The sequence below is a fragment of the Halorhodospira sp. 9621 genome, from assembly GCF_022228055.1.
In the GTDB taxonomy this organism is placed as follows: Bacteria; Pseudomonadota; Gammaproteobacteria; order Nitrococcales; family Halorhodospiraceae; genus Halorhodospira; species Halorhodospira halophila_A.
In genome coordinates this window covers 1-50476 of sequence record NZ_JAJNRD010000018.1, presented here as the reverse complement: position 1 = coordinate 50476, position 50476 = coordinate 1, and the positions used below count along the sequence as shown (strand labels likewise).

Annotated in this window: 49 protein-coding genes; 25 read left to right on the top strand and 24 right to left on the bottom strand. The window is 68.0% G+C overall.

The features are described 5' to 3' along the window. Positions 1-98 precede the first annotated feature (98 nt). The 4 genes from LRF89_RS09340 to LRF89_RS09325 are packed head-to-tail and all read right to left on the bottom strand — an operon-like array spanning position 99 to position 1452. Complete coding sequence (locus LRF89_RS09340; RefSeq protein WP_238636980.1) at positions 99-515, bottom strand: hypothetical protein; 417 nt, start codon at positions 513-515, stop codon at positions 99-101. Then, positions 512-811, bottom strand: a complete 300-nt coding sequence (locus LRF89_RS09335) for a nucleotidyltransferase domain-containing protein (RefSeq protein ID WP_201173620.1) — start codon at positions 809-811, stop codon at positions 512-514. Before LRF89_RS09335 ends, LRF89_RS09340 begins: the two co-directional genes overlap by 4 nt. Positions 812-817: 6 nt before the next feature. Beyond that, positions 818-1219 carry a type II toxin-antitoxin system VapC family toxin gene (locus tag LRF89_RS09330; protein ID WP_201173618.1) on the bottom strand — a complete coding sequence of 134 codons (402 nt, stop codon included), beginning with the start codon at positions 1217-1219 and terminating at the stop codon, positions 818-820. Continuing rightward, complete coding sequence (locus tag LRF89_RS09325) at positions 1216-1452, bottom strand: type II toxin-antitoxin system Phd/YefM family antitoxin (protein ID WP_201173616.1); 237 nt, start codon at positions 1450-1452, stop codon at positions 1216-1218. Before LRF89_RS09325 ends, LRF89_RS09330 begins: the two co-directional genes overlap by 4 nt. A gap of 269 nt (positions 1453-1721) precedes the next feature. Here LRF89_RS09325 and LRF89_RS09320 point away from each other — a divergent pair, with 269 nt between their 5' ends. The 4 genes from LRF89_RS09320 to LRF89_RS09305 are packed head-to-tail and all read left to right on the top strand — an operon-like array spanning position 1722 to position 8693. Continuing rightward, entirely contained in the window at positions 1722-3206 is a 1485-nt protein-coding gene (locus LRF89_RS09320; RefSeq protein ID WP_238636979.1) for a DUF3375 domain-containing protein, read from the top strand. Continuing rightward, complete coding sequence (locus LRF89_RS09315; RefSeq protein WP_201173613.1) at positions 3203-3994, top strand: DUF4194 domain-containing protein; 792 nt, start codon at positions 3203-3205, stop codon at positions 3992-3994. Before LRF89_RS09320 ends, LRF89_RS09315 begins: the two co-directional genes overlap by 4 nt. Positions 3995-4017: 23 nt before the next feature. Next, positions 4018-7461, top strand: a complete 3444-nt coding sequence (locus LRF89_RS09310; RefSeq protein ID WP_238636978.1) for an ATP-binding protein — start codon at positions 4018-4020, stop codon at positions 7459-7461. Further along, the gene (locus LRF89_RS09305) at positions 7458-8693 is read left to right on the top strand and encodes a DUF3322 domain-containing protein (protein ID WP_238636977.1); all 1236 of its coding nucleotides are present in this window, start codon (positions 7458-7460) and stop codon (positions 8691-8693) included. The genes LRF89_RS09310 and LRF89_RS09305 overlap by 4 nt, the downstream gene beginning before the upstream one ends. A gap of 271 nt (positions 8694-8964) precedes the next feature. On the opposite strand, the gene LRF89_RS09300 is transcribed toward LRF89_RS09305, so the two are convergent. Then, positions 8965-9390: a type II toxin-antitoxin system VapC family toxin gene (locus tag LRF89_RS09300; RefSeq protein ID WP_238636976.1), complete on the bottom strand. Its 426-nt coding sequence runs from the start codon at positions 9388-9390 to the stop codon at positions 8965-8967. A gap of 2 nt (positions 9391-9392) precedes the next feature. After that, positions 9393-9626, bottom strand: coding sequence for a FitA-like ribbon-helix-helix domain-containing protein (locus LRF89_RS09295; RefSeq protein WP_238636975.1), 234 nt, complete (start codon positions 9624-9626; stop codon positions 9393-9395). 67 nt (positions 9627-9693) lie between these two features. On the opposite strand from LRF89_RS09295, the gene LRF89_RS09290 reads away from it, so the two are divergent. After that, a complete protein-coding gene (locus tag LRF89_RS09290; protein ID WP_238636974.1) occupies positions 9694-10530 on the top strand; it encodes a vitamin K epoxide reductase family protein in 837 nt (278 codons plus the stop codon). Between the two features lie 237 nt (positions 10531-10767). Here LRF89_RS09290 and LRF89_RS09285 read toward each other — a convergent pair whose 3' ends face one another. Then, positions 10768-11127: a hypothetical protein gene (locus LRF89_RS09285; RefSeq protein ID WP_238636973.1), complete on the bottom strand. Its 360-nt coding sequence runs from the start codon at positions 11125-11127 to the stop codon at positions 10768-10770. Between the two features lie 52 nt (positions 11128-11179). After that, positions 11180-12364 (bottom strand): Arm DNA-binding domain-containing protein, encoded by a 1185-nt coding sequence (locus LRF89_RS09280; RefSeq protein ID WP_238636972.1) that lies wholly within the window; start codon positions 12362-12364, stop codon positions 11180-11182. Positions 12365-13031: 667 nt separating this feature from the next. Here LRF89_RS09280 and LRF89_RS09275 point away from each other — a divergent pair. From LRF89_RS09275 to LRF89_RS09235, 9 genes are all read left to right on the top strand, one after another. Then, positions 13032-14204, top strand: coding sequence for a phosphotransferase (locus LRF89_RS09275; protein WP_238636971.1), 1173 nt, complete (start codon positions 13032-13034; stop codon positions 14202-14204). A 62-nt stretch (positions 14205-14266) separates the two neighbouring features. Beyond that, the gene (locus LRF89_RS09270; protein WP_238636970.1) at positions 14267-15160 is read left to right on the top strand and encodes a glycosyltransferase; all 894 of its coding nucleotides are present in this window, start codon (positions 14267-14269) and stop codon (positions 15158-15160) included. A gap of 63 nt (positions 15161-15223) precedes the next feature. Then, a complete protein-coding gene (locus LRF89_RS09265) occupies positions 15224-16621 on the top strand; it encodes an O-antigen ligase family protein (RefSeq protein WP_238636969.1) in 1398 nt (465 codons plus the stop codon). Positions 16622-16657: 36 nt separating this feature from the next. Beyond that, complete coding sequence (locus LRF89_RS09260; protein WP_238636968.1) at positions 16658-17491, top strand: sulfotransferase family protein; 834 nt, start codon at positions 16658-16660, stop codon at positions 17489-17491. A gap of 41 nt (positions 17492-17532) precedes the next feature. Further along, positions 17533-18528, top strand: coding sequence for a hypothetical protein (locus LRF89_RS09255; RefSeq protein WP_238636967.1), 996 nt, complete (start codon positions 17533-17535; stop codon positions 18526-18528). Continuing rightward, positions 18518-19165: a hypothetical protein gene (locus LRF89_RS09250; RefSeq protein WP_238636966.1), complete on the top strand. Its 648-nt coding sequence runs from the start codon at positions 18518-18520 to the stop codon at positions 19163-19165. Before LRF89_RS09255 ends, LRF89_RS09250 begins: the two co-directional genes overlap by 11 nt. Positions 19166-19539: 374 nt before the next feature. After that, a complete protein-coding gene (locus LRF89_RS09245) occupies positions 19540-20295 on the top strand; it encodes a glycosyltransferase family 61 protein (RefSeq protein WP_238636965.1) in 756 nt (251 codons plus the stop codon). Beyond that, the gene (locus LRF89_RS09240) at positions 20292-21434 is read left to right on the top strand and encodes a glycosyltransferase family 4 protein (protein WP_274522119.1); all 1143 of its coding nucleotides are present in this window, start codon (positions 20292-20294) and stop codon (positions 21432-21434) included. Before LRF89_RS09245 ends, LRF89_RS09240 begins: the two co-directional genes overlap by 4 nt. Next, positions 21431-22270 (top strand): lipopolysaccharide kinase InaA family protein, encoded by an 840-nt coding sequence (locus tag LRF89_RS09235; RefSeq protein ID WP_338018518.1) that lies wholly within the window; start codon positions 21431-21433, stop codon positions 22268-22270. Before LRF89_RS09240 ends, LRF89_RS09235 begins: the two co-directional genes overlap by 4 nt. Here LRF89_RS09235 and LRF89_RS09230 read toward each other — a convergent pair. The 4 genes from LRF89_RS09230 to LRF89_RS09215 are packed head-to-tail and all read right to left on the bottom strand — an operon-like array spanning position 22267 to position 25738. Next, the gene (locus LRF89_RS09230; RefSeq protein ID WP_443134961.1) at positions 22267-23070 is read right to left on the bottom strand and encodes an AAA family ATPase; all 804 of its coding nucleotides are present in this window, start codon (positions 23068-23070) and stop codon (positions 22267-22269) included. The two genes, LRF89_RS09235 and LRF89_RS09230, sit on opposite strands and share 4 nt — an antisense overlap. Further along, positions 23067-23849 (bottom strand): sulfotransferase family protein, encoded by a 783-nt coding sequence (locus LRF89_RS09225; protein WP_238636963.1) that lies wholly within the window; start codon positions 23847-23849, stop codon positions 23067-23069. The genes LRF89_RS09230 and LRF89_RS09225 overlap by 4 nt, the downstream gene beginning before the upstream one ends. 12 nt (positions 23850-23861) lie before the next feature. Beyond that, positions 23862-24845 (bottom strand): hypothetical protein, encoded by a 984-nt coding sequence (locus tag LRF89_RS09220; RefSeq protein WP_238636962.1) that lies wholly within the window; start codon positions 24843-24845, stop codon positions 23862-23864. Between the two features lie 26 nt (positions 24846-24871). Then, complete coding sequence (locus tag LRF89_RS09215) at positions 24872-25738, bottom strand: phosphotransferase (protein ID WP_238636961.1); 867 nt, start codon at positions 25736-25738, stop codon at positions 24872-24874. Positions 25739-25832: 94 nt separating this feature from the next. On the opposite strand from LRF89_RS09215, the gene msbA reads away from it, so the two are divergent. Both msbA and LRF89_RS09205 read left to right on the top strand, forming a co-directional pair. Further along, entirely contained in the window at positions 25833-27743 is a 1911-nt protein-coding gene (gene msbA, locus LRF89_RS09210) for a lipid A export permease/ATP-binding protein MsbA (protein ID WP_238636960.1), read from the top strand. Then, positions 27744-28595, top strand: coding sequence for a lipopolysaccharide kinase InaA family protein (locus tag LRF89_RS09205; protein WP_238636959.1), 852 nt, complete (start codon positions 27744-27746; stop codon positions 28593-28595). A 46-nt stretch (positions 28596-28641) separates the two neighbouring features. Here LRF89_RS09205 and LRF89_RS09200 read toward each other — a convergent pair whose 3' ends face one another. After that, entirely contained in the window at positions 28642-29379 is a 738-nt protein-coding gene (locus LRF89_RS09200) for a sulfotransferase family 2 domain-containing protein (protein ID WP_238636958.1), read from the bottom strand. A gap of 252 nt (positions 29380-29631) precedes the next feature. Between LRF89_RS09200 and LRF89_RS09195 the strand changes: the two genes are divergently transcribed. The 6 genes from LRF89_RS09195 (at position 29632) to traF (ending at position 37583) form a co-directional block, all read left to right on the top strand. After that, positions 29632-30078: a low molecular weight protein-tyrosine-phosphatase gene (locus LRF89_RS09195; protein ID WP_274522117.1), complete on the top strand. Its 447-nt coding sequence runs from the start codon at positions 29632-29634 to the stop codon at positions 30076-30078. Beyond that, positions 30078-31223 (top strand): polysaccharide biosynthesis/export family protein, encoded by a 1146-nt coding sequence (locus LRF89_RS09190; RefSeq protein WP_238635620.1) that lies wholly within the window; start codon positions 30078-30080, stop codon positions 31221-31223. The genes LRF89_RS09195 and LRF89_RS09190 overlap by 1 nt, the downstream gene beginning before the upstream one ends. Before the next feature lie 21 nt (positions 31224-31244). Next, positions 31245-33479 carry a polysaccharide biosynthesis tyrosine autokinase gene (locus LRF89_RS09185; protein WP_238636957.1) on the top strand — a complete coding sequence of 745 codons (2235 nt, stop codon included), beginning with the start codon at positions 31245-31247 and terminating at the stop codon, positions 33477-33479. Between the two features lie 250 nt (positions 33480-33729). Further along, complete coding sequence (locus tag LRF89_RS09180; protein WP_238636956.1) at positions 33730-34812, top strand: MraY family glycosyltransferase; 1083 nt, start codon at positions 33730-33732, stop codon at positions 34810-34812. Between the two features lie 114 nt (positions 34813-34926). Further along, the gene (locus tag LRF89_RS09175) at positions 34927-36060 is read left to right on the top strand and encodes an ABC transporter ATP-binding protein (RefSeq protein ID WP_238635624.1); all 1134 of its coding nucleotides are present in this window, start codon (positions 34927-34929) and stop codon (positions 36058-36060) included. Between the two features lie 104 nt (positions 36061-36164). Then, entirely contained in the window at positions 36165-37583 is a 1419-nt protein-coding gene (gene traF, locus LRF89_RS09170) for a conjugal transfer protein TraF (protein WP_238636955.1), read from the top strand. Here traF and LRF89_RS09165 read toward each other — a convergent pair. From LRF89_RS09165 to hemH, 9 genes are all read right to left on the bottom strand, one after another. Continuing rightward, a complete protein-coding gene (locus tag LRF89_RS09165; RefSeq protein ID WP_238636954.1) occupies positions 37580-39256 on the bottom strand; it encodes a proton-conducting transporter transmembrane domain-containing protein in 1677 nt (558 codons plus the stop codon). The genes traF and LRF89_RS09165 overlap by 4 nt on opposite strands. Further along, entirely contained in the window at positions 39256-40767 is a 1512-nt protein-coding gene (locus LRF89_RS09160; protein WP_238635627.1) for a complex I subunit 5 family protein, read from the bottom strand. The genes LRF89_RS09165 and LRF89_RS09160 overlap by 1 nt, the downstream gene beginning before the upstream one ends. After that, the gene (locus tag LRF89_RS09155; RefSeq protein WP_201241517.1) at positions 40764-42227 is read right to left on the bottom strand and encodes a proton-conducting transporter transmembrane domain-containing protein; all 1464 of its coding nucleotides are present in this window, start codon (positions 42225-42227) and stop codon (positions 40764-40766) included. The genes LRF89_RS09160 and LRF89_RS09155 overlap by 4 nt, the downstream gene beginning before the upstream one ends. A 3-nt stretch (positions 42228-42230) precedes the next feature. Then, positions 42231-42533, bottom strand: a complete 303-nt coding sequence (locus LRF89_RS09150) for an NADH-quinone oxidoreductase subunit K (protein ID WP_201169125.1) — start codon at positions 42531-42533, stop codon at positions 42231-42233. After that, positions 42530-43489, bottom strand: a complete 960-nt coding sequence (locus LRF89_RS09145) for a hydrogenase subunit MbhD domain-containing protein (RefSeq protein ID WP_201169129.1) — start codon at positions 43487-43489, stop codon at positions 42530-42532. Before LRF89_RS09145 ends, LRF89_RS09150 begins: the two co-directional genes overlap by 4 nt. Next, a complete protein-coding gene (locus LRF89_RS09140; protein ID WP_201169132.1) occupies positions 43486-43791 on the bottom strand; it encodes a cation:proton antiporter in 306 nt (101 codons plus the stop codon). Before LRF89_RS09140 ends, LRF89_RS09145 begins: the two co-directional genes overlap by 4 nt. After that, the gene (locus LRF89_RS09135; RefSeq protein ID WP_201169150.1) at positions 43791-44054 is read right to left on the bottom strand and encodes a monovalent cation/H+ antiporter complex subunit F; all 264 of its coding nucleotides are present in this window, start codon (positions 44052-44054) and stop codon (positions 43791-43793) included. The genes LRF89_RS09140 and LRF89_RS09135 overlap by 1 nt, the downstream gene beginning before the upstream one ends. 16 nt (positions 44055-44070) lie before the next feature. Continuing rightward, on the bottom strand, positions 44071-44520 hold the full coding sequence (locus tag LRF89_RS09130; protein ID WP_201169135.1) for a Na+/H+ antiporter subunit E: 450 nt from the start codon (positions 44518-44520) through the stop codon (positions 44071-44073). Positions 44521-44607: 87 nt separating this feature from the next. After that, positions 44608-45723, bottom strand: a complete 1116-nt coding sequence (gene hemH / locus LRF89_RS09125; protein WP_238635629.1) for a ferrochelatase — start codon at positions 45721-45723, stop codon at positions 44608-44610. Positions 45724-45903: 180 nt separating this feature from the next. On the opposite strand from hemH, the gene LRF89_RS09120 reads away from it, so the two are divergent. Further along, positions 45904-46356, top strand: coding sequence for an arsenate reductase ArsC (locus LRF89_RS09120; protein ID WP_201241521.1), 453 nt, complete (start codon positions 45904-45906; stop codon positions 46354-46356). A gap of 29 nt (positions 46357-46385) precedes the next feature. Here LRF89_RS09120 and LRF89_RS09115 read toward each other — a convergent pair whose 3' ends face one another. Further along, complete coding sequence (locus LRF89_RS09115; protein ID WP_238636953.1) at positions 46386-47684, bottom strand: M48 family metalloprotease; 1299 nt, start codon at positions 47682-47684, stop codon at positions 46386-46388. A 75-nt stretch (positions 47685-47759) separates the two neighbouring features. Next, complete coding sequence (gene prmB / locus LRF89_RS09110; RefSeq protein WP_201169144.1) at positions 47760-48680, bottom strand: 50S ribosomal protein L3 N(5)-glutamine methyltransferase; 921 nt, start codon at positions 48678-48680, stop codon at positions 47760-47762. Between the two features lie 123 nt (positions 48681-48803). On the opposite strand from prmB, the gene LRF89_RS09105 reads away from it, so the two are divergent. Both LRF89_RS09105 and asd read left to right on the top strand, forming a co-directional pair. Beyond that, positions 48804-49508 carry an SCO family protein gene (locus LRF89_RS09105; RefSeq protein WP_201169146.1) on the top strand — a complete coding sequence of 235 codons (705 nt, stop codon included), beginning with the start codon at positions 48804-48806 and terminating at the stop codon, positions 49506-49508. Continuing rightward, on the top strand, positions 49505-50365 hold the full coding sequence (asd, locus tag LRF89_RS09100; protein WP_238636952.1) for an archaetidylserine decarboxylase: 861 nt from the start codon (positions 49505-49507) through the stop codon (positions 50363-50365). The genes LRF89_RS09105 and asd overlap by 4 nt, the downstream gene beginning before the upstream one ends. The last annotated feature ends 111 nt before the right edge of the window (positions 50366-50476 follow it).

The window sequence follows — 50476 nt, the reverse complement described above, 5'->3', positions numbered from 1 at the left end:
GTATCCATTTCCAATTTGTCAGGCCAAGAATAACCGTCAGGTGGCTCAAGCTGTCCCGCAGTATAATCGAGGATATTGTTATAGGTCGATATCAGCAGTTACACGCATTCACGAGCACGATTCACAGCCGAAGCGAATTCTTCGGCATCGCGCATATACTCATGGAAAAGCCGATTCCGCAAATTCCTGGCCTCGACCCAATCGGAAACCGCAGCCAAGACACCCAGTTTCTCCATCCGGTTTAGATTGTCCAGCGCAGAGCCAGGCGTTTCCAAGATATCTCGCATCAGGCTCGGGATAAGCCGATCGCCGATCGTATCCTGCATACGTCCATAACGCGCCAGAAAGGCATCAAGTCGCTCAGCCCGCTCCGGATCGTCTTCAAGAGACTCGACCCAGGAAACATCAACCGGCTCTCGCAGCAATCGGCCCGTCGTGTAGTGAAGATGTGCGCCCTCCCGATAAACGGTCTCAAGCAAAAAAATCAGCTGAGGGCTCGCTTCGTGCCGGCTCAAATCTCCACTCCTTCTCGAAGGGCCTCGTCATGAACCGGTAGTCGTGTGGTCGACGGGTCCAGGATCAGGACATCGATACGCTGATCACCGAGCCGCATTTGCAGCAGCGCCGCTACCCGGCTCGCCGCTGACGCGCGGTTCGGGACCTGCTCATCGCACTCGATCAACAAATCGATGTCGCCACCACGTGCGCTATCATCAACACGCGACCCGAACAGGCGAACCTTGACGTCGTGACCGAACACCTCGCGCACCACATCCAGAATGACTTTGCGCTCCGCACTGGTCAGCCGCATAGCCTATTACCAAATCGTCTTAACGTGCCGGTACGCTGTGATCTTTTCATCCGCTGTTATTAGCTCAGCATTGAAGCGTCGAGCTAACGCCACGATCATCCGATCCGCAGGGTCTTTGTGGAATTCTCCCGGAAGGCGCGTCGACTCAACCGCCGTGGCAGCGTCCAAGGCAATGAAACGCACGCCCTCGATTTCCTCAACCGTATCCAACCAGTCGCTGGTCGTCATCGATAGGGTAAGACGCCCCTTCTCAACCAGCAGCGCAATCTCCCAGGCAGAGATAGCCGAGATCAGAACCTCTCCATCATCCGCCTGCATCTCATGCTCAATGGCTGCAAGAGCATGGGGTGAGAGCTGGTCGTCACCATTTGCCCACCACAGTAGCGCGTGAGTATCCAGGACGATCAAGGGAGCGCTTCCCAGTCTTCCTCCCCCACAGGCTCGAAGGGATCCGCCAACTCGATGACGCTGCCACGCAGGCGCTCAAGCGGTGATCGCTGATCGCCCTTGTACCGGCGTACCTCGATCGTGGGGCGCCCTTTGTCCGTCACGATAACCGCCTCACCCGAGGATTCAACCTGACGGAAGTATTCGAGCGCCCGCGCCTTGAACTGCGACTTTGAGACTTCTTCGGAGCGCATGGCCCCTCCTGGTCATGGAGCCCGTCAACGGTAGCGCGCGCGAATGACTATGGCAAGTAGTCATCAGGAGAGCGATGCGCAGGACGAAGTGCAGCGCGGGCTGATGCGCCGGCAGAAGAAGCGCGCCTTCAGTTTCTGACTCGAATCGCTGAACAGGCGCGCAGCCGCCCCGAAGCCGCCGCGGCTCTGGGGGCACCCTCTCCTTTCCCGGTGCGCGGGTGGTGCGCGATACTGGCCGATTATAGCTGCGGTGCCGGAGCCGAGCGCGCATGGGCGATCTGGATCACGCGGACATCCTCTATCTCAGGCGCAACCACCCCGCCTGGCGGCTGCTCGCTGCCGAGACCGCGCCGCTGGTCATCGGCTTCCTACACCGGGCCTTCATCGCGCCCAACGCCCGCGCCATCCCGGAGACGGAGTTGGAGACGCAGCTCGAGGACTATCTCTATGCCCTACGCGATCGCGCGGATGAGGACCCGTACCCGCGCCCGGCCCGCGAGTACCTGACCGAGTGGGCGGGCGACGAGCGCGGCTGGCTGCGCCGCTACTACCCCACCGGCAGCGACGAGCCCTGCTACGACCTGCTGCCGGCGACCGAGAAGGCCATCCACTGGGTCGCCGAGCTCGAGCGGGGGCGGCAGTTCGTGGCCACCGAGTCGCGTCTGCGCAGTGTCTTCGATCTGCTGCGCGAACTCATCCATGGCGCCGAGACCGACCCCCAGGCTCGGCTGCAGGAGCTTGAGCGCCAGCGCGCCGAGATCGACGCCGAGATGGAGCGCCTGCGCGCCGGCGAGGTGGCGCTCATGGACCCGGTCCGCCAGCGCGAGCGCTTCCTGCAGGCCGAGCAGACCGCCCGCGGCCTGCTCGCCGACTTCCGGCAGGTGGAGCAGAACTTCCGCGATCTGGACCGGCAAGTGCGCGAGCGCATCGCCATGTGGGAGGGCAGCCGCGGCGAGCTGCTCGAGGAGATCTTCGGCGAGCAGGACGCCATCGCCGACTCCGACCAGGGCCGCAGCTTCCGCGCCTTCTGGGACTTCCTCATGTCCCCAGTGCGGCAGGAGGAACTGACCGAGCTTCTGGAGCGCGCCCTTCACCTGGAGACGGTCCAGGCCCTGGACCCGGACCCGCGCATCGGCCGCATCCACTACGACTGGCTCGAGGCCGGCGAGACCACCCAGCGCACGGTGGCCCAGCTCTCCCATCAGCTGCGGCGCTACCTCGACGACCAGGCCTGGCTGGAGAACCGCCGGATCATGGACCTGATCCGGGAGATCGAGCACCACGCCGTGGCGGTGCGCGACGAGCCGCCCCGGGAGGCGCTCATCGAGCTCGACGAGGCCTCGCCGCGGGTGGAGCTGCCCATGGAACGGCCGCTGTTCACGCCGCCGTTCCGGCCGCAGATCGCCGACCAGGTGGTCGCCGCCGACGGCTCCGACGTGGACGCCTCCGAGCTCTTCGAGCAGACTTACGTGGATCGCGACCGGCTGCGTCGGCGCATCCGCCGCGCCCTGCAGGAGCGTCGGCGCGTGGCGCTCGGCGAACTCCTCGCCGAGCATCCGCTGGAGCAGGGCCTGGCGGAGTTGGTCACCTACCTCGCCATCGCCACCGACGAGGCGCGCGCGGTGGTGGACGAGACTCGCACCGAGGCGGTGACCTGGACGGAGCCGGAGACAGGCCGACAGCGCTGCGCCCACGTCCCCGCCGTCACCTTCCTCCGCAGCAGCCCCAGCGACCCAACCGCAGGAGCCCAATGACCGAGCACGACGACCCCGACACCGCCACCCGCCCGCACACGGCCCAGCCGCTGGAGGGGCACGCCCCTGCCGCGTCCGGTTCCGTCGGCGCCTGGGGCACGACTCCCGGCGACGAGCGCCTCTCCCAGCTGCTCGTCCACCTCTTGCGGGGGGTGCTGCATCGCGACAGCGCCCCGCAGCGGTGGCAGCACCTGCTTGACCTTCAGGCCCGGGTGCGGGACTACGTCGGCGTCCTCGGCCTGGAGCTGATGCTCGACGAGGGTGAGGGCTACGCCTACCTGCGCCAGCGCGCGCGCGACGAGGACGACGACAGCCAGCTGCCCCGGCTGGTGCCGCGTCGCCAGCTGAGCTACCCGGTCAGCCTCCTGCTCGCGCTGCTGCGCAAAAAACTCGCTGAGCACGATGCCGGCGGCGGGGACACACGGCTGATCCTGACGCGGGAGCAGATCGTGGACCTGATGCGCGTCTTCCTGCGCGATACGGCCAACGAGGCGCGCCTGCTCGACCGCATGGACAGCCATATCCGGCGCGTCGTGGAGCTCGGCTTCCTGCGCCGGCTGCGCGGCGACGAAGAGCGCTACGAGGTGCAGCGCATCCTCAAGGCCTTCGTGGATGCCCAGTGGCTCGGCGAGTTCGAGGAGCGCCTGCGCGCCTACCGGGCCCACGCCGAGGGGCGCGACCCCTCGGAGCTGGCCTCGGACGGCGCCGGCGACGGCAACACCTCCGACCCGGACCGCGGCGACAGCCCCGGCGCGCCGGCCGAGACCAGCCCCGAGCCTGAGCGCTGACCCGCATCGAGGTGACGCCACCCATGAAGCTGCAAGAGCTTGACCTGGCCCCCGTTTCCGAGCGCACCGGCTTCCGGCTGCATCGCGCGGAGCTCTACAACTGGGGCACCTTCGACGGCCGCGTCTGGTCCATGGCCCCGGGCGGCGAGAGCGCCCTGCTCACCGGCGACAACGGCTCCGGCAAGTCGACGCTGGTGGACGCGCTCACGACGCTGCTGGTACCCGCCCACCGCATCACCTACAACAAGGCCGCTGGTGCCGAGGGCCGTGAGCGCTCCCTGCGCTCCTACGTGCTCGGCCACTACAAGGCCGAGCGCGAGGAGACCGGCGGCAGCGCCCGCCCGGTGTCCCTGCGCGACGAGCACAGCTTCTCGGTCATCCTTGGTTACTTTTTCAATGAGGGCTACGGGCACGGCGTAACCCTGGCCCAGGTCTTCTGGCTCTCGGGCTCGGGACAACCGGAGCGCATGCACGTGATCGCCGACCGGGACCTGACCATCGCCCGGGACTTCTCCGACTTCGGCCACGACATCAAGAACCTGCGCAAGCGCCTGCGCGAGGCGCCAGATATCGAGGTACACGACACCTTCCCGCTCTACGGGGCCGCCTTCCGCCGGCGCTTCGGCATCGAGGGCGACCAGGCGCTGGAGCTGTTCAGCCAGACGGTGTCCATGAAGTCGGTGGGCAATCTGACCGACTTCGTGCGCAGCCACATGCTCGAGCCGGAGCCGGTGGACGAGCGCATAGACGCCCTCATCCACCATTTCGACGATCTCAGCCGCGCCCACGAGGCGGTGATCCGCGCCCGGGCCCAGATCGAGGCTTTGGAGCCACTCATCGCCGATGCCCACGAGCACCATCGCCTCAGCGCGGAGGCCGCCTCCTGGCGCGCGGCACGCGAGGCCCTGGAGCCTTGGTTCGCCGGCATCGAGGCGCGGCTGCTCGAGGAGCGCCGGCAGAGGCTGGATGAGCGCATCCGGCGCTACGACGAGCGCATCCGCCGCCTCGACGAAGACCTCACCGGCCAGCGCAGCCAGCGCGAGGAGCTCCAGCGGGCCATCGCCGAGCAGGGCGGCGACCGCCTGGAGGCCCTGGCGCAGCAGATCGGCGAGCACCAGCGCGAGGCGGAGCGGCGCCGGCGCAATGCCGACGCCTACAACGCCCTCGCCGAGCACCTCGGCCTCTCCCGAGCCGACGAGGCCGATACCTTCCTTGCCAACCAACAGCGCCTTGCCGGGCTACGCGAGGACGCCGAGGCGCGGCTGAGCGAGCGCCAGAACGAGCGCACCGAGCTGGAGGTCAGCTTCCGCGAGCTGCGCAGCCGCCACCAGGAGCTCGAGCAGGAGCTGGAGTCCCTGCGCGCCCGGCGCTCCAACATCCCCGCCCGGATGCTGGAACTGCGCCAGCACCTGTGCAAGGAGACCGGCCTGGACCCGGACGAGCTGCCCTTCGCCGGCGAACTCATCCAGGTCCACGAGGAGGCGCGCGACTGGGAGGGGGCCGCCGAGCGGCTGCTGCACAACTTCGGTCTTTCGCTGCTGGTCCCGGACCGGGACTACCCCCGCGTTGCCGAGTGGGTGGACCGCACCCACCTGCGCGGCCGGCTGGTCTACTACCGGGTGCGGGAGCGCCAGCAGCGGTCGCCGGAGCTCCACCCGCACTCCCTGGTGCGGGCCCTGGCCATCCGGCCGGACTCGGGCTTCTACACCTGGCTGGAGGCCGAACTCGCCGAGCGCTTCGACTATGCCTGCTGCGACGATCTGGACACCTTGCGCCGCGAGCAGCGGGCGGTGACGCGCGCCGGTCAGATCAAGAGCGGCGGCTACCGCCACGAGAAGGACGACCGCCACGGCATCAACGACCGCTCGCGTTTCATCCTCGGCTGGTCCAACGAGGCCAAGATCGCGGCCCTGGAGCGGCAGGCGGCGGATTACCAGACGCGCATGCAAGAGCTGGCGGACCGGATGAGCCGCCTGGAGCAGGAGCTGCGCAGCTGGCAGGAGCAGATCCGGGCGCTGGACAAGATCGAGGTCTACGCCGACTTCCAGGAGCTGGACTGGCACAGCGTGGAGGCCGAGATCCAGCGCCTGGAGGCGGAGCGCGAGCGCATCCAGGCCAGCTCCGATCGGCTGCGCACGCTCCAGGAGCAGCGCGACGGCGTCGAGGCCCGCATCCAAGAGCTCGAGCAGCTGCTGCTCAAGGAGCGCGACGAGCGCAGCCGGCTGGCCGATCGCAGCGAGCGCACCGCCGAGGCACTGGCCAGCGCCCGCGAGCGCCACCAGGCGGCCACCGAGACGCAGCGCAGCGAGGCCTTCCCGCTGCTCGAGGGCATCCGCGAGGAGGCGCTGGCGGAGCAGTCGCTGACCGTGGAGAGCTTGGCCAACGCCCAGAGCGCCGTGCGCGGCTGGGTGAGCCGGCACATCGACAACGTGGAGCGCAACCTGCGGCGCCTGGCGGACAAGGTGGTCAGCGCGATGGCCGACTTCCGCCACCAGTGGCCGCTGGAAGTGCAGGAGATGGACGCCCGGGTCGAGGCCTACGGCGAGTACGCGGCGCTGCTCGACAGCCTCAAGAGCGACGACCTCCCCCGCTTCGAGCGCCGCTTCCGGGAACTGCTCAACGAGAACACCCTGCGCGAGATCGCCAACTTCCAGGCGCACCTGCACCGGCAGCGCCAGTCCATCCGCGAGCGCATCAGCACCATCAACCGCTCGCTGCACGGCATCGACTTCAACCCGGGGCGCTACATCGAGCTCCTTGCCGATCCGACTCAGGATGCCGAGATCCGCGACTTCCAGAACGACCTGCGCTCCTGCGTCGAGGGCTGGGTGGACGACGACGGCGAGGCCTCCGAGGCGGAGTCGGAGGCGCGCTTCGCCCGCATCCGTGCCATCATCGAGCGCCTGCGCGGCCGCGAGGGCACCGCCGAGGCGGACCGGCGCTGGCGGCGCAAGGTCACCGATGTGCGCAACTGGTTCACCTTCTCGGCGGAGGAGCGCTGGCGCGAGGACGACGCCCCCTACGAGCACTACACCGACTCCGGGGGCAAGTCCGGCGGGCAGAAGGAGAAGCTGGCCTACACCGTGCTCGCCGCCAGCCTGGCCTACCAGTTCGGGCTCGACTGGGAGCGGCAGCGCTCGCGCTCGTTCCGGTTCGTGCTCATCGACGAGGCCTTCGGCCGGGGCTCGGACGAGTCCGCCCGCTTCGGCCTGGAGCTGTTCCAGCGCCTGGGGCTGCAGCTTCTGGTGGTCACGCCGCTGCAGAAGATCCACATCATCGAGCCCTACGTCGCCAGCGTCGGCCTGGTCAGCGCCCCGGACGGGGCGCACTCCAAGCTGCGCCACATCCCCATCGACGAGTACCGGGCGGAGCAGGCCGACCCCGGGGCCGGCCGGGAGGTGGACGGTGCACACGGGGACCGGAGCGAGACCCCGGCGGCGCGGGCGGCGGATGAGGGCACCGCTTGAGGCGCTGGAGTACGCCGGAGGCCGTCCGTGAGCGGCTGGAGCGGCTCTGGTCCCGCGGCACGCTGCTCGCCGCCCGCGTGCCCACGGCCGAGGCCCCAGAGCCCTTCCCGGTGGAGGTCAGCCTTACGCGCCCGCGGACCCATGAGATCAACGAGGACCTCGGCGCCGTGGCCGACTGGGCCGACGGCCTGCGCCGCGGCAGCCGCGAGGGCCGGGGCTTTGGCTACGACCTGCGCTGGCAGGCGCAGCGCAACCGCGTACACGGCCGGCAGGAGCTGCCCACCGCAGCGGTGGTGCCCTGCGCGGAGGACGCCCTCAAAATTCTGGGGCGACGCCGCGAGGCGGCCGCCTTCGATGCCGTCGCGAGCGCCACCGCAGAGCAGGCCGCGGAACTGCTGCCGTGGCTCGCCCGGCGGCCGCTGACTGCTCTGGAGCACGCGGAGGACTGGCCAAAGCTGCTCGCCGTCTGCGCCTGGTTCCGCGACCACCCTCGCCCCGAGATCTACCTGCGCCAGCTCGACATCCCCGGCGTTGATACCAAGTTCATCGAGTCCCGGCGCCGGCTCCTCGGTGAACTGCTCGACCTTGTGCTGCCCGCCGAGGCGGTGGATACCCGCTACACCGGGGCCCGGGGCTTCGAGGCCCGCTACGGCCTCCGGCAGGCGCCGACGCGGATACGGCTGCGGCTGCTCGACCCGGAGCTGGCCATCCGCGGTCTGACCGATCTCGCCGTACCCGTCGAGGAGCTCGCCCGTCTGGACCTGGCCGCCGATACGCCGCCGCTGCGGCAGTTGCTGATCACCGAGAACCAGGCTACCGGCCTGGCGCTACCACCGGTGCCGGGGACGGCCGCGATCTTGGGTCTCGGCTACGCGGTCGATGCCCTCGGCGCGGTGCCCTGGCTGGAGCGCGTACCCATCGCCTACTGGGGGGACCTGGACCGCGATGGCTTCGCCATCCTCGACCGGCTTCGGGGCGTCTGGCCGCACGCTCGCTCGCTGCTTATGGACCGTGCGACCCTGGCGGCCCACCGGCACCTGTGCGTCCCCGACCCGCGCGGCGCCCCCAGTGCCGCGCCCCCGGAGCGGCTCACCCACGAGGAGGCGGCCACCCTCGCCGAATTGCAGGCCGGAGACGCGGAGGCCGGCCCCCTGCGGCTGGAGCAAGAGCGCATCGGTATGGGGTGGGCGGAAGAGCGGATCCCGGGGGATAACCAGGCCACACTGTCATAAACTGAGCTCGCTACCCCAGCCGTCAGCCTCGTTCCTCGGTGTCAGGACTTGCGAATTGCGTACCGACCCATAGTGCGACCGAGCATGCGAAAGAGAAGCGACCCTGCACGGCAGGCCCTCGAGGCTCACGACAAACTGTTGCGCAGAGACAGCTGGGCCCACGGGCGCGACCTCCACGCGGCCACTTCGGCCAGGCGCTGCGCGACTGGAGGCCACGTACAGCTGCGCGCTTTGGCCGATCGAGGCCGCACCGTCAAGGGTGAGGTCTTTCTTAGGGAGAGCTATCCAGCCGCCAAGGATTGAGGATCTCTACGCCGATTCCCGCGAAATCCGGCTCGTTGCGGGTGGCAACCGCCAGACCGCGGCTGCGGGCCACGGCAGCGATCTGCCCATCCGGGGCCGACAGTGGCCGGCCCTCCCGTCGCCACGTCGCCATGATGCGCCCGTAGTGGCGAGCGGCCCGTTGATCGAAACCCAGGATGCGCTGTGCGAACGCCGTATGGATGAAGGTGTCGAAGCGCTCACGCAGGTCTTCGCGGCGTTGCCCATCAGGCATGGCGCAAAGGCCGTACTCGATCTCGGCGATGGTAATCGTGCACAGGTACAACGAGCCGCTACCCGTGCCATTCAGCCACTCGATCACCGCCGCATCCGGCCGCGGGCGCATCATCTCAGAGACGACATTCGTGTCAAGCACGATCATCGTTCCGGCGCACATGGCTCGTGCGGGTCATGGCCTGGGAGTTCAAGTTCTACGCCATGCTTCGGGCCGAACGTAGCCTGAGCGAGATCGCCCAGGCGCTCCGGCTCCGAGACCGCCGACCGCAGGATGCGCCGCACCTCCTCCTCCATGGATATGCCATGCCGGTCTGCTTGGGCGCGCAAGCGCTCGATCGTCTCTTTATCCAAGCGGCGGACGCTGATGCTGCTCATAGCCTGTCTCTTCGCGACCCCCTCAAGTGCTAGCACATGATAGCACTTGAGAGACAGTAACCTAATCATGCAGCGCTTCGGCGACATCCCGTACCAGCTCGATGAGGCGATCCACCACGAGACCTTTTCGGGGCTGCTGCAGATGAGCCGTAACGCGCTCCACGCCAGAGCGCTGGTGCGAGTTCGCTGGCGAGCGCCCCCACCGAGTATGCGCCGGCTGGGCTTGATTTGCATGCGACTCTGCTTATATATTGAATCATGCATGAACACAAGCCATGGGAAAGAGGTGATCATGGTTGGAGATGAACGCAGCACCCCGGACCGTGGGGACGCCCGCGCCGTCTCGCTGATGCGTTGGTTCGTCGGCGTCGCCGTGCTCGGCTGGTTGGTCAGCGCTTTCCTGAGCGTCATACACTTCTGGGCGTTGCCGCAGATCCCCGAGGGCGCCGACCTCGCCGGAAGCCTTGAGGTGATCATGAGCGACTGGGGGTATGTCGCCGGCATACCGCTGGCAACGCTCGGCGCCGTTTATTATCTCGCGACGATCGCGATGGCGGCATGGTGGTTTGAGACCCGGCACCCGGCGATCATCAAGGCGCTCACGCCCGTAACGGCCTCCGGCGTGCTGGCCTCGGCCTATTTCGTCTGGCTCCAGCTCGTCCCGATCGGCGAAATCTGCCCGTTCTGCATGGTTTCGGCTGGGGCCACAGTGGTGCTGTTCGCGCTTGAGCTGCGCGTGCTGCGCCGCATCCAGACACCCGATACCGGCGAAGTTCTATATGAGCTCGCCCGGCTTGCCCAAAATAGCGAAACCCTCGCTCGCGCGTCCTATGCGGCGGCGTTCGCGGGCGCGACGTTGTTCGTGACCTGGGCAGCCACATTCGCCCCCGTACCGGGAACATAAGCGGAAAGCGAACTGGCGGCGCTACGAGCTTGCCCCGTCGTGGCATGCCCGCGCCGCCTCCCTTGGGGCGGCGCGGCGACTTCCTGAGGCGGCCCTCCCGATAAACCGCCTCCAGCAAAAAGACCAGCTGGGCGCTCGCTTCGTGCCGGCTCAAGTCTCCACTGCTGGCAGCGGCCGAGTTTCTAGGCGCCCGGACTCACGATTCGCGCACCGACCAGCAAGAATACCCGTTCGCCCCTACCCGGTGCCGAAGACATCCTCCACGCACTCGGCATCGAGAATCCGGTCCAGCCACATCTCCAGTTCACCGACCGTGGCAGGCTCGACGCGGGCCCGCGACGCTTCCCTCGCCTCCCGGCCGAACTTGCGCTCGATCAAACGGAGCAGCGTCTGCACCGCAGCCTGCCGACGGCCCTCTTGCCGGCCCTCTTGCCGGCCCTCCTCACGCCCTCTCTGAATGCCCCGCTCTTCTCCACGCTTTAGCCACTGTTCTGCTAGCGTCATCACCAACTCCTCCGCTCGCCCCGGCCGCGTCTGCTCCAGCGCCTGCCGTACGTCCGCCTCCTCGACCGAGCCATAGACCCTGGCAATGTACACCAAAAGCGGCTTCTCCAGCGGATGCCCCGGCGGAAGATCCCCCAACCGGCCGTCATGCGACTCGGCCAGCTGCTTCAGTCGTCCCCAACCGCGCCATCATCGCCTCGAAAGCGGAACCGTCGTCGGCGAGCGCATTGGCAACGAACGGCGCGTAGCGCTCGAAGAGCATCTTGGTCGAGGAGTGGCCGAGCAGTCGGGAGACGAACAGCGGGTTCTCACCCGCCGCGAGGTGCAGGACCGCGGCGGTGTGCCGGGTCTGGTAGACGCGACGAGCGGCGAGGCCGAGCCGGCGCAACGTCGGGTTCCAGTGCTGCTCCGCCACCCAGCTCGACTCGATCGCCCGTCCGTCCTCGCGCACGAAGACGTAGTCCTCGGCCGCCTTGGTGGCCACATGCTGACCCAGTTCCGCGGCCAGCTTCGGCGAGAGCGGGATCTCGCGCCGGGTCTTCGGGTGCTTGAGCGTCGTCTGCCGACCATCGACGCGCGCCTCGCGGACCCGGAGCTGGCGACGCTCCAGGTCGAGGTACTTGACCTTGAGGCCGTTGACTTCGCAGGAGCGCAGCCCCGTGTAGAAGCGCAGCTTGAAGTACAGCCGCAGGCGCGGGTCGACCACCTCCAAAAAGGCGTTGACCTGCTCGGCGGTCAGCGGCATCGGGTCGTTGCGGTCATCGCGCAGGGGCGGGAGCCCGGCCATCGGTGAGGGCATCCCCAGCTCCCGCTCGGCAAAGCGCAGGATGCCGGATAGCGGCGAGAGGATGAAATTGATCCGTGCGTTGCTCAGCCGCCGCTGACCGCGGGCGTCCGTTTGATCGATGAGCCCCTGTCGGAAGGCGCGCGCCGCGCGCTCGGTGATCTGATCGAGCGGCCAGTCGCCGAAGTGCGGGATCAGGTACTGATGGATCACGCCCTCGACGCGTCGCCGGTAGCTCTCCTTCCACTCGCCCTCGTGCAGGGCCAGCCATTGCCGCGCATAGTCCGCGAAGCGCCGCCCCGGGGCGCGCGAGCCCCGCTCCCGGATCCAGCGCTGCGCGCGCTCGAGCTTGCGACTTTGCGGGAACCAGGCCGCATAGTCGAAGGTGCCCATCTCCAACTCGGCGTTGATCTTGCGCAGATTCCGCCGCACCCGCCGCCGATTCTCCGGGGTATCCCGCAGCCCCGAGCTTTCCCGGAACCGGCGGCCGTAGATGCACAGGTCGTACTGAATCGTGCCATTGGGCCGAATGCAGAAGCTCGCCATGGCGCACCCTTCCCACTATCGTCCGTGAACGCTAATCACTAGTGTACAGGTATACACCTCCCGCGCAAGAAAGTCAGAACCCGCCCCCGCGCAACCTGGGCGCCCGGCGTTACGATGGCGCGGCCAACCGCAACAAGCCCGCCCAGAGGCCACCGCTGAACGCCCTCAGCAGGCCGAGCGCACGCGGCGCTGCCACCACGCAGCCGCCCCACTCGGGTCGCTGGCGCCCGGGACGGTTGCGCTGTCACGGTGACGGGGTCAGCGGTGCTGACCCGACTCAGCGCCCGGGCGCGGATCGGCGCCGCCGCCGCCTTGTCTCGCGTTGCGCTGCGTTGCCTCCAGCGGGGCCACAGGCCTTCGCAGATCCCTGACGGGCCGGGCTTTGCGCTGCAGCGGGGGGTGCTGCGGATAGGCCGAAGTGTTCGCGGTCGGTGAGCCGGACCCACATCGAACCCGACGCTACCGGTATTCCTTGCCCTCCCCAACACCACATGGTTGGATAACGGCGCACAAACAAACTCCTGGGGAGGCGATCCACACAAAGGGGCAGGACCACCAAGGATTGGAAGTGCCAAGCCCTGCCTGCGCTTCGCCTCAGCACCGGATCGCCCCGGACAAGCACCTCTTACAGCCACGCGGACAGAGCATGCCGCGCAAAGGAATTCATATGGGACTCAAGGCCCTGGAACTTCGCAGGCGCCACCGCAACATGCAAGATCTGCTCGCGGCACATGCCGAGTGGTTACAGTCCGGCCAATACACTATAACCCCGAATATTGCATGGGAACGGAGCACGCGTGTGCCGCCAGAGATCAGCGGCAAGCTGAACCGAATGACCGAGAACGCCACGGTACTAGATACCGTCAAGCGCCGGATCCGCCGCCCGTTTCTGGCGGGATTGACCTACGCACAGCTCTCGAATGGGTCGGGGCGTGCAACAATCATCAAACGAGGTAACAAACGGGGTAGCAACACAGACGTCATACTGATCGCGCCCGCTCACGGGACCGTCACGCGTCTTGCCACCACCCCCGTCTTCACGCCCGAATACCGCCGGACTCGCTTGGCGATCGGGCGGTATTTACCAACACCGACCTTCGAGCTATGCGCCGATGGACACGGCATCACCGAGCAGTACATCGCAGGCGATTCCTTGCGGATAACTCAGGATACGCAGAAAGGCCAGTACGCAGTCGAGAGCCTGCTCGAGGACCTTCGCGCCGCATGCGGCAGCCTTCAACGACCAGCTCCACAGGACGCGCGCAAGGACTTTGAGCAATACCTAGAAGAGTCTGCGCTCGTTCACCATCCGGCCATTGCTAGGTGCCAGCACGACCGGCTGGTCGATTTTTTGGCTGCTCCACAAGTACCAGCGCACAACGACCTTGCCCCGGGGAATATCCTCTTAACGAGTTCCGGCCCGGTAGTCATCGACCTCGCGGCATCGGAACTTGGTTACATGCCTTTCTGGCGCGATGCCACCAATTTGCTGCTCCGGTGGGACTCACCGGGTTTCTGGAAGGGGCGTTACGACAACCACCTGCAGAGCCTTTTCGACTTGGCTGACCAGCCGCAGCCGGACCCAGCGGAATCGCGCTACGAGCTTGCCATCGCCAACTCGCTCATGTCGGATCCGCTAATGTGCTTCTCCGAACACTCCTATATACCCAATCGAACCCGGTCCAAGACCCCCACGGATCGCTTCGCGAAGCAATGGGCACGCCTCGGTTGCGTCGTGGACAGTCAACCCAACCCCGTCTGCCCCTACCCGGCGCATCGATTTGGGATCTTCAGGCACGCCAAGGCGCTGCTGGGCGGTAAGGATCAGCGAGGCGCGTGATGCATATCGTGCACCTCGTAGCCCGCCCCATGCCGCCGCCCTCGCCGGCGGACGCTGGGGGGATGCCACAGCTGATCACCTGGCTTGCCGAAGCGCAGGCAGGCTCCGGTGATCAAGTCACTGTAATCAGCCCCCGGGGGCATGACACCGCCGCTTACCGGCACATCGAGCCAGCTGCATGGGAGTCGGCAGCCGTCTTAGCGGCGCTGCCAAGCGATGTGGATGTCATCCACCTCCACGGCGAAAGCCCGGAGCTTTGCGGTATGGCGTCGGCCTTGGGCGACTTTCCCTGCGTGACGACGGTGCACGGCAACCACGAGGGATGCGCACTACCGCTGCCCAACCGGATCTACGTCTCGCGGGACCATGCTCGGCGACACGGGGCCGAGCGGTTCGTTTACAATGGACTCCCAGTTGATCAATTCCCTTTCCCAGAGGGCCAACGGCGTCGCGGCCTCCTGTTCCTCGGCAAGCTGCGTCGATCCAAAAAGGGGGCTAGGGCCGCTGTGCGCATTGCCCGCACCGCGGGGGAGCCGCTTGCACTAGCCGGGCGACCAACTTGGAAGCTCCCCGCCAGCCGCCTGCCCTGGTGGCCCGGCATCACCGCCTTGGGGGCAGTGCATGGCGACGCCAAAACCGATGCCCTTTCACGCGCCCGGGCGCTGCTGTTCCCGGCCGGCTGGGATGAGCCCTTCGGACTGGTGCTGATCGAGGCCATGGCCTGCGGCACCCCGGTCATCGGCAGCCGTCGGGGCGCGCTGCCGGAGGTGGTCGCGAATGGTGAGACCGGGTTCCTATGCGATACCGAGGCGGAGATGGTAGACGCCGTCCGCTCCGTCGGAGCACTCGACCACCGGGCGTGCCGCGATCATGTGCGAAGATACTTTGACATCAACCGGGTACGGCAGGATTATGCACAGCTTTACGCTGCGGCCATCGCGGGGAGGCGCTGGTAACCCGGCACACTCCGCAACCCTCGTGCTCGCGCCTTCGATAACCAAACAACGCGAAAGCCACTCATGAAGCCCCCCTGGGCCCTAAACCTGCACGCTTTGCTAGCCCCCCAACTGGGCAGACTCTGGAACGGGTTTGCCGAAGCCGCCCGCGCCCACACCGGCTGGCGCTGGCTCGACGTGCTCGGGCTGGTGGGCGTGATCCTCGCCCTGACCACGTTCCTGCTGAATCGGGATCTCATGCGCGTTGGCGAGATCCTGATGCTGCTCACTTTTATCCTTGGCTTGGGCGCCGCCTTACGCGCTCTGGGACGCGATCCAGTCTTCTGGACCTTCCTGATCTGGATAGGTGTAATCATCTCCGCGGCCACTATCGGGGTGATGCTCCCGGAGGTCCGGGACGATTACGACGCGATCAACAACATCCGACACTGGGCCCGACTCGGCTGGGCACCTCTTGTCGCCTGGCTGCTGGGGGGACAGCTGCGCATTGTATTCATCGTCCTGTTCGGATACGTCCTATGCTGGTTCGCGCTGACCCTGCCGATCGTCGACCTCGGTTATCTGCAGGCCGGGCTGGGCGGCAGCCGACTCGACTTCGGTACCGGTAACCCCCACCGCGCCAGCCTGCCGTTTCTGCTCTCGCTGATCATCCTCACCTTCCTGGCCCGGGACCTGGTTGGACCCTTCAGCCAGCGGCGGATGCTGTTTGGGTTGCGACTCGCTTTATGGGTGGTCGCGGTAGGTTACGCGGTGTTCGGGCTGATGGCCGCCCAAGGCATGGGGCCCTGGCTAGGGGGGCTCGCGGCACTACTTATTGGAGTTGTGGCGCTCATACACCACCAGCGACGCCGAATCCGCGCCGCGTCCGCGATTACCATCGGCCTACTGGCCGGGATGGCCTCTGTCCTTCTTCTGGTCACCGCGGCCTCCCTCTTCTCGGACGGCATTGAGAGCCGAATTGATCGGCTGGGTGGAGGCATCGCCGAGCTTCGGGAGGGAGACATTGCTCCCCAGGGCAGCGTAGGTCGCCGCTACCACCTTTGGCAGTTTGGTATCGAGAAACTCGCCGACCGGCCGGTCCTGGGCTACGGCCCGGAGGCCATGCGACACGTCATTGAGCCGGACCGGCACGGCGTTCACGGTGGACACCTGCATTCTAGCTACATGGACCTCTTGTTCTCCGTGGGCGTTGTGGGCACGGCGATCTTTGCAGTGCTCATTGCTCTGGTCACCTGCAGCGTCTGGTGCTCCGTTCGCCGAGGGTGGCTCCCATATCGATACGGGGCCCTTTTCTTCGCGCTATTGGCGGGCTTCGCTGCCGCGAACCTGTTCGAGTCGTACATCACCTCCAGTCATTTCTGGCCGCACCTTGCCTTGATCCTGGGGGTTTTCTACAGTCCCTACCTTTGGAATCGCCTCGAACATCGCAACCAGCCCGAAGGCTCCGAGGCTCCCGGGTAAACCCTTCTTCGTTCACCGAACCAGGAAACCGCTTCCATGCCAGACGCCCCGAGCCCGACCGTTCATTTCCAGCGCAGACTCTGCGCCTGGAAAGGCCACCTGCAGAATACCTTCAGCCTGCGCAAACAGAAGCTGCGCAATGCCGCCTTCTATCGGCGCTACCCGTACGCGCAGCCGCTCTCCCATCGCAAGGCGGACACCCGGGGCATGGTCCAGCGCGATCTTCGCTTCTTCTACAACCGGGTCCCGAAGGCGGCCAACACCACGATCATGCACACGTTGGCTGACGCCCTGGGGCTACCCGATAAGCAGCGCGCGACCATCGATGACCAGTTCCGCAGGCCGTCGCAACTGAGTGATCGCCAGGTCAGCGAGCTTCTCCAGAACGGCTTCAAGTTCACATTCGTGCGCAACCCCTACACCCGCGTGCTCTCGGCCTATCTCGACAAGATCGTCAACGGCCCCCGTTGTCCGCGCCACCTGCGCCATACCGATGGATCCGCGCCGACTTTCGTAGAATTCTGCCGTCACCTTGAGCGCGGGGCGATCTATAAGGATCCGCACTGGATCCCGCAGTGCTGGCTCCTCCTGCTACCCCCCGAGGCCTTCGACTTTATCGGTAAAATTGAGTGTCTGGAGACCGACCTGGAACAGGTCTACCAACGGGTCGTCCCGGGGTACGGCAAGCCGCCAACCACCTGCGCGCCGCATCGCACCGGCGCGAATGGCCGGATCCAAGAGCATATTGACGAGGAGGCCGCCGCCATCCTCCAGAGGCTCTACGCCGACGATTTCGCCGCCTTCGGTTACAGCGTGCGCCCCGAGCAGGCCGCCTCTCCCCAAGCCACACCGGACGGCGGCGGGCGCTGAGACGGCTCTCACCGATCGATCCACACCCGGAGTCTCGAAACATGGACTGTATCTTCCACATCGGGCTGGGCAAGACGGCCACCACCTACCTGCAGTCCGAGCACTTCCCCCGGATCGGGGCACTTGGCAAGCGTCAGGGGAGCCGCCGGTTTCGCAGAGCCTTGCGAGACGTCTTCCTGCATGAAGACCCCGGTTACTGGCTGACGCAAGGTGGGCAGTCGATGATCAAGCGCCTGGCCGCGCGCAAGTCACCGGAGGAGCCCATCATCTATACCGACGAGGCGCTTTACCGTGCTCCGGTGTTCCCGCGAGAGACTCCACCGGTTCGTACCGAACAGCCCGAGCGTCTGGTGGCGCACATGGAGGCATTCAGCAACGCGTGGAGCAGCCGTGGCCACACGAAGGTGTTCTTCTTCACGCGCAACCAGCCCGAGTGGCTGGCGTCGGCCTACGCCCAATCGAGTCAGTTCCTGCCTGAGGCATCTCAGGCAGACTTCGAGAAGCGCGTTGACGACATCCTGACCGCGGCCGGCGATCAGCGACAGCGGTACCTGGACTTCGGTCGCCTGCTGGAAGGCCTGCAGGATGTACTCGGCCAAGGGGCGGTTCTCGCGATGCCCTACGAGCGGATGACGGACGCACGGATCCGGGCCGATTTGCAGCAACTCCTGGGCTGCGAGGGGTTTCTCTCGGAGAATACCGAAACCCCGCCAGCCGGAGCTCAATGCAATGTCCGGCGCTCCAGGCCCGATCGATGGAACCTCAGCCCTTACAAGCTTCCCGAGGGTCGCCGGGCGCACAAGTGGCGCAAGCTGAAAGAAAGGCTGGGTCTACCCGCGCAGGCACCAACCCGCCCGGCCGCTGAAAAAGACATCCAGCTGACTGCGGCCCTGGCGGAGCGCATCCGGGAGGCGTTTGAGCCCTCCAACCGGCTCTTCGCCGAGCGCTCTGGTTGGTCCCTGGATCATCTGGGCTACTGGCCGGGGGAGTCCTCGGCAAAGTCGCAAGAAGGGGAAGCGGGTCGTCGTGGCGCTTGAGTCGTTCCAGTTGAGCCGATGGCGTCTGATCGCCCCCCGGGGATCGGTGCTGATCCGCACGGATCCGAGGCGGATCGTCTATCGCAAGGAGTGGCACGAGTGGCCCCGATACCTGAAGCGGTGGCCGTTCTGGATCCTCGGCGGTGACTGGGATGCCGGTGGCCGCGATCTGGCGCCCTTCCGCCAGCGGCAGATGGAAGAGCTCCTAGCCTGCGACGGCGCCTACCACGAGACGGCGTTCTACGCCCGGGCCCGCGCCGAGTTGGAGCGCAACGGCGCCGTCGCCGAGCCGCCGCTTCATTCGGTCGCTGAGCTCGATGCCTATCTAGAGCGTCAGGCACGTATCCTGCTCGATATCCGCGATCACGGCTATCGCGACCAGACGAATCTCTCGGGCAAGACCGCCCACGATCTCACTGTGCGGATTGATCGGGACGGCCGGCTGGTCAAGTGTCGCGAAGGAACACATCGGCACGGTATGCTGCTTGCCCTCGATTCGCGAGAGGCGACAGTAACGATCGACCTCGTTCATAAGCAGTGGGCACGACGCTGCTGGGAAGCCTACACGGGAACTCTTTCGGAGCGACTCCGACAGGCGTTGCAGGAATATGGTGAGGTACTTAGGTGGCCATGGTGAAGTCGCTCATCCAGCGGGCTTGCGCGCCCCAAGCTGAGAACCTGCATGGGTCGACATGGACCCCACTTGACAGCCTCAACCAACGCACGTGGGCACCCACGATGCGCTTGTTACGGGAAGGAGACGGGAGCAGTGCGGCACAGAGCAGCCTCTCCCCCAAGCGCAGGAAGACCGGCGGGTACCCGCGAGCCGGGCTCTTGACGCTAAAGGGGATCGCAATCCACCGGGTGCGAGCGAGAGACAGCGGAAAATCCGATGATTTCGCACTGACAACCAGCCGCGGAATGCCCATCCGATCACCGGTCACACGGACCTCGGCCAGGCCCCGTCTACTACTTGGACGCCATCACAAACGCCAGCCACGCACCGGGACCATGGCGCTCCTGACCCCCCATAAAACGATTAATTACTACCACTGGATCACCGAGGTTCTTGGCAACCTTTGGCTATTAAAAAACGCGGGCTTACCGATCAACTACGTCGATCAATACCTAATGGGACACAGTGGGGCTGCGTGGCAAGAAAAAATCCTGCAGCTTGCGGGGATGCAGCCAGAGCGCATAACCCCCATCGGTGACCTTGAGGATCAGTTCATAGATCGCATGCTCCTCCCGAGCTGGGGGGAAGTGACATCGCATAGTTTGCCCGACTGGCTATCAGACGCTATCCATGCATCCATCGGCTTCTCTCGCCCTCAGGCACCCGGAACACGGCGCGTCTACCTTTCGCGGCAAAACGCCTCACGCAGAAGGGTGCTCAATGAGCACTCGCTTATCGAACGCTTACGGGCCCACGGATTCGAATGCCATGAGTGCGGTGACCTCTCATTTCGACAGCAACAAGACCTGCTGGCAAGCGCTGGTGTCGTGGTCGCTCCTCACGGTGCTGCGCTGACGAATCTCTTGTGGTGTGCACCTCAAACTGATGTCATCGAGCTTCATGCCCACCGGCACCAAGACCAGTCCTTCCACCTGCTCGCACGGCAGCTCCGGTTACGTTATCGCTCTCACTCGATTGCGGGCCCAAGCCACTCATCGCGAACCCGCGAGGACGATCTAGAGCTCGACGACTGTGATCTAGCCGTGGTCGAGTGGTTGGTACGTGATGCTTTAAACAATACAGCCACATGATCGTCTTTTTCTCACAGCACACCACCCCCAAAACCGGCGCTCATTTTCGGTACGAACGCCTGGTAGCTGCCGCGGCACAGGAGAGTCCCGCAGCAATCTGGATGACGCCGCCGCGGCGGAATCCCCCCGACCTGCCCGGGATTGAACACTTGTTGCTACCCTGGCCAAGCTGGATCCCCGGCAGGGCACTCAAACCCGTCTGGGGTATTTGGAGGCAGCGGAGGACCCTTAGAGAGTGGAAACCGCGCCGCGTCCACCTGCTTATATTCAGCGAGACCCTGTATCTTGCGGCGTTGCTGGCCGCGCGACTAAGCGGCGCGCGGCTGGTCATAGCATCTCGCTCGAACCTCATCCGGCGACACCAGATCCGGCAGTCGCTGCGACGCAATCCGTTATCCCGCGTCTACCACGCTCTGGAACACACCGTGGCGAGACGCATATGGACGTACACCCTGCGCCGAGCCAACCGAATCATCGTCCAGAGCCCAGCCGCGCTTGAGCAGCTCCAAGAGGCCTACGGCTTACCCTCGGACCGTTTCAGGGTAGTGGAGAACGATGTGCCGCAGCTCTCGAAGCCGCCGCGATCAACACTACCCGAGCAACCTGCGCGGCTGCTCTATATTGGGAGCAGTTCACCGCTTAAAGGGCTGGATATCCTGCTTGACGCGTTGCCGAACTTGCCGGAGCGAGCACCCTCTGTGGAAGCGGTAACTGTCGTCGGTGTCCGAGAGCGCACTGTACACCGGTTGCAACGCAAAGCCGTAAACAACGGTCCGACGCTCACCGTTGTGCCGCGCAGCTCCGAAATCTACGACCTGATGGGCGCCCATGACCTGGTCGTCGCCCCCTCTCGCGAGGACCAATTCCCCAACGTCCTACTGGAGGCCCTGGCCTGCGGCACCCCGGCCATCGGCAGCCGCCGGGACGGGATCCCGCACATCCTTGGGGACGAACGCCTGCTCTTCGAGCCAACCCCGCACGCCCTGCTCGAGTGCCTGGCGTCCGTCTCTACGCCCGAAGGCTACGGCCACGCCGCAGCAAAGTGCCGCGACGCGCGGGAGCGCCTGCAGTTCCCGTGGGAGCAGTACTTTCTGGATGCGGTCACCCAACATGACCCGGTTGCCCCTCCGCACCGATGACCCGGTCGAGCTCCATACAAAAAGGCACGGCTGAAGGCCGGGCCATGGCCGACGCCGTAGCAGCGGCCTGGGTACGCTCCGACGCCCCCGGGCTGACCTTGATCAAGGACTCCAAGGCGCGGGTCTACCGTTTTGTTGGGGAGGGGGCCACGTGCTACCTCAAGGTTTATATACCGCATACCCTCAGGGATCATGCCGCCCTATGGCTCCGCCCGCCGGCGCGACTCTTTCGCTCAGCGGAGCTGCTTCGGGCAAGGGGCGTCCCCGGCCCCATCCCGCTGGCTGCGATGACGCTAACGGTGGCCGGGCGAAAGCGCGGCGCGTTCTTGATGAGCGCCGTTGAAGGTATCCCACTGAAGGACCTGGCAGCTCAGAACTGTGTCCGCACGGCAGTTTCGCCGGGGACCGCTCTTGGGGTCATTAACGCCACCGCAACCCTTTGGGGCCAACTAATCCGCAACGGGTTCGTCCACATGGACCCCGTCAAAGGCAATTTCCTGGTCGACCTGTCGGGCCCCACCCCGACCGTCGCCGTAATCGACGTGGATAACATCCGACGCCCGCCCTGGCTTCCGCGGACAATCCGCCGACGCAGGCTGCTGAAGATGGCCCGGCGCCACCTCGGGGCTGCCTTGCGGCTGCTCGACCGCACGTGTCTCCCCAGCGCCGTGGCCCGGCAATTCGTGCGCGCCTACGCCCGCGCTGCCGATCAGCCGCTGCACGTCGCCTGGCAGGATTGGCGGTGGGTCGGCCGCCGGCTGGCTCACGACAGCAGTCGAGCCGCAAGGCAATTGGAGCGAGTCCCGTTAACAGGCGACTCCTCACCGTCCAGTTAGAACTCTTTCCGTTCGAATCCGGCCGCCCCGGTCACCTCTACAAGCCACCGCGCCAAGCTACTCGCCTGGTTCTCGTCACCCCCGCCTACGCGAACGGCTTGAACCGGCACCGCCTGTTGCCGGCACACTTCGATAACCTCCCGCCAAGCACGATCCTGCCTTCTTACCTGCTCGATCCCTTCCGCCTCTTCACCGCTTAATGCCCGCCGATCATGACGCGCGCCGCGTGAGCGCCGCCACTCGAGAACGACCTCCGGGTCATCGACGATGAGAACCACGACTGCCTCGGGTAATGGCACCACGTCCCAAGGCGCCGCGTCCTCGCACAGCACAAGCTTGTGCCAGAACCCATCCTCTTCCATTATCAGCGGTGCCCCGGGGTGCTCGCGGAGGCTTTGGTAGACCTGCAAGCGGTGTACGACCTTTTGCAAGTCGTGGATCCTCTGGCCGGACTCGGTAAATAGCGCGGGATCGGCGGATGCGAAGGCTGCAAGCAGACGCGGCTCCAGCCCAGGGAAGTGAGACAAGACCTGCCGTGGCCGCTTGGCCGCAGCACGCAGCGCGTCGCGCTCGACACGATCCAGCGACCAGGCACCATACCAGGTCGGCACCCGGCCACCCCCCGGCCTGCGCAGCGCACGGGCGTATGCTGGCGATGCCATCGGGTACCGCCAACCGCGCAGATGCCTCGTCAGGGCCCGACACAATGTGCTCTTGCCGGTTCCTGGCGCGCCGGTGACCAGCACGAAGGGACGAACACCCTCAGTCGGATCGCCGTCACCGGTCCCGGCACCACTCACACCGCCTCCAACTCCTGCTCGTAACCGAACGCGCGAAAATCCTCTGCGTACAGTGACGCCACCAGCCGGCGACTCTCTTCCGTGTAGAACTCGGCTACGCGCGCCCGCGCCCGGGTCGGCTGCGGGCCAGCCTGGACAATCCCCTGCCACGGCAGACCGAGTTCAATCAGAAGCCGCTCCAGATCCTCACCCAAGGTTTCCATTCGCCCGATAAAGTCCAGCTCCACCGGTGAGAACGGGCAGAGGCCGCTCTGCGGATACCAGTGCGCATCCTTGCGCAGGCCGCCGTTCGCCAGGTAGCGGCAGAAACGCTCGAACCCGGCCCGGGTTCCCGCCAACGCTTCCGTCTGCCCAAACTTGCGCCCGCGATCTTTACCCGGGCGCCCCTTGTTCAAGTACGCGGACAGAACCCGCGTGTACGGATTCCTTACGAAGATAAACTTGAAGTAGCGCTCGCGCACTGCCCTCACCTGCTCCGCACTCAGGGCGCTGGGCCGCACGAAGCGCTGCTTATCCGAATCCTTGCTGCCGGCCTGGCCCGTCACAGCATCGCCCGCCTCGGCCATGGCTGCCCAGAGGGTGGCGGCGATCGTCGAGTTGGCCGCTTTGGGGATGCGCACCCAGACGTACTCCCGGGGTGGATAAACGGCCACCCGCCGATTGAGCGAGGAGACGAACACCAGTGGGCACCGCGGCGGATAGGCCCGGTAGAACGGCCGCCAGCACTTCGCGATCCCCGAGGGAACGGCGGAGGCCTCTTGGAGCAGGGGGTGTACCATGCCGTTTCTCCTCTACCCGGCAGGGGCGTCTTCGATGTACCCGTGGGCGACCAGGCTCTCGGTGAGCTCAGGCACGGCCACCGCCAGATCCCGGTTGCTAGCCCGATACGTCTCCCGGATTCGTTCGGCCCAATCGGCGGTCAGCGTCACCTCCGTCCGTTCCGCATCCAACCCCAGGCGACGGCGCAAACTCGCCGGGCGGATCACCGCCCCACGCCGGGGCCGCAGGGTCCAGGTATTCGGTCGCTTCCCGCCGCGCTGTCGCCCCCTTCGTCCTGTGTCCACTCGAGACACCAAGGCCTCCCCGTCCTCGCCAAGAAACGCCCCCACCTCTCGGAGCACCCGCTCGGCGTCGCCTCGCAGGCGCTCAAAAGGCAGCACCTTAAGATCTGCCTCGGGCAGAACCTGCTGCAGGGCACGCACGGTGCGGCCGTAGTCGAGGAAGGCACCCCGCGTGGCGTACTCCTCCCCGAGAATCCGTTCGAGCTGGGCCTCGAAATCGCTCTGCCCAGCCCGCGGGATGCGGTCGCTGCGTTCGGCATAGAACGAGGGCAGATAGCTATCCTGACGGCGGATGAAGAAGAGCACTGCGACCCGCTCGCCCCCCAGGGCGAGGGCCCGTTCCCGCAGCAAGGCGAGGCTTTCCGGCAAAGCATCCGGGTGGCGTATGGGCTTGCCGCGTTCCGCGAAAAACCGCCAGGGCGCACTCATACGCTCATGGGAGACCACACCCGGGCGACCGTCCTTAGCCGGCGCGACCAGCGCGCGGATGACATCATCCGCACGGTGCCGCCACTGCTCCGTCGGCAGGCCAAGCGCCTGATACGCGGGGCAGGCCCGCACCAGATCCCGACGCAGCCCCCGCACCGGGTCCTTGCCTCGACCGATATACTGCACCTGCTCAAGGTACGGGAAGACGTGATGCTGAAACCAAGTGCTGGCGGTTTTGTTGAAGCCGATATGCAGGATCAGCTCACGGGGCAACATGCTACTCATTCAGGCCCTTCCACTGAAGTTGGCGGTTAACCACCCCGCGGCGGGTGACGCTTGCCATTGTAAAGCAAGGGCCGCAGCCGGTGACGCTGGAACCGCAGCAACCGATGCCGCAATTGTCGTGCGGGCACATACCCCCCCCAAAGGAGCAGGCGCTCAACAAGGGACAAATCCTCGCCGCGCTCCGCGCAGTAGGCCGACCAGAAACTGGCCAGACTCGCTCGATCCAACCTGAGTTTCAGCGCCAACCGAGCCGCCTGGAACCGCGTCGGCTGCCCCTCCGCCAGGGCCTCTAGATCCGGCAGGCAGAAGCCATCCACCCCGCCGGCGTTTGTCTCCGTGCTATCGACCCGATGGAAGTTCCCGAGACGACAGTCCTGGAGGTAAACCCCGGTACGGTGCAGCCTGGCCTGGAAGCGGCCGAGCCGCTGCGCCAAATCGGATGGCAGTGCACCCCACTCACTCTCGGGCTCCAGGCCCTCCCCCGCCACAAACCGCGTGATCAAACAGGCGTGGACCACCTGATCGCCTTCTAGCGAGTCCACCGCCCCAATCAGACCGGGCACCGCGCCGGGTAATGCCCGCTCCAGCCGCCGCCCGGTCAGCCACGCCGCCACCGCCGAGCGCCGCTTGGTCTTGCCCGGGTTGGTGTACTTGAGCACCACCGGCCCGCAGGCCTCGGTGTCCAGGCGGTAGACGTTGTGCCGTCGGCGTGCGGCGAGCAGCTCACCGCGCTCGGGCAATGCGGCTTCCCACTGCGGCAGCCACGCCGCCAGTTCCTCCGGGGTCAGTGCCTGGCGGTCGGTGACCCACAACGCGCCGTCCTCGCCACGGGCGTGGGCGATGCCCGGGTCCTGCGCGGCCTCGGCCTGGATGCGGGTTTCAAGGGGGGGCACGGGCGTCGATCCTGGTTGCACCGAAAAACGGCTCAATACCTTATCATGGTGGGCTTTGTGGATTGAGAGACTGCGCCTTGCAGCCGAGGTGGCCTTGAGCACGAAGAGCGACGCCGCGACCGACCTGGACCTCGACCCCCTGGCCGATCCGGAGAAGCTGGAGAAGAAGCGCCGCAAAAAGGAGCGGAAAAAGGCCGAGAAGGGCGATCCCGAGGGGCCGCGCCCGGACACGCCCTCCTGGCCGGTCTTCAAGCGGCTGTTTACGCAGTACGTCCTCCCACACTGGAAGGTCGGTCTGATTGCGGTGGTGACGACCGCCCTGTTCTCCGCCAGCGAGGTGGCACTGATCGCCGCCCTGCAGCCGCTGCTCGACGACGGCCTGGTCGAGCAGGACACGGCGATGATCCGCCTTTTCGCCTTGGTCATCCTCGGACTGCTGGTCTTTCAGGGGATCTCCTACTTCGTCTCCCATTACCTGATCACCTGGATCGGCCGGCAGTTGGTCAAGAACCTGCGCCTGGACGTCCACGACGCCCTGCTGCGCATGCCTTTTAGCACCTACGAGCAGCTCTCCTCCGGGCGGCTGATCTCGCGGATGACCTACGAGGCGGAGCAGACCGCCAAGGCCTCAACCCAGGCGGTGCTCACGCTGTTCAAGGACGTGGTCAAGGTGGTGCTGATCTTCGGCTACCTGCTCTATCTCTCCATCTGGCTGGTGGCGCTGATCAGCGTGGTGCTGCCGCTGATCGCAGGGATCATCGGCCTGGTCAACAAGCGCTTTCGCAAGATCAGCCGCCGGATCCACGGCGCCGTGGGCGGTGTGGGCACCGTCGCCGAGGAGAGCGTCCACGCCCATCAGGAGATCAAGCTCTTCGGCCAGGCCGAGCGCGAGCGTCGGCGCTTTGAGTACAACAACGAGCGCAACCGCAAGGCCTCCATGCGCAAGGCCGCGCTCAAGTACGCCACCATCCCGCTGATCCGCCTGCTGGTGGGCATCGCCCTGGCGGTGGTGATCTCCGTGGCCACCATGGAGGCGGTGGTCGAGACGCTGACCGTGGGTACGGTGGTCTCGTTCATCGCCGCCATGACGCTGCTCCACGGCCCGCTCAAGCACATCGTCTCGCTCAGCGCCGAGCTGCAGAAGGGGCTGACGGCGGCGGCGAGCATCTTCGAGGTAGTCGATGCCGAGTCCGAACAGGACAGCGGCACCCGGGGCCTGGAGCGCGCCGAGGGGCGAGTGGAGTTCAGTGGGGTGCGCTTCGCCTACGACGGCCAGCGTGAGGTGCTCCAGGGCATCGATCTCACCGCCGAGCCCGGCGAGATGATCGCGCTCACCGGGCCCTCGGGCAGCGGCAAGAGCACGCTGGTCAGCCTGATCCCTCGTTTCTACAACGCCACCGGCGGCGAGATCCGCCTGGATGGGGTGCCCATTGATGAGTACCGGCTCGCCGATCTGCGCCGCCAGATCGCGCCGGTGAACCAGGACATCGTGCTCTTTAACACCACCATCGCCGAGAACATCGCCTACGGCGCCGAGCGCGAGGTCAGCCGCGAGGAGATCGTCCGGGCAGCCGAGGTCGCCTACGCCCGCGATTTCATCGAGGCCCTGCCCCAGGGCTTCGACACCGAGGTGGGCGAGGACGGCACCCTGCTCTCCGGCGGTCAGCGCCAGCGCATCGCCATCGCCCGGGCGGTGCTCAAGGATGCGCCGATCCTCATCCTCGACGAGGCGACGGCCTCGCTGGACAGCGAGTCGGAGCGCTACATCCACGCCGCCTTCGAGCGACTGATGCAGGGGCGCACCGCCTTTGTCATCGCCCACCGCCTCTCGACGGTGGAGAACGCCGACCAGATCCTCTTCCTGGAGAACGGGCAGGTGGCCGAGCGCGGCACCCACGAGGAGCTACTGGCGCAGGGCGGGCGCTACGCCGGGCAGTACCGGATGCAGTTCGCACCGGACGGCACACCGGCGGCCCCGGAACAATCGGCAGAAGGAACCGCATAGATGCTGCTTCAACGCCCCGTGCAGAAGGTCGGCAAGGTCCGGCTGTACACGCCGGATGGGCGCGCCGCGGAGCCGAGCGCAGCCGAAACGGCCCTGCAGTTGCTGGAGCATGGTAAGAGCCCGCGTGATGCCGAGCTGATCTCCTCGCGCAAGTCACGGATCTACCGCCAGCGCGCCGACGGCGGGCGGGTCTACGTCAAGCACTACCGCAGCCGGCGGCGCAAGGAACGCATCAAACGGCTGATCCGCAGCCCTCACCGCAACATCACCCTGTGGCGTCGGCTGGCCGCGCTGCAGATCCCGGCGCCGACGCCGCTGCTGCTGGCCCGTAAGCGCCGGGAGGCGGTGCTGGTGATCGAGGAGATGCCCACGCCCACGCTGCGCGAGCACATCGGCCGCGGCGAACCGGTGACATCCGCGCTGATGGTCGCCTTCGGCCGCACCTGGGGCCGGCTGCATAACTCGCGGATGATCCACTACGACCCGAGCCCGGGGAACATCACCCTGCCGGAGGGGAACCAGGATTTGGCGGGGCTGCTCGACCTCGATTCGGTCTACGTGGTCCCTGCGGTACCGGCTTTCGTCGCCCGGCACCGGCTGCAGCGCTTTTTCTACAAGCTGACCACCGAGTGCCTGCGCCGGCAGGGGACGGCGCCGGACGGCGCCGCATTCCAGGCCTTTTGGCACGGATACGCTGAGGCAACCGGCGTCGACACGACACGGCATGCCCAGGCCGTCATCCAGCGCATGGAGGCGCGCATCGGGTCACGACGCAAGAAGCGACAGGGCGAGACCTTCCTCGCGGCGGCGCGCGACTGGCGCGCCGCCCTGGAGACGGATCCACCCGGCTGATCCGGGGGCGAGGCGTGGCCGGGTATCGCGCGGACGGTGCAGCCCCTTAGAACTGGTAGCCCATGAGCTCAATCTCCCGGGCGCATTCCCGGGCGACGATCTCGCGGCAGGCGTCGTCATAGTACGTCCGGTAGTCGACCTTTCCGCCGCCGGATTTGGCGTGGATGCCCTGGATCAGCTCAGCGAGGTTCTCCGGGTAGCCGATGCGCTCGCTGACCTCGGCCAGATCCTCGGCCAAGTGCTCCATGCGCACAATGTAGTCGACCATCGGCCGCTCGCCGTCGGCGTAGAGCTTGAAGTTGCTCTTGCGCGCCATGATCCCGGAGTCGAGGAACTCCCGGAATGAGTCCGGGGCCTTGCCCTGTTTATGCCGGTAGCGGTAGCGCGAGACCGCCAGGGCCCAGGGGTTGCGCTCGACGGTGAAGGTGAAATAGCGCGCCCAGCGCTGGCCGCCGAGCTGCTGGCGGACGTGCCGGGCGCTCATGTGCTGGTGGTAGAAGCTGGGGGTGGCGTCGCGCAGCGCCTGGAGCCAGGTCCGCTCGCCGGCCAGCGGGTCGCCGGTGTAGCCCTGCAGCCCGCGGATGACCGCCCCCGGGCGAACGTTGTCCAGGAACCGGTCGTTCTGGGGCCCCGGGAAGCCGAGCTTCTTGCGCTGACCCTCGGCCACCGGCGTGATGACATCGTCCGGCCCGGCGTGCTTGGCCAGGGCCAGCTCCAAGGAGCTGCCGGCGGTCTTGCGGGTCTTGATGAACACGAACTGGTGGCGGTGCGAGATGACGGTCATGAGAGTTCGGCGCTCGCTGGGCATCTGGCCGGCGGGATTGTAACAGAGTCCTCGCCGCTCCCTGGGTGAAACCGACCACCCACCAAAGCGCCGCCGCGCCGGGTGCGGCTGTTTGCCCCACTCGGCGACTGCGCTTTTCCGCTGCGTTAAACCCTGATTAATCACCCGGGAGCAAACGGGTTGGTAACGTACCGGCTTCCGCGAACGGAGCGCGCGGTGTCGTTCCCCAAGGAGTCGTTCGGTTCCCGGCCTATGCATCCACTATCGGGCAACGTTCTCGTGGTCTGTACGGGCAATATCTGCCGCAGCCCCATGGCCGAGCGCATGCTGCAAGCGGCATCCGGCCCGGAGGGCCCGGACCGGGTCGAGTCTGTCGGCATTGGCGCCTTGGTCGGCGCGGGGGCAGACCCCCACGCCGTCGCTGTCATGGACGAGATCGGCCTCGACCTGCGCGACCACACGGCCCGTTCCATCGATTCGGTGGACGTGGCGCGTTTCGATCTCATCCTGGTCATGGAGCGCGGGCAGCAGGCGTGGCTGGCGCGACACTTCCCTGAGCTGCGCGGACGCACGTTCCGGATCGGTCACTGGCAGGAGCGGGATGTACCCGATCCGTTCCGTCGGTCGAAGGCCGCGTTCCGCGCCGCCCGTGATCAACTGCAGGAGGCTGTCTTCCAGTGGCAAGGAATGCCCGCGTGATGGATCGATTTGCTCGCAGCGCCGGCACCCTCGCCCTGCTTGCCGTGGTCAGCGGCTGCGCGATCGTCCCCGGTATCCGCATGTCCGACGACGCGGATGAGCGCTTCGTCCCCGAAGACGTGGAGGACGAGGAGGCGTTCGATATTGAGATCATCGACATCGATGCCGATGTGCTGCGCCGCCAGGAGCGGCGCGTCTCACCCGCGCTCGAGGTGGGCGAGGTACGTACCCGTCAGGAGGTGACCGCGGCGCATGAGTACCGCGTCGGCGTTGGTGACGTGCTCAACGTGATCGTCTGGGGCCATCAGGAGCTGACCAACCCGTTTGGAGCGGGCACCACCACGGACCTGGACGAACTCGGCCGGGTGGTCCGCGAGGACGGCACGATCTTTTTCCCCTTTGTAGGCCTGCTTGAGGTCAAGGACCGCAACGTCGAGGAGATCCGCCGCGACCTGCAGGAGCGGCTCGACCCCTATGTGGCCGACCCCCAGGTGGCGGTTCGCGTGGTCGGCTTCCACAGCAAGCGTGCCTACATCACCGGCGAGGTGCGCGATCCTGGCACCCTGCACCTGCGCGATGCCCCGATGACGGTCATGGACGCCATCAACGAGGCCGGTGGCTTCTCCGAGCGGGCCGACCGCCGGCGCGCGGTGCTCACCCGCGGGGATGAGCAGATCGAGATCGACATCCTCAACCTCTACGCCACGGGCAGCAACGACATCCTGCTCAAAGACGACGATGTCCTGCACATCCCGGACAACCACGCCAACCGGGTGTTCATGATCGGCGAGCTGGCGCAGCAGACGGCGGTCGAGCTCAAGGACGGCCGGCTGTCCCTGGCCGAGGCGGTAGCCGAAGCCGATGGGGTGGATCTGGCCTCGGCCAACACCGCGGAACTCTATGTGCTGCGGGGTCAGCCTGTCCGGGATGAGGACAGCGGCGAGGTGCTGGGCCTGCGCCCGCAGGTCTTCCGCCTGGACGCGCGGGAGGCACCGGCCCTGCTCTTCGCCGATGGCTTCGAGCTTGAACCGCGGGATGTGGTCTTTGTGGCCGCCTCGCCGCTGGTCCGCTTCAACCGGGTGGTCGCGCAGTACACGCCGATCATCTCGGCCCTTTGGCAGACCGATCGCATCATCCGTGACTAGCCCGCGAGGTCGAAGGCAAGCATGAGCGAGACGCACAGCGCCCCCCCGAGCGGCGGCGAAGGCCAGGATGAGATCGACCTGAGCCAGCTCATCGACATCCTGCGCAACGGGAAGTGGCTGATTGCGGCCGTCACGGTGGCCGCCGGCGCTGCCGGTTTCGGGTACGCCTCGCTGCAGACCAACATCTACCAGGGTGATGCCCTGATCCAGCTTGAGACGCAGCAGCGCTCCCTGGGCGGACTGGAGGAGATGGGTGGTTTCCCGACCGAGGGGCCTGGCGTCGCGACTCAGATGGAGGTGCTCAAATCCCGGAGCCTCCTTGGCCGGGTGGTGGACGAGCTCAACCTCACCGTCCACGCGGAACCCCGCTACCTGCCGGTGATCGGCGAGGCGCTGGCGCAGCGCCACGGCGGCGATGAGCCGGCCCCGCCGCGGCTGGGCCTGGAGCACTTCGCCTGGGGCGGGGAGTCCATCGACGTCACCCGGCTGGAGATCGGACCTGGCCTGCGTCGGGACCTGGACGGTGACCCGCTGGTCCTGCGCGCCGGGGAGGCTGGAGACTACACGCTGCACGTCGGTGAGGAGACGATCGCACAAGGTGAGGTCGATGAGCTACTGGCCCTGGAGTACGGCGGGCAAGCGGGCGTGACGCTGTTCGTCGCCGATCTGCAAGCGCGCCCCGGCACCGAGTTTGAGCTGGGCACGCGCAGCCGTCAGGCGGCAATCCGCAGCCTGCGCGGGCAGCTCTCGCTCAGTGAGCGTGGCAGCGATAGCGGGGTGCTGGAGGTGCGCATGGAGCACCCCGACCGGGCCTACATCGAGGACGCCCTGAGCAGCCTGACCGAGCACTACGTCCGCCAGCACGTCGAGCGCAAGAGCGAGGAGGCCAGTCGCAGCCTGGAGTTCCTCGAGGAGCAACTGCCGGATATCCGCCAGGAGCTGGAGACCGCTGAGCAGCAACTGAGCCAGTTCCGCAGCGAGCACCAGGCTGTCGACCTGGACCAGGACTCCCGCGCCCTGCTCGAACAGGCGGTGGATATTGAGCAGCGGCTCTCCGAGCTCCAGGTCGAGCGCAACGAGCTCGAACTCCAGTACGGCCCGGAGCACCCGCGCATGGAGACCATGCGCCGGCGCGAAGCCTCGCTACGCGACGTTAAAGAGGACGTAGAGCAAGAGATCGCCAACCTGCCGGAGAAACAGCAGCAGGCGCTGCAGCTGCGGCGCGAGGTGGATGTGACCACCTCGCTCTACACCAACCTGCTGAACACCTCCCAGGAGCTGCGCGTGGCCCGGGCCGGCGTCGTGGGCGATGTCTTCATCCTCGATGAGGCGGAGTCCGCCAGCAGTCCGGTGGCCCCCCAGCGCAACCTGATCGCCGCGCTGAGCGTGGTCCTCGGGGGCATGCTTGGTGTCATGGGGGTCTTCGGGCGGGAGTTCCTGCGCCGCGGGATCAGCGACCCCGACGCGCTGGAGCGGGACTTCGGTCTCCCCGTCTATGCGGTGGTGCCCCACGCGCCCGAGCAGCGACGCATGGAGCGCCGGGCACGCTCACGCAGGCAGTCGGTTCAGGTGCTGGCCCACACCCAGCCGCAGACACCTTCGGCAGAGAGTCTGCGCAGCCTGCGCACAAGTCTGACCTTTGCGCTGATGCGCGAGAGCCGCAGGATCCTGATGATCACATCGCCCCAAGCGAACTCGGGCAAGACGTTCGTCTCGGTCAATCTGGGGGCGCTCGTGGCCGCCGGCGGGTCCCGCGTGTTGGTGATCGACTGCGACATGCGCCGGGGCCGGCTGCACCGTTACCTGGATGACCGCGAGCGTGAACCGGGCCTTTCGGACATCCTGGCCGGCCAGACCACCCTGGCCGAGGCGGCGCGCAACGTGGACGGTTCCGAGCTCGATCTGCTAACCACCGGGACACTGCCGCCCAACCCGGCCGAGCTGCTGATGCACGAGCGCTTCGGGACGCTGCTCGAGCACGCCGAGTCGCACTACGATCTGGTCATCCTGGATACGGCACCGGTCATGGCCGTGGCGGATGCAGCCATTGTCGGCACCCACGTGGGTGCCACCCTCATGCTGGCCCGCGCCGAGGCCACTGGGGTCCGGGAGATGCGCGCAGCGATTTCCCGCCTGGAACAGGCCAGCGTTCAGGTATCGGGCCTGATCCTCAACGATTTCCAGGCCAAGCGCGCCGGCGGCGGCTACTACCAGTACTACTACTACGACTACACCTACCGACCACAGGGCACTTGAACGTATGCGACCGCGTGCCGCGTCCGCGCGGCCGTAGGGGTAGGGGTCGTTCAGGCGGTATTTACCATCATCCGCGATGATAGGGAAGCTGGACGGCCTAGGGGCGAAAGCAACGAGTACGGGCCGGATCCCAGACGGGCAAGGCCGATGCCCCTGCTGCCGCGGTAACCGGCCCCGGGAGACCCAATGGTGTGTTAGCTTAGCAGCTTTCCCACTGACCCCCTCGCGCTTGGCAACGGAGCGCCGCGTTGTGACGCAGATCGCTGTCCAGATCTTCTTCGCTTTTGCGTTGACCGCTTTCTTGCTGCTGGTCCTGCGCCGCCCGGCCCTGCAGGCCGGGCTGGTAGACCGGCCGTGCGCGCGCAAGCGCCACGGGCGGGTGGTGCCGCTGATCGGCGGCATCTGCATCCTGCTCGGGTTCGTGGCGGCGTCGCTGCCGGCGGACTTCGGGCTGCGCGACTACCAGGGGCTGTTCGCCGGCATGGGCCTGCTGGCCATCGTGGGGGTCATCGACGACCTGATCGATATCGACGCGTGGGTGAAGTTTGCCGCTCAGGTGGTGGCCGCGCTGCTGATGACCGCCTGGTCGGGGCTGGTGGTGTCGGACCTGGGGCAGCTGCTCGGCCCGCAGGTGTCGCTGGAACTCGGTGCCCTCGCGCTGCCGTTCACCGTCTTCTGCGTGGTGGGGCTGATCAACGCCGTGAACATGTTCGACGGCGTGGACGGGCTGGCCGCCGGCACCGTAGCCGCCGCGCTGGGCTGGCTGGTGCTCGCCGGCGCCTTCAACGGCGGCGCCAGCTGGCTGATCCTGGCGGGGCTGCTGCTGGCCTCGGTCTGCGCCTTTCTGATCTTCAACATGCGCAACCCGTGGCGGCGCAAGGCGGCCTGCTTTCTGGGTGACTCGGGCAGCATGATGCTCGGCTTCGCCCTAGCCTGGTTCGCTGTGGAGGCCGCCCAGGGCAAGCACGCCCTGCTGCCGCCGGTGGCCATCGCCTGGATCCTGGCCCTGCCGGTGCTCGACACCCTGACCCTGATGGGGCGGCGGATCCTGCGCGGCCGCCATCCGTTCCGCCCGGACCGGGAGCACCTGCATCACATCTTCTACCGGGCCGGCTTCACCCCGGGGCAGACGGTGACGGTCCTGGTGCTCTCCTCGGTGGCGCTGGGCGGGATCGGTGTCCTGGGGACCTGGCTGGGGGTGCCGGAGTGGGTGCTGGCCGCGCTCTTTGTACCCATCATCGTGACCCATGTCCTGATCCAAGCCCGGGCCTGGCGCTTTGCCCGGCTGATGCGCCGGCAGCTGCGCTGGGTGCGCTCCAACCTGCGCCAGTGACCATCTGGGGGGCGGGCGGGCAAACCACCCCACCGGGCAGCGCCCCACGCATTGAGAATTATTCGCAAATCGTGCATGCTGGGCTCAACATTGCCACATTGCGCGGGAGCGCCCATGGTGGACCACACGGCATCCCCCCTGCTCGAGCTCAGCAACGTCCACTGCTGCTACGGCGGCACCACCGCGGTCTATCAGCTCAGCCTGCGCGTCCTGCCCGGGCAGATCGCCTGCCTGCTCGGCCCCAGCGGCTGCGGCAAGACCACCACGCTGCGCGCCATCGCCGGCTTCGAGCCGCTGTGTAACGGCGAGATCCGCGTCCGCGGCGAACCACTCTCACTCCCCGGCTACGTGATGCCGCCGGAGAAACGGCGCATGGGCATGGTCTTCCAGGACTACGCCCTCTTCCCGCACCTGAACATCTACGACAACATCACCTTCGGTCTGCGCCGGCTTAACCGCCGCGAGCGCCGCCGCCGCGCCGACGAGCTGCTCGAGCTGGTGGACCTGCAGGGCTATGGGGATCGTTTCCCCCACGAGCTCTCCGGCGGGCAGCAGCAGCGCGTCTCGCTGGCCCGTGCGGTGGCACCGCAGCCGCAGCTGGTGCTGCTCGACGAGCCCTTCTCGAACCTCGATGTCGAGCTGCGCGAACGGCTCAGCCGCGAGTTCCACGACATCTTCCGCGACCAGCAGATGACCGCCATCCTGGTCACCCACGATCAGCACGAGGCCTTCGCCATGGCCGACGAGATCGGCCTGATGCGCGACGGGCGCATCGTGCAGTGGGACACGCCGTTCAATCTCTACCACGAGCCGGCGGACCGCTTCGCCGCGGAGTTCATCGGTCAGGGCAGCATGATCTCCGGCACCCTGATCGACGGCGAGCGCATCCAGACCAGCCTGGGCACACTGCGCGGCAGCCACGGCTTCCCGTGGCCGGCCGGCACCCGGGTGGATGTGCTCCTGCGCCCGGACGACGTGCGCATGGGCGAGGCGCCCTCGGGCCTCTACGGCCGGGTGGTGAAAAAGGCCTTCAAGGGGGCGGAGACCCTCTACACCCTGCGCACGCCGGATGGGGTCGAGCTCCTGGCCCTGGCCCCAAGCCACAGCGACTACGCCGTCGGCGACGACGTGGGCCTGACCCTGGATACCGAGCACCTGGTGGCCTTCCCGGCCGACGGCGAGGCACCGGCGGAGGCGGAACGCTCGCCAGCCAGCGCCCAGCCCGTGCGCGCCGTCAACGTCGGCTGAGCCGGCGGGTCTACCGCCAGGCGGGAGCCCCGGGGGACCGCTCAAGGGCCGGGGCAGCCAGCCGATAACCTCGGGTAGCTCCCGGAACGGCAGGCAGACCCGTTATGTGCAGGCACACCCTTTCTGTCGCGGCGCTGGCCGCGCTGCTCCCCCTGACCGCAACCGCCAACCACCAGCCGCCGGGCTCGGCGCTCGGCTTCGGCGACGCCACCCGCTTCGCCGACACCCAGGGCAGCAAGCAGAACCCCGCCGGCCCGATTGCCGGTAGTGAGCGCGGCGTACGCATGGGAGTCTTCAGTCTTGGGCTCTCCTATGAGGTGGGCGACGTCGACGATTTCGGCGATGACTTCGAGGATCTGGGGGACGACTTCGAGGCGCTCGAGGGGCTGCCCGAGGAGATCGAAGCGCTGGACCCCGTGGATGAAGACGCCCTTGATGATCTCGCCAACCGGATCGGCGAGCTGCAGGATCTGGAGCGGCGCACCAACGACGTGCTCAACGACCTGGGCGAGGACGGTTACCTGACCGCCGGCGCCATGGGGCAGTTCGTTCCCTTCCCCTTCGAGACCACCCAGGACGCCCTGCGCGGTTCGCTGCTTGTCGACCTGGAGTACAGCGCCCGCGGACACCTCTCGGTGCTCCACGAAGGGGAGCTGAAGACTCCCGCGGCCCAGCTGTCGGCTGATTCGGACGACTACGGGATTGGCGAGGGCTGTGACGACCCTTACTGCATCGACGACGAGGGCAACGTCTACAGAGACGGCGATTTGCTCGACCTCGAAGCCGACATCAACCTAGACGGCTTCGGCGGCTACATCCGCAGCGCCATCACCCGGACCTTCACCCTGGGCTACGGCACCACGGTCTACGACAACCCCCACGGGCTGCTCTTCGCCGGCGCGCAGCTCAAGCACCACCAGGTGGAGCTCTCGCGGATGACGGTGGGCTTCGATGACGACGCCGGCAGCAAGCTCAGCGACGAGTTCGGCGAGAACAGCGAGACGGACACGGATTTCGGCGTCGATCTGGGGGTGATGTGGGTCAGCGACCATTACCGGGCCGGGGCGAGCATCGCCAATCTGATCGAGCCCACCTTCGACTACCCGGCGGTGGAGGGCGAGGCCACCTACGACCAAGCCACCGCACGGGGCGAGATCGATCCGGATGAATCCTACCGCATGGAGCGCCAGCTCAACGTGGAAGGGGCGGTGCACACCGCCGACGGGCGCTGGCTGCTCGGCGGCTCGCTCGATCTCAACGCCGCCGACGGTCCCTTTGCCGATGGCTCCGACGACGCCTACCAGTGGCTGACCGTCGGTGGCGCCTACCGCCCACCCCACGCCGCCCTGCCCGGCTGGCGCCTGGGCTACCGGCAGAACCTGGCCGGCTCGGAGATCGGGTATATCACCGGCGGTGTCACGCTCTTCCGGGTCCTGACCCTGGATGCGGCCATGAGCACCGAGACGGTGGACTCCGTGCCCCGGGCGTTCATGTTCAACGCCGGCGTGGGCGTGCGCTTCTAGCCGCCGGCGAGGATCCCGAGCAGCGCGATCCCCAGGACCAGCAGCAGGAACAGCACCCCGGCCATGGCCAGCGCCAGCAGGCGGCTCTCCACCGCGGCGCTCAACCGCGTCAGGGCCACCAGCGACGGCGCCCGCGGGCGCGCCGGCAGCCGCCGCCACGCCCGCCGGCTGGCGTAGCCCAGGCGCACCCCGGCGAGCAACGCCGGCTTGATCCAGTCCCCCTCGGGGATGCGCGGCAGCCGTGCGGCCCCGGCCAGACCGAAGAGCACCGCGGCCACGGCGCCGCCGGCGAGCGCCGGCAGCAGGGCGTCGAGCAGGGCCCCGGGCTGCGCGGTGTAGCCCACCAACTGCGGGGCCACCACCGCCGCCGCCAGCCACGGCAGGGTCAGGGAGAGCAGCACCAGGGCGAGCACTGCCGCCCGCCGCGCCAGCGGATCCGCCCCGCCCTCGCCGCGCCAGGCCAGCAGCAGGAAGCGGATCATGAGTACGGCGGTCAGCGCCGAGGCGAGCAGCAGCAGCGGCTCCGCCGGGGCGCCGAGGGCCTCGGCGCCGAGCTGTTTGCCCGCCCCCTTGGCCAGGGCCCCGCTGGTGGCCGGCACGCCCACCAGGGCGAGCGCCGGCAGCAGCAGGTACGCCCCGCGGTGGCGGCCGTGGAGCCCGCAGCCGAGGAACAGCGCCCCCTTGGCCAGACCGTGGTGCAGGGCGAAGAGCGCCACCCCGGTGAGCGCCGCCCCGGCCAGCGCCGGCTCGAGCAGCGCGGTGCCGGTAAAGGCGGTCATCAGGCCCATCTGACTGACCGTGGAGTAGGCGAGCACTGTCTTGGCCCGGCGCTGGGTCACGCCCACCACGCTGGCGTAGAGGCTGCTGGCCAGCCCCGCCACCACCAGCACCCCGCCGGCCACCGGCAGGGCCAGATCGCCGATGGGCAACAGGCGCCACCACGCCACCAGGGCGGCCTTGACCAGCAACGCCGAGAGCAGCGCACTGGCCGGCACCGGCGCCGCCGGGTGGGCCAGCGCCAGCCAGGCGTGCAGGGGCACCACGCCGGCCTTGACGGCGAAGCCGAGCCCGATCAGTGCCACCAGCACATTGCGGTACGGGTGCTCGACGACCAGCGCCGGCACCTCGGCGAGCGCGGCGTTGCCGCCCTGGGCGGCGATTAGCAGCACGGCGGCGAGCACCGCGGCCTCGGCCAGTACGGCCATGCCCAGGTAGACGCGCCCGGCGCGGAAGGCCGCCGGCGTGCGGAAGTGGACCACCAGCGGGTAAGCGGCCAGGGTCATGGCGGCGTAGGCGAAGTAGAAGGTGGCCAGATCGGCAGCCAGCACCACCCCCATCAGCGCCGCCACGGTGGCACCCAGACCGATGAGCAGCCCGGCGGGCGTCGTGCCGCCGCCGCCCTCCCCGGCCACGGCGAAGAGCAACGCGGCGGCGGCCACCGGGGCGGCGAGCAGCAGCACCGCCTGGCCCATGGGATCCGCCGCCAGCCGGGCGTCGAGCAACAGCCACGGCAGGTTGAGCGTCTGATCGGCCACGGCGATGGCACCCAGGCCAGTGAGCGGTGCGAGCACCAGCAGCACTGCCCCGGTCCGCCGTGCGCCGGCGGCGAGCAGGGCCACCGCCAATAGCGGGAAGAGCACCGGCAGCAGCAGACCGGCGGCCGGGTCGATCATCACAGCGGGTACTCCTGTTCCACGATGCGCTGCGCCCAGTTCAGCGGCGAGAACTCCGCCGCCGCCAGCACGCCGGCGAGCAGTGCTGCCAGCGCCGTGAGCAGCGCCGGATAGAGCAGCCAGCGGTGGGTCTCGGCGCTGCTCGTCCGCGGCATTGCCCCTGGCCAGCCGGCGGGGGCCGGCAGCAGCCAGATCCGCCGCAGCACGGGCAGAAAGTAGGCGGCGTTGAGCAGCGTGCTGGCCACCAGCACGGCCAGGATCCAGTAGAGCTCCTGGGCCAGCGCGCCCAGCCCCAGGTGCCACTTGCTGATGAACCCGGCGATGGGCGGGAAGCCGATCATGCCCAGCGCCCCGATGGTGAAGGCCACCGAGGTCAGCGGCATGCGCCGGCCGACGCCATTGAGCGACTCGATGCGGTGGATGCCCAGGGTCTCGGCGTAGTTGCCGGCACAGAAGAACAGGGTGATCTTCATCAGCCCCTGGTGAACCAGGTGCACCAGCCCGCCGATCAGCCCCAGTGGCCCGCCCATGGCCACCCCCAGGGTGATGAACGAGACCTGGCTGACCGTGGAGAAGGCCAGGCGACGCTTGATGTCCACCTGCGCCAGGGCGCGCAGCGAGCCGTAGAGGATGGTCACCGCCGCCAGGGCGGCGAGCACCGGGGTCACGTTCAGGTCCGCGGCCACGGCGTGGCCGTAGACATCCTGGACAATGCGCACCACGCCGAAGGCGCCGGCCTTGACCACCGCCACGGCGTGAAGCAGCGCGCTGACCGGCGCCGGCGCCACCATGGCGATGGGCAGCCACGCCTGCAGCGGAAAGAGCGCCGCCTTGACCGCCACACCGCCGAGCAGCAGCGCGAGCACCACGGTGGCCGCTCCCGGCGCGGCGGCCGCCCACTCGGCCACCGCCGCCGAGCCACCGGGGCTGAACGGCTGCTCGCCCACCGCGGCGTAGAGCGCCACAGTCCCGGCGAGCAGCGCCATGCCCCCGCCCAGGGTGTAGGCGAGGTAGGTGCGCCCGGCAGCCAGCGCCGCCGGGTGCCCGCGGTGAACCACCAGCGGGTAGGTGGCCAGGGTGAGCGCCTCGTAGAAGAGCAGGAAGGTGAAGAGGTTGCCGGCCAGGGCGATGCCGAAGGTGGCGGCCACGCACAGCGAGAAGAAGCCGAAGAAGCGCGCCCGCTGCGCGGAGTTCTCCAGATAGGCGACGGCGTAGACGGTGGTGATCAGCCAGAGCACCGCCGAGAGCATGGCGAAAAGCAGCGCCAGCGGATCCGCCGCCAGGTGGAAGGTGACGCCGGGGACGACCTCCCAGGCGACCTGGTAGCTGCGCCCCTGCAGGAAGCCGTAGACCAGCAGGGCCACCAGGACCAATTTGACGCTGGCACCGAAGAGGTTCCAGAAGGTGCGCTGACGGCGGCGCTCATCGCGCAGGGCGAAGATGATCACCGCCGTCCCCAGCGAGGCGAGCAAGGCCCACAGCGGCAGCAGGTCCTGGAGCGCGGCGATCATTGAAGCCCCTCCGGTGCGCCCTGCTCCAACAGCCCCAGCGCCGGCATGGCCGAGACCCCCATGGCGTAGACGATGAGCACCAGCAGCAGCGGCACCCACTCCATGATCCGCGGCACCCGTTGTGCCGGGCGCACCTCGGTGTAGCCGGCCGGCGGCGCGGCGTGGGCCACCGCCAGCACGCGGAAGGCGTAGGCGGCGGCGAGCACACTGCCGAGGATGATCACCACCGCCCACGGCCACTGCCCGCCACTGATCGCGCCGCTGAGCAGCAGCCACTTGGCCAGGAAGCCACCGCTGGGCGGCAGGGCCATGAGACTGGCGAAGGCCAGCCCCAGGGTGAGCACGGTGATCGACAGGTACGGGGTGAGCCCGCGCAGGCCCTCGAGCCGATCGTGCCCGAGGCTGTAGAGCATATTGCCGGCGGCGAGGAAGGCGGCGGACTTGGCGAAGCCATGGGCCAGGGCGTGGTAGGCCACGCCCTGCCAGGCGTGCACGGCGGCGGCCGGGATCACCACCATGGGCAGGAGCAGCAGCAGGTAGCCGAGCTGGGCGATGGTCGAGTAGGCGATGACCTGCTTGAGCCGCGGCTGGCGCAGCGCCTGCAGCGAGCCGTAGAGCACCGCCAGCGCCCCCAGGGCGCCGATCAGCCAGCCCATGTAGGTACTCAGCAGCACCGGGAAGACCCACAGCCACAGGCGCAGCACCAGGTAGAGCCCTGCCTTGGCCACCAGCGCCGAGAGCGCCGCACTGGCCGGCGCCGGGGCGTTGCTGTGCGCCGGCATCAGCCACATGTGCAGCGGGAAGACCGCCGCCTTGGCGAACAGCCCGGCGGTGATCAGCGCCGCCGCCACGGCGGTGTGGGCGTCGGCACCGACGAGCTCGCCCACCTCGCGCAGGTGCAGGGTGCCGGTGCCGCCGTAGAGCAGCGCCACGCCGAGCAGATAGGCCAGCGAGCCGAGCAGCGCCAGCAGCAGGTAGCGCATGGCCGCGCCCAGCGACGGCCGATCGCCGGCCATGGCCGCCAGCGGAGCCGCTGTGAGGGTGAGCAGCTCCAGCATGACGTAGAGGTTGAACAGGTCCGCCGAGAGGAAGGTGCCGTTGAGCGTGGCCCACTGCACCAGCCACAGCGGCCAGAAGAGCTCCGTATTGTAGCCCTTGCCGCGCAGGTAGGGCGCGGCGTAGAGCGTGACCGCCAGGCCGACCAGCGCGGTCATGCCGAGCATCAGCGCCGAGAGCCCGTCGGCGTAGAGCTCCACGCCCAGCGGCGGCTGCCAGCCGCCCAGGTGATGGACCTGCGGGCCGTTCTCCGCCACCTGGCGGACCACGTCGGCCACCGCCGCCACCGTGGCCACGGCGCCGAGCAGCGGCAGCCACGGCGCCCGGCGGGCGCGCACCAGGAAGACCGCCAGCGCGGTAAGCAGCGGCAGGAAGAAGGCCAGTGGCAGCGAGAGCGTCGCCACGGCCTACTCCTCGTCCTCGGGCAGGTGGTTGAGCCCGGTCTCGGCGTGGTAGCGGCGCGCCAGGACCAGGGCGAAGGCGGTGGCGCTGACGGCGATGACAATGCCGGTGAGCACCATGGCGTGGGGCACCGGATCGACGTAGTCCGGGTGGCGGCGGGCCAGGGCCACCAGCAGCAGGAAGACCGAATTGCCGAGGACGTTGACGGCGAGGATCCGGCGCAGCAGGTGGCGCTGGGTGATCAGCCCGTAGATGCCGATGCCCGCCAGCGCCCCGGCGATCAGGGAATAGAAGGCGGCCTGGGTCACCGCACCTCCCCGCGCAGGCCGCCAGAGCCGCTGAACAGCAGCACCAGCGGCAGCGCTATGGCCAGCGTCAGCGCCGTCTCGACGAGCAGGATCAGCTCATAGGTCCACTCGGCCGGATAGGCGAGCACCGCCGAGGCCAGGCCCGCGCCGGCCAGGCCGATGGCGCTGAACAGCACCATGCCGCCGACCAGGGCCAGGCGCTCGGCGAAGCTGGTCTCCTCGGTCGGGCGCAGCCGCCCGGTCAGGCGCAGCAGCACGCCGAGGGCGGCGAGCACGGCACCGGCCTGGAAGGCGCCGCCGGGCTGATACGCCCCGGACCAGAGCAAGTAGCCACCGGCGAGCACGGTCATCGGCGCGATGAAGGCGATCAGCGGCTGGACCAGCAGCGGCTCGCGGTGGCTGGCGCGCAGCCAGTCGCCGGGCCCGGCGTGGGTCAGGTCCTGGGCCACCACCCGGGCGGCGAGGAAGGCGACGAAGAGCACGACCACCTCGGAGAGGGTGTCGATGCTGCGGAAGTTGAGCAGCACGGCGGTGACCGGGTTCTCCACCCCGCTCGCCTCGAGCTTGGCCAGGGCCAATCGTCCGGCGGTCTGCTCCGGCGGCTCGAGGCCGACCACCGCCCAGCCGATGCCGGCGATCAGGACGCCGACGAGCACGGCCACGCCCACCGCCGCCCACGGCGGCACCGCCGGCGGGGGCGGCTCGTCGACGTCGCTGCCCTCGGGCAGCAGGGCGCGGTAGGCGGAGAGCAGCAGGGCCCCGGTGATCCCGGCGCCGATGGCCGCCTCGGCCAGGGCCAGGTCGGGGGCGGCCAGGCGCGCCCAGGTCACGGCCATGAGCAGGCCGAAGACGATGAACAGCACCACGCTGCGAAAGAGGATGCGGCTGGCGACGATCTGCCAGGCCAGCCCGAGCAGGCCACCGGCGAGCAGCAGGTCGAAGGTCCAGTCGATCACGGCGGCGTCCTCCGCGCCCCGCCGCGGGCGCGCAGCGAGAAGCGGGCGATCAGGTGCGCCGAGACGGTGGCGGCGATCAGCGCCAGCATCCAGATCAGCACCAGCTTGGCGGCCACCCAGCCGGTTTCGGCCTGCAGGATTAGGGCGGCCACCACGCAGCCCAGGCCCAGGTTGTCGGCCTTGGTCAGCGCGTGCAGGCGATCGAAGACGCCGGGGAAGCGCAGCAGTCCGACAGTGCCGGTGAGAAAGAACAGCCCGCCGAGAAGCAGGAGCCCGGCGCTGAGCGCGTCGAGCAGCGTCATCACTCCTCCCCCTTCTCGAAGCGCCGCGGCACCCGGGTGAAGGCCACGGCGATCACCGCGGCGAGGACCACGAAAAGCAGGGCCACGTCGCGCAGCGCCGGCAGGCCCATGGCCTCGGCGAGCAGCAACAGCACGGCAACAGTGGTGGTGCCGAAGAGCAGTGCGGCAAGCATACGGTCGGCAGCGGTGGGGCCGCGGTGGACGCGCCACAGCCCGGCGAGGAGGTTGAGCAACAGAAAGACGGCGAGACCCAGATAGAGCATCTGCACGGCGCTTACCTCATGCGGCGGCACCGGTGGTGGTCCCGCTCAGGCCGTAGACCGCAGCCACGCGGCGCTCCAGCCCGGCGACCTCGTCTTCGGCCTGCGGGGTGATGGCGTGAACGATGAGGATATCGCCCTCCAGATCGGCGGCCAAGGAGCCGGGGAGCAGACTCAGGGCCGCGACCAGGGCCACCCGTGGCTCGCCGGGGGGCAGCTCGACGGCGTAGCGCAGCCAGTGGCTGTGGATGGGCATGCGCGGATGCATGGCGCGGTAGGCGACATCCACGGCACCGATCAGCGAGCGCACTAGGAAGAAACCGGCAAAGCGCAGTGCCGGCAGGGGGTACCAGGGGTGGATGCGCCGGCCGGCGAAGTAGACGCCAACCCCGGCGGCGGCAAGGATCGTGGCGACGCCGAGCACGCCGCCAAGCCGCCCCTCGGCAAGGATCAGCCAGAGCAGCAGCATGACCGCCGCCGCTCGCAGGGTGCGGCCCAGCCACACCGCGGGGCCGGGCCGGGAGGCGGGGCCTGGCGCCGCCGGCGGGACCACGGGCTAACTCTCGGCGCCCTGGGCCCGGGCGCGCTCGGCGGTCTCGGCACGGCGGCGCTGCTCGGCCTCCCGGTCGCGGCCGCCATCGACCTCGCGCCAGCCCTGGCCGTGCTGGAGGATCAGGGCGGCGAGTGCATCGAGGTGATCGGGGCGGTCATTGAGCGCCGGGATGTAGGAGAGGCGCTCGCCGCCGCTCTCCTCGAAGTACTCGCGGTTCTCGCCGGCGATCTCCTCGAGGGTTTCAAGGCAGTCGGCGGAGAAGCCGGGGCAGACGACATCCAGGTGCTTGACGCCGGACCGGGCGAGTTCGGTGACCGTCTCGTCGGTGTACGGCTTGAGCCACTCCTCGTTGCCGAAGCGCGACTGGAAGGTCACATCCCAGGTGCCCGGCTCCAGGCCCAGTTCCTCGGCCACCAGTCGCGAGGTCTTCAGGCACTGGCAGTGGTACGGGTCGCCGTCGAGCAGGTAGCGCTCCGGCACGCCGTGGTAGGAGAAGAGCAGCCGCTCGCCGCGCCCCTCGCGCTCCCAGTGCTCGCGGATCGAGCGGGCCAGGGCCTGGATGTAGACCGGCTCGTCGTGGTATTGACCGACCATGCGCAGTTCCGGCACCCACCGCCAGCCCATCAGCTCGCGCGCCACAGCGTCGAAGGTGGAGCCGGTGGTGGAGGCGGAGTACTGCGGGTAGAGCGGCAGTACCAGGATCCGCCGCGCCCCGGACTCGCGCAGCCGGCGCAGGGCCGCCGGGATGGACGGGTTGCCGTAGCGCATGCCCAGCTCCACGACGAAGGGGCCGCGATCGTTCATCGCCTGCAGGCGCTGGCGGATGCCGGCCGCCTGGCGCTGACCGATGCTCAGCAGCGGCGAGCCGTCCTCCTCCCACACCTCGCTGTAGGCGGCCGCGGACTTCTTGGGGCGGGTGCGCAGCACGATGCCGTAGAGGATCGGCCACCAGCGCCAGCGCGGGATCTCAATGACCCGCGGATCCGAGAGGAACTGGCGCAGATAGCGGCGCAGGGCCGGTTCCGTCGGCTCGTCCGGGGTGCCCAGGTTGGCGACCAGGACCCCCACGGCGTGCGCTTCATCGTGCTGGAACGTGCTCTTCGCGGAATAGAGTTTCATAGGGCCCGGAGCATATCAGGAGCGGGCTTACGTTGGGGAGTTCAGCGACGGCCGGATGGGGCGAAACTTCCTTACAGTCTGCATATCTGTCATCAATCAGCCGCCGATCCGAGGCTGACCCGGACACCGCCGGCCGGGTAGACTGCGCGTCACACGTAGGCAACCGTCTGGATCAAGGCAATGAGCAACAAGACCCGTGTACTCTTCCTGTCCAACAGCAACGCCTGCCGCTCGCAGATGGCCGAGGGCTTTGCCGAGAACCTGGCCGGCCATCTGATCGAGCCCTGCTCGGCGGGGATCGCGCCGGCGCAGGAGCTCGACCCGCGGGCGGCCAAGGTGATGAGCGAGGACTGGACGGACATCTCGTCCAAGGCGCCGAAGGCGCTGGACCCGGCGGTGCTTGAGCAGGTGGACATGGTGATCACCCTCTCCGAGGAGGCGCAGGAGGCCTGCCCGGAGCTGCCCAAGGGTGTGGAACACCGCCACTGGCCGACCAACGACCCGGCGCAGGCCGGCGCCGACGACGATACGCAGGCGATGAACGCCTACCGTGATGCGCAAGACGAGATCAAGGAGAACATCCTGTTCCTGCTTAACGAGGTGCGCGGCGGGATCGACGAGTTCGAGATCTAAGATCCCGCTGCCCTGCCCCGGCGGCCGGCTCAGCCGTCCTGTAGACGGCTGAGGGCCTCTCGGGCGCGCTCGCCGTAGAAGCCTTCGGCGCTGGCCGCCTTCTCGTAGTTGGCGATGGCGGCGTCGCGGGCGCCGTCGGCCTCGGCCATCTCTCCAAGCGCCAGGTGGGCCGGTGCGGTGGGCAGCAGGCGGGCCGAGCGGACCAGATCCTCGCGGGCGCGCTCGTCGTCGCCGCGGACCCGGTGCAGCAGGCCGCGGTCGAGGTGGTAGCTGAAATAGCCGTCGTTGCGCTCGATGGCGGCGTCGAAGGCGGTGATGGCCTGGTCCTTCTCGCCGAGACGGGCCAGGGCCTGGCCGCGCACGGCGTGGAAGGCGGCCTCTTCGGGATAGGCGTCGATGGCGGCGTCGGCCAGCTCCAGGGCCCGGCGGGGCTCTTTGGCACGCAGGGCCTGCTGCGCCTCGTCGTGCCGGGCGTAGGCCTCGCTGTTCTCCTCGAGCACGCGGATGTGCCGGGCGTAGCGCTCCCCGCCCAGGGTCCAGTCCTCGCCGCCGAGTTCCTCGCGCAGGGCGCGAGCGGTCTCGCGGTTGGCCTGGACGCGCTCCCGGGACGGCGGATGGCTGGCAAAGAGCCCCTCAAGCCAGGAGGGCTCCCGGTCGCCGGCCAGGCGCACGAACTTCTCCTGCAGGGTGACGGCGGCCTCGGGGTCGTAGCCGGCCTTGGCCATGTAGCGGGTGCCGTAGTAATCCGCCTCGAGCTCGGCCTCGCGGGAGTAGCGCTGGCTGATCAGCCCCACGCCGACGCTGGCCCCGGCGACCAGCAGTCCGGAGAAATCGTGGTCCTGGGTAGCCAGGCCGACGGCGGCGACGCCGGCCTGCATGATCATGCCGCGCTCGACGCGCTGGGCACCGTGACGGGCGGCGGAATGGACGATCTCGTGGCCAAGCACGGCGGCCAGCTCGGCTTCATTCTCCATTTCGGTAAGCAGGCCGCGGTTGATGGCGATCTTGCCACCGGGCAGGGCCCAGGCGTTGGGGGTGCCGTCGTTGAGGACGACAAACTCATAGGGCAACCCGGGGCGGTGGCTCTCGGCGGCGACGCGCTGGCCGACCTCGTCGACGTAGGCGACCAGCTCCGAGTCGGCGTTGTAGCGACCGCCCATGCTCTGGAGGGTGGGCTCGTAGTGCTGCTCGCCCATGGCGATCTCCTCGCTCTCGGAGATCAGCCGGAACTCCCGCTCACCGGTGACCGGGTTGACGCCGCAGCCGGACAAGCCCAGCGCCAGCAGCGCCACCGGAATCAGCCATCGCCAGACCTGTCTGCCCTGCATCTTTCCTCCCCTGCCGGGCTGCCGCCGCCCGGATCGTCGCTCCGGATCCGTGGTTCCGTTGTCGGACCTCCTCGACTATAGCGCACCCGCGTCCCGGGCCTCGCGCAACTGCGTGGCGTTGATCAGGAAGACACCGAAGCCGCCGCGCTCGAGCTCCACCCAGGTCAGCGGCAGGTGGCCGAAGGCCTCGGCAACGGCTTCCTCGGAGTCGCCCACCTCGACCACCAGCAGGCCGTCTTCGGTGAGCCGATCCGGGGCACCGCTGAGGATGCGGCGAACCACGTCGAGGCCGTCCTCGCCGGCGGCCAGGGCGTGGTGCGGCTCGTGGCGGTATTCGGCAGGCAGCGCGGCCATGGCCGGGGCATCCACGTAGGGGGGGTTGGTGACGATGAGCTGGTAACGCTGCTGCGGCAGGCCTTCGTAGACGTCGGACTGGATCAGGGCGACGCGCTCGTCCAGGTCGTGGCGGTGGACGTTGACCGCGGCCACCTCGAGGGCGTCGGCGTCGATGTCGGTGGCGTCGATGGCGGCGCCGGGGAAGGCGTAGGCGCAGGCGACGGCGATGCACCCGGAGCCGGTGCCGATCTCCAGCACGCGCTCGACGGCGTCCGGATCCAGCCAGGGCTGAAAGCCGCGCTCGACGAGTTCGGCAATCGGCGAGCGGGGCACCAGCACGCGCTGGTCGATGTAGAACGGCAATCCGGCAAAGAAGGTCTCGTGGGTGATGTAGGGCAGCGGCAGGCGCTCCTGGATACGCCGACGCACCCGGGCCATGACCGCCTCGCGCTCGCCGCGGGTCAGGCGCGCGCCCCAGTAGAGGTCGGGCAGGTCCGCCGGGAGGTGCAGCGCGTGCAGGGCCAGCGCAGCGGCCTCGTCGATGGCGTTGTCGGTGCCGTGGCCGTAGACCAGCCCGGCCTCGTTGAAGCGGCTGGCGGCGTAGCGGACGATGTCGCGCAGGGTCTCGAGACCCTCCGGGGCGTGGTCGATGGGCTCCACGGTGTTCCTCCCTTGGCGTTTGCGCTTCGGTTATGATGGCCGGTTACGGTGCCACTGCCCAGCGATCGATGCACGCGCTGTCGCGCGCTGGAACGGCTTGCGATTTTGGATCCGGGAGCGCCCATGCCGGCAAACCGTCCGCAACGAACCACCCGGCCCCTGCTCGGGGCCCTGCTGGCCGTCCTCTCGGTGCTGGCGGCGGTGATCGGCGTCGGCCTCGCCGCCACCGCCCTGCGCCCGGATCCGGGGGTGCCGGACATCCAGGGCACCTACCTGGAGGATGGCCGGCCCATCGCCGATTTCGTGCTCGAAGACCAGGACGGGAAGCGCTTTTCGTCCACCGACCTCCACGGCAAGTGGACGGTGCTGACCTTCGGGCACACCGAATCCCCGACCACCTGGGAGAACCTGGCGCTGCTGCACAGCGCCCGCGAGCAGCTGGCGCACACGCGGATGAGCGCGCGGCTGCAGGTGGCGCTGGTCAGCGTCAATCCCGATGACGGCCCGGACGAGCTGGCCGACTACGTGGGCCGCTATCCGGCCGCGTTCCACGGCATCAGTGGACCGGTGGCGCGGGTCCGCGAGCTTGCCGGCAGCGTCGGGGTGCGCTACATGGCGCCCAACGGCGGCAACGTGGACGACGGCTTCCACATCCAGCCGGAGGGAGCGCTGCTGGTGATCAACCCCCGCGGCAAGCTGGTGGCGCTGCTGATGCCCCCGCACCACCCGGAGCTGATCGCTCGGGATCTGTTCCGGCTGATGGAGCGCGAACGCGGCGGTTTCCTGCGCAACCTGCTAGAGAGCGTCCGCGAGCGGGTCCGCGAATGAGCGCCGAGCCCGCCGCCCATCTTGCCGACCGGGTCCGCGCCTTCGGGCACCGGTTGCTGCCCACGCGGCTGCTCTCCCGGGTGACCTGGCATGTGGCGCGCTCCCCGCGCCCCTGGCTGAAGAACCGCCTGAATCGCTTCCTGGTCCAGCGCTACGGGCTGGATCTGAGCGAGGCCGAGCACGCCAACCCGTGTGCCTACCCCACCTTCAATGCCCTCTTCACCCGGGCGCTGCGCCCGGGGGCGCGGCCGCTGCCCGAGGATCCGCAGGCGCTGGTCAGCCCCTGCGACGGGACGGTGAGCGCGGTGGGGCATCTGCGCGGCGAGCAGCTGATCCAGGCCAAGGGGATCGAGTACCCCCTGAGTACGCTGCTTGGCGGGCTGGATGCCACACCGCTGCGCGATGGGGCGTTCGTGACGATTTATCTGTCGCCGCGGGATTATCACCGCTTTCATGCGCCGCTGGCCGGGCGTCTGTGTGCCGAGCGGCATGTGCCGGGGCGCCTGCTGACGGTTGCCCCCTGTGCGGTGCGCGCCATCCGCGGGCTGTTCCTGCGCAATGAGCGGCATGTGACGCTCTGGGAGACGGCGGTGGGGCCGGTGGCGGTGGTCCCGGTGGGGGCGGTGAATGTGGGCAGTATTGAGACGGTCTGGGGGGGGGCGGTGGCGGATGCGCCGGGGTTGAGTCGGGATTACGCGCCGGGTGCCGGGGTGTTTTTGGATCGCGGTGAGGAGTTGGGGCGGTTCAATCTGGGTTCGACGGTGATTCTGGTGTTGCCGCGGGGGGCGGTGCGTTGGGCCGATGGTCTGGTGTCGGGGCAATCGGTGCGGATGGGGGAGGTTTTGGGGCGTCTTTAGGGTCGGGGCTCGATCGTGGGGTGGCTCGGTTGGCGGTTGGAGTCCGATCGTGGGGCGGCTCGATTGGCGGCCGGAGCTCGATCGTGGGGCGGCGCGTTAACCGGCGGGTGC

Coding starts and splice junctions, on each gene's coding strand:
- LRF89_RS09335 (WP_201173620.1), bottom strand. CDS start 811: ATGCGGCTGACCAGTGCGGAGCGCAAAGTCATTCTGGATGTGGTGCGC.
- LRF89_RS09325 (WP_201173616.1), bottom strand. CDS start 1,452: ATGCGCTCCGAAGAAGTCTCAAAGTCGCAGTTCAAGGCGCGGGCGCTC.
- LRF89_RS09320 (WP_238636979.1), top strand. CDS start 1,722: ATGGGCGATCTGGATCACGCGGACATCCTCTATCTCAGGCGCAACCAC.
- LRF89_RS09315 (WP_201173613.1), top strand. CDS start 3,203: ATGACCGAGCACGACGACCCCGACACCGCCACCCGCCCGCACACGGCC.
- LRF89_RS09310 (WP_238636978.1), top strand. CDS start 4,018: ATGAAGCTGCAAGAGCTTGACCTGGCCCCCGTTTCCGAGCGCACCGGC.
- LRF89_RS09295 (WP_238636975.1), bottom strand. CDS start 9,626: ATGAGCAGCATCAGCGTCCGCCGCTTGGATAAAGAGACGATCGAGCGC.
- LRF89_RS09290 (WP_238636974.1), top strand. CDS start 9,694: ATGCAGCGCTTCGGCGACATCCCGTACCAGCTCGATGAGGCGATCCAC.
- LRF89_RS09280 (WP_238636972.1), bottom strand. CDS start 12,364: ATGGCGAGCTTCTGCATTCGGCCCAATGGCACGATTCAGTACGACCTG.
- LRF89_RS09275 (WP_238636971.1), top strand. CDS start 13,032: ATGGGACTCAAGGCCCTGGAACTTCGCAGGCGCCACCGCAACATGCAA.
- LRF89_RS09270 (WP_238636970.1), top strand. CDS start 14,267: ATGCCACAGCTGATCACCTGGCTTGCCGAAGCGCAGGCAGGCTCCGGT.
- LRF89_RS09265 (WP_238636969.1), top strand. CDS start 15,224: ATGAAGCCCCCCTGGGCCCTAAACCTGCACGCTTTGCTAGCCCCCCAA.
- LRF89_RS09260 (WP_238636968.1), top strand. CDS start 16,658: ATGCCAGACGCCCCGAGCCCGACCGTTCATTTCCAGCGCAGACTCTGC.
- LRF89_RS09255 (WP_238636967.1), top strand. CDS start 17,533: ATGGACTGTATCTTCCACATCGGGCTGGGCAAGACGGCCACCACCTAC.
- LRF89_RS09245 (WP_238636965.1), top strand. CDS start 19,540: ATGGCGCTCCTGACCCCCCATAAAACGATTAATTACTACCACTGGATC.
- LRF89_RS09240 (WP_274522119.1), top strand. CDS start 20,292: ATGATCGTCTTTTTCTCACAGCACACCACCCCCAAAACCGGCGCTCAT.
- LRF89_RS09235 (WP_338018518.1), top strand. CDS start 21,431: ATGACCCGGTCGAGCTCCATACAAAAAGGCACGGCTGAAGGCCGGGCC.
- LRF89_RS09225 (WP_238636963.1), bottom strand. CDS start 23,849: ATGGTACACCCCCTGCTCCAAGAGGCCTCCGCCGTTCCCTCGGGGATC.
- LRF89_RS09220 (WP_238636962.1), bottom strand. CDS start 24,845: ATGAGTAGCATGTTGCCCCGTGAGCTGATCCTGCATATCGGCTTCAAC.
- LRF89_RS09205 (WP_238636959.1), top strand. CDS start 27,744: ATGCTGCTTCAACGCCCCGTGCAGAAGGTCGGCAAGGTCCGGCTGTAC.
- LRF89_RS09200 (WP_238636958.1), bottom strand. CDS start 29,379: ATGACCGTCATCTCGCACCGCCACCAGTTCGTGTTCATCAAGACCCGC.
- LRF89_RS09195 (WP_274522117.1), top strand. CDS start 29,632: ATGCATCCACTATCGGGCAACGTTCTCGTGGTCTGTACGGGCAATATC.
- LRF89_RS09190 (WP_238635620.1), top strand. CDS start 30,078: ATGGATCGATTTGCTCGCAGCGCCGGCACCCTCGCCCTGCTTGCCGTG.
- LRF89_RS09185 (WP_238636957.1), top strand. CDS start 31,245: ATGAGCGAGACGCACAGCGCCCCCCCGAGCGGCGGCGAAGGCCAGGAT.
- LRF89_RS09175 (WP_238635624.1), top strand. CDS start 34,927: ATGGTGGACCACACGGCATCCCCCCTGCTCGAGCTCAGCAACGTCCAC.
- traF (WP_238636955.1), top strand. CDS start 36,165: ATGTGCAGGCACACCCTTTCTGTCGCGGCGCTGGCCGCGCTGCTCCCC.
- LRF89_RS09165 (WP_238636954.1), bottom strand. CDS start 39,256: ATGATCGACCCGGCCGCCGGTCTGCTGCTGCCGGTGCTCTTCCCGCTA.
- LRF89_RS09160 (WP_238635627.1), bottom strand. CDS start 40,767: ATGATCGCCGCGCTCCAGGACCTGCTGCCGCTGTGGGCCTTGCTCGCC.
- LRF89_RS09140 (WP_201169132.1), bottom strand. CDS start 43,791: ATGACGCTGCTCGACGCGCTCAGCGCCGGGCTCCTGCTTCTCGGCGGG.
- LRF89_RS09135 (WP_201169150.1), bottom strand. CDS start 44,054: ATGCTCTATCTGGGTCTCGCCGTCTTTCTGTTGCTCAACCTCCTCGCC.
- LRF89_RS09130 (WP_201169135.1), bottom strand. CDS start 44,520: ATGCTGCTGCTCTGGCTGATCCTTGCCGAGGGGCGGCTTGGCGGCGTG.
- hemH (WP_238635629.1), bottom strand. CDS start 45,723: ATGAAACTCTATTCCGCGAAGAGCACGTTCCAGCACGATGAAGCGCAC.
- LRF89_RS09120 (WP_201241521.1), top strand. CDS start 45,904: ATGAGCAACAAGACCCGTGTACTCTTCCTGTCCAACAGCAACGCCTGC.
- LRF89_RS09115 (WP_238636953.1), bottom strand. CDS start 47,684: ATGCAGGGCAGACAGGTCTGGCGATGGCTGATTCCGGTGGCGCTGCTG.
- LRF89_RS09105 (WP_201169146.1), top strand. CDS start 48,804: ATGCCGGCAAACCGTCCGCAACGAACCACCCGGCCCCTGCTCGGGGCC.
- asd (WP_238636952.1), top strand. CDS start 49,505: ATGAGCGCCGAGCCCGCCGCCCATCTTGCCGACCGGGTCCGCGCCTTC.